57 protein-coding genes (1 of these 57 only partly in view) are annotated in these 55,641 nt (G+C 64.2%); 24 read left to right on the top strand and 33 right to left on the bottom strand.

Features of this window, described 5'->3' with window-relative positions:
- The 7 genes from JJ959_RS10190 to JJ959_RS10160 form a co-directional block, all read right to left on the bottom strand.
- A protein-coding gene (locus tag JJ959_RS10190) for a DUF2238 domain-containing protein (RefSeq protein ID WP_292882995.1) crosses the window boundary here: on the bottom strand, nt 1-58 show its start. 587 nt of this gene lie to the left of the window's left edge; 58 of the gene's 645 nt are visible here — the first part of the coding sequence; its start codon is at nt 56-58; its stop codon lies off the left edge, out of view.
- The gene (glpK, locus tag JJ959_RS10185) at nt 55-1,566 is read right to left on the bottom strand and encodes a glycerol kinase GlpK (protein ID WP_292882992.1); all 1,512 of its coding nucleotides are present in this window, start codon (nt 1,564-1,566) and stop codon (nt 55-57) included. Before glpK ends, JJ959_RS10190 begins: the two co-directional genes overlap by 4 nt.
- Nucleotides 1,567-1,703: 137 nt before the next feature.
- Nucleotides 1,704-2,237 (bottom strand): inorganic diphosphatase, encoded by a 534-nt coding sequence (gene ppa / locus JJ959_RS10180; RefSeq protein ID WP_292882989.1) that lies wholly within the window; start codon nt 2,235-2,237, stop codon nt 1,704-1,706.
- 183 nt (nt 2,238-2,420) lie between these two features.
- Nucleotides 2,421-2,639: a hypothetical protein gene (locus JJ959_RS10175; RefSeq protein WP_292882987.1), complete on the bottom strand. Its 219-nt coding sequence runs from the start codon at nt 2,637-2,639 to the stop codon at nt 2,421-2,423.
- A gap of 64 nt (nt 2,640-2,703) precedes the next feature.
- The gene (locus JJ959_RS10170) at nt 2,704-3,552 is read right to left on the bottom strand and encodes a metallophosphoesterase (RefSeq protein WP_292882984.1); all 849 of its coding nucleotides are present in this window, start codon (nt 3,550-3,552) and stop codon (nt 2,704-2,706) included.
- Nucleotides 3,549-4,802 (bottom strand): MFS transporter, encoded by a 1,254-nt coding sequence (locus JJ959_RS10165; protein WP_292882982.1) that lies wholly within the window; start codon nt 4,800-4,802, stop codon nt 3,549-3,551. The genes JJ959_RS10170 and JJ959_RS10165 overlap by 4 nt, the downstream gene beginning before the upstream one ends.
- A gap of 45 nt (nt 4,803-4,847) precedes the next feature.
- Complete coding sequence (locus JJ959_RS10160) at nt 4,848-5,327, bottom strand: hypothetical protein (RefSeq protein ID WP_292882980.1); 480 nt, start codon at nt 5,325-5,327, stop codon at nt 4,848-4,850.
- Nucleotides 5,328-5,523: 196 nt separating this feature from the next.
- Between JJ959_RS10160 and JJ959_RS10155 the strand changes: the two genes are divergently transcribed.
- The gene (locus tag JJ959_RS10155; RefSeq protein ID WP_292882977.1) at nt 5,524-6,726 is read left to right on the top strand and encodes a pyridoxal phosphate-dependent aminotransferase; all 1,203 of its coding nucleotides are present in this window, start codon (nt 5,524-5,526) and stop codon (nt 6,724-6,726) included.
- A gap of 155 nt (nt 6,727-6,881) precedes the next feature.
- Nucleotides 6,882-7,193, top strand: a complete 312-nt coding sequence (locus tag JJ959_RS10150; protein WP_292882974.1) for a GIY-YIG nuclease family protein — start codon at nt 6,882-6,884, stop codon at nt 7,191-7,193.
- Between the two features lie 94 nt (nt 7,194-7,287).
- Here JJ959_RS10150 and pcaD read toward each other — a convergent pair whose 3' ends face one another.
- Nucleotides 7,288-8,073 carry a 3-oxoadipate enol-lactonase gene (gene pcaD / locus JJ959_RS10145; protein ID WP_292882971.1) on the bottom strand — a complete coding sequence of 262 codons (786 nt, stop codon included), beginning with the start codon at nt 8,071-8,073 and terminating at the stop codon, nt 7,288-7,290.
- A gap of 157 nt (nt 8,074-8,230) precedes the next feature.
- Here pcaD and JJ959_RS10140 point away from each other — a divergent pair, with 157 nt between their 5' ends.
- Nucleotides 8,231-9,232, top strand: coding sequence for a lipid A deacylase LpxR family protein (locus JJ959_RS10140; protein WP_292882969.1), 1,002 nt, complete (start codon nt 8,231-8,233; stop codon nt 9,230-9,232).
- 92 nt (nt 9,233-9,324) lie between these two features.
- Complete coding sequence (gene lepA, locus JJ959_RS10135; RefSeq protein WP_292882968.1) at nt 9,325-11,127, top strand: translation elongation factor 4; 1,803 nt, start codon at nt 9,325-9,327, stop codon at nt 11,125-11,127.
- Nucleotides 11,128-11,185: 58 nt separating this feature from the next.
- On the opposite strand, the gene JJ959_RS10130 is transcribed toward lepA, so the two are convergent.
- Nucleotides 11,186-12,061, bottom strand: a complete 876-nt coding sequence (locus JJ959_RS10130) for a 3-keto-5-aminohexanoate cleavage protein (protein WP_292882965.1) — start codon at nt 12,059-12,061, stop codon at nt 11,186-11,188.
- On the bottom strand, nt 12,058-12,492 hold the full coding sequence (locus JJ959_RS10125; RefSeq protein WP_292882962.1) for a cyclic nucleotide-binding domain-containing protein: 435 nt from the start codon (nt 12,490-12,492) through the stop codon (nt 12,058-12,060). Before JJ959_RS10125 ends, JJ959_RS10130 begins: the two co-directional genes overlap by 4 nt.
- Before the next feature lie 86 nt (nt 12,493-12,578).
- On the opposite strand from JJ959_RS10125, the gene JJ959_RS10120 reads away from it, so the two are divergent.
- A complete protein-coding gene (locus JJ959_RS10120; protein WP_292882959.1) occupies nt 12,579-14,876 on the top strand; it encodes a heavy metal translocating P-type ATPase in 2,298 nt (765 codons plus the stop codon).
- A 5-nt stretch (nt 14,877-14,881) separates the two neighbouring features.
- On the opposite strand, the gene JJ959_RS10115 is transcribed toward JJ959_RS10120, so the two are convergent.
- A complete protein-coding gene (locus tag JJ959_RS10115) occupies nt 14,882-15,949 on the bottom strand; it encodes an EAL domain-containing protein (RefSeq protein WP_292882956.1) in 1,068 nt (355 codons plus the stop codon).
- Nucleotides 15,950-16,297: 348 nt separating this feature from the next.
- On the opposite strand from JJ959_RS10115, the gene JJ959_RS10110 reads away from it, so the two are divergent.
- Nucleotides 16,298-17,899: a SulP family inorganic anion transporter gene (locus tag JJ959_RS10110; RefSeq protein ID WP_292882953.1), complete on the top strand. Its 1,602-nt coding sequence runs from the start codon at nt 16,298-16,300 to the stop codon at nt 17,897-17,899.
- 20 nt (nt 17,900-17,919) lie between these two features.
- On the opposite strand, the gene JJ959_RS10105 is transcribed toward JJ959_RS10110, so the two are convergent.
- Nucleotides 17,920-19,314, bottom strand: coding sequence for an amidase (locus JJ959_RS10105; protein ID WP_292882950.1), 1,395 nt, complete (start codon nt 19,312-19,314; stop codon nt 17,920-17,922).
- Nucleotides 19,315-19,519: 205 nt separating this feature from the next.
- Between JJ959_RS10105 and JJ959_RS10100 the strand changes: the two genes are divergently transcribed.
- From JJ959_RS10100 to JJ959_RS10080, 5 genes are all read left to right on the top strand, one after another.
- Nucleotides 19,520-19,924, top strand: a complete 405-nt coding sequence (locus JJ959_RS10100) for a tellurite resistance TerB family protein (RefSeq protein ID WP_292882949.1) — start codon at nt 19,520-19,522, stop codon at nt 19,922-19,924.
- Between the two features lie 17 nt (nt 19,925-19,941).
- Nucleotides 19,942-20,850 carry an NAD(P)-binding domain-containing protein gene (locus JJ959_RS10095; RefSeq protein ID WP_292882946.1) on the top strand — a complete coding sequence of 303 codons (909 nt, stop codon included), beginning with the start codon at nt 19,942-19,944 and terminating at the stop codon, nt 20,848-20,850.
- Nucleotides 20,847-21,473 carry an HAD family phosphatase gene (locus tag JJ959_RS10090; protein WP_292882944.1) on the top strand — a complete coding sequence of 209 codons (627 nt, stop codon included), beginning with the start codon at nt 20,847-20,849 and terminating at the stop codon, nt 21,471-21,473. The genes JJ959_RS10095 and JJ959_RS10090 overlap by 4 nt, the downstream gene beginning before the upstream one ends.
- A gap of 45 nt (nt 21,474-21,518) precedes the next feature.
- On the top strand, nt 21,519-22,268 hold the full coding sequence (locus JJ959_RS10085; protein WP_292882941.1) for a sulfite exporter TauE/SafE family protein: 750 nt from the start codon (nt 21,519-21,521) through the stop codon (nt 22,266-22,268).
- A 330-nt stretch (nt 22,269-22,598) separates the two neighbouring features.
- Nucleotides 22,599-23,717, top strand: a complete 1,119-nt coding sequence (locus JJ959_RS10080; RefSeq protein WP_292882939.1) for a sulfotransferase domain-containing protein — start codon at nt 22,599-22,601, stop codon at nt 23,715-23,717.
- A 185-nt stretch (nt 23,718-23,902) separates the two neighbouring features.
- On the opposite strand, the gene groL is transcribed toward JJ959_RS10080, so the two are convergent.
- Both groL and groES read right to left on the bottom strand, forming a co-directional pair.
- On the bottom strand, nt 23,903-25,549 hold the full coding sequence (groL, locus tag JJ959_RS10075; protein ID WP_292882936.1) for a chaperonin GroEL: 1,647 nt from the start codon (nt 25,547-25,549) through the stop codon (nt 23,903-23,905).
- A gap of 17 nt (nt 25,550-25,566) precedes the next feature.
- Entirely contained in the window at nt 25,567-25,857 is a 291-nt protein-coding gene (gene groES, locus JJ959_RS10070; RefSeq protein WP_193183878.1) for a co-chaperone GroES, read from the bottom strand.
- Nucleotides 25,858-26,226: 369 nt separating this feature from the next.
- On the opposite strand from groES, the gene JJ959_RS10065 reads away from it, so the two are divergent.
- Together JJ959_RS10065 and JJ959_RS10060 are read left to right on the top strand one after the other, a co-directional pair.
- On the top strand, nt 26,227-26,490 hold the full coding sequence (locus tag JJ959_RS10065; RefSeq protein WP_193183879.1) for a Usg family protein: 264 nt from the start codon (nt 26,227-26,229) through the stop codon (nt 26,488-26,490).
- Nucleotides 26,491-26,583: 93 nt separating this feature from the next.
- Entirely contained in the window at nt 26,584-27,651 is a 1,068-nt protein-coding gene (locus JJ959_RS10060; protein ID WP_292882932.1) for a COX15/CtaA family protein, read from the top strand.
- Between the two features lie 22 nt (nt 27,652-27,673).
- Here the strand turns inward: JJ959_RS10060 and JJ959_RS10055 are convergent, their stop codons facing one another.
- A complete protein-coding gene (locus tag JJ959_RS10055) occupies nt 27,674-30,094 on the bottom strand; it encodes a hypothetical protein (protein ID WP_292882929.1) in 2,421 nt (806 codons plus the stop codon).
- A gap of 195 nt (nt 30,095-30,289) precedes the next feature.
- Between JJ959_RS10055 and JJ959_RS10050 the strand changes: the two genes are divergently transcribed.
- Nucleotides 30,290-31,570, top strand: a complete 1,281-nt coding sequence (locus tag JJ959_RS10050) for an ArgE/DapE family deacylase (RefSeq protein ID WP_292882926.1) — start codon at nt 30,290-30,292, stop codon at nt 31,568-31,570.
- Nucleotides 31,571-31,656: 86 nt separating this feature from the next.
- On the opposite strand, the gene rpmB is transcribed toward JJ959_RS10050, so the two are convergent.
- From rpmB to JJ959_RS10035, 3 genes are all read right to left on the bottom strand, one after another.
- A complete protein-coding gene (gene rpmB, locus JJ959_RS10045) occupies nt 31,657-31,950 on the bottom strand; it encodes a 50S ribosomal protein L28 (protein WP_292882923.1) in 294 nt (97 codons plus the stop codon).
- 123 nt (nt 31,951-32,073) lie between these two features.
- Nucleotides 32,074-32,268, bottom strand: a complete 195-nt coding sequence (locus tag JJ959_RS10040; RefSeq protein ID WP_292882921.1) for a hypothetical protein — start codon at nt 32,266-32,268, stop codon at nt 32,074-32,076.
- 93 nt (nt 32,269-32,361) lie between these two features.
- Entirely contained in the window at nt 32,362-32,874 is a 513-nt protein-coding gene (locus tag JJ959_RS10035) for an Lrp/AsnC family transcriptional regulator (RefSeq protein ID WP_292882918.1), read from the bottom strand.
- A 208-nt stretch (nt 32,875-33,082) separates the two neighbouring features.
- On the opposite strand from JJ959_RS10035, the gene JJ959_RS10030 reads away from it, so the two are divergent.
- Complete coding sequence (locus JJ959_RS10030) at nt 33,083-33,466, top strand: ribbon-helix-helix domain-containing protein (RefSeq protein WP_292882916.1); 384 nt, start codon at nt 33,083-33,085, stop codon at nt 33,464-33,466.
- Nucleotides 33,467-33,490: 24 nt separating this feature from the next.
- Here JJ959_RS10030 and JJ959_RS10025 read toward each other — a convergent pair whose 3' ends face one another.
- The 4 genes from JJ959_RS10025 to JJ959_RS10010 form a co-directional block, all read right to left on the bottom strand.
- Nucleotides 33,491-34,342: a TIGR01459 family HAD-type hydrolase gene (locus tag JJ959_RS10025; protein WP_292882913.1), complete on the bottom strand. Its 852-nt coding sequence runs from the start codon at nt 34,340-34,342 to the stop codon at nt 33,491-33,493.
- Nucleotides 34,343-34,404: 62 nt separating this feature from the next.
- Nucleotides 34,405-35,610 (bottom strand): EAL domain-containing protein, encoded by a 1,206-nt coding sequence (locus tag JJ959_RS10020; RefSeq protein ID WP_292882910.1) that lies wholly within the window; start codon nt 35,608-35,610, stop codon nt 34,405-34,407.
- Between the two features lie 22 nt (nt 35,611-35,632).
- Nucleotides 35,633-36,700, bottom strand: coding sequence for a quinone-dependent dihydroorotate dehydrogenase (locus tag JJ959_RS10015; protein WP_292882907.1), 1,068 nt, complete (start codon nt 36,698-36,700; stop codon nt 35,633-35,635).
- A gap of 7 nt (nt 36,701-36,707) precedes the next feature.
- Entirely contained in the window at nt 36,708-37,073 is a 366-nt protein-coding gene (locus tag JJ959_RS10010) for a DUF952 domain-containing protein (protein ID WP_292882904.1), read from the bottom strand.
- A gap of 165 nt (nt 37,074-37,238) precedes the next feature.
- Here JJ959_RS10010 and JJ959_RS10005 point away from each other — a divergent pair, with 165 nt between their 5' ends.
- Together JJ959_RS10005 and JJ959_RS10000 are read left to right on the top strand one after the other, a co-directional pair.
- On the top strand, nt 37,239-38,084 hold the full coding sequence (locus JJ959_RS10005; RefSeq protein WP_292882901.1) for a branched-chain amino acid aminotransferase: 846 nt from the start codon (nt 37,239-37,241) through the stop codon (nt 38,082-38,084).
- 12 nt (nt 38,085-38,096) lie between these two features.
- The gene (locus JJ959_RS10000; protein ID WP_292882899.1) at nt 38,097-38,780 is read left to right on the top strand and encodes a DUF1028 domain-containing protein; all 684 of its coding nucleotides are present in this window, start codon (nt 38,097-38,099) and stop codon (nt 38,778-38,780) included.
- 9 nt (nt 38,781-38,789) lie between these two features.
- On the opposite strand, the gene JJ959_RS09995 is transcribed toward JJ959_RS10000, so the two are convergent.
- The 6 genes from JJ959_RS09995 to JJ959_RS09970 form a co-directional block, all read right to left on the bottom strand.
- Nucleotides 38,790-39,230 (bottom strand): dihydroneopterin aldolase, encoded by a 441-nt coding sequence (locus tag JJ959_RS09995; protein WP_292882897.1) that lies wholly within the window; start codon nt 39,228-39,230, stop codon nt 38,790-38,792.
- Nucleotides 39,231-39,356: 126 nt separating this feature from the next.
- Entirely contained in the window at nt 39,357-39,680 is a 324-nt protein-coding gene (locus JJ959_RS09990; protein WP_292882895.1) for an NIPSNAP family protein, read from the bottom strand.
- A gap of 126 nt (nt 39,681-39,806) precedes the next feature.
- Complete coding sequence (locus JJ959_RS09985; protein WP_292882892.1) at nt 39,807-41,339, bottom strand: 5'-nucleotidase C-terminal domain-containing protein; 1,533 nt, start codon at nt 41,337-41,339, stop codon at nt 39,807-39,809.
- Nucleotides 41,340-41,426: 87 nt separating this feature from the next.
- On the bottom strand, nt 41,427-43,298 hold the full coding sequence (cobT, locus tag JJ959_RS09980) for a cobaltochelatase subunit CobT (protein ID WP_292882889.1): 1,872 nt from the start codon (nt 43,296-43,298) through the stop codon (nt 41,427-41,429).
- A gap of 27 nt (nt 43,299-43,325) precedes the next feature.
- Nucleotides 43,326-44,327: a cobaltochelatase subunit CobS gene (cobS, locus tag JJ959_RS09975; RefSeq protein ID WP_193183899.1), complete on the bottom strand. Its 1,002-nt coding sequence runs from the start codon at nt 44,325-44,327 to the stop codon at nt 43,326-43,328.
- Between the two features lie 69 nt (nt 44,328-44,396).
- Nucleotides 44,397-44,975: a DnaJ domain-containing protein gene (locus JJ959_RS09970; RefSeq protein WP_292882884.1), complete on the bottom strand. Its 579-nt coding sequence runs from the start codon at nt 44,973-44,975 to the stop codon at nt 44,397-44,399.
- A gap of 114 nt (nt 44,976-45,089) precedes the next feature.
- On the opposite strand from JJ959_RS09970, the gene JJ959_RS09965 reads away from it, so the two are divergent.
- Together JJ959_RS09965 and JJ959_RS09960 are read left to right on the top strand one after the other, a co-directional pair.
- A complete protein-coding gene (locus JJ959_RS09965) occupies nt 45,090-45,356 on the top strand; it encodes a BolA family protein (RefSeq protein WP_292882881.1) in 267 nt (88 codons plus the stop codon).
- Between the two features lie 144 nt (nt 45,357-45,500).
- A complete protein-coding gene (locus tag JJ959_RS09960; RefSeq protein WP_292882878.1) occupies nt 45,501-45,833 on the top strand; it encodes a ribbon-helix-helix domain-containing protein in 333 nt (110 codons plus the stop codon).
- Here the strand turns inward: JJ959_RS09960 and JJ959_RS09955 are convergent.
- From JJ959_RS09955 to JJ959_RS09935, 5 genes are all read right to left on the bottom strand, one after another.
- Nucleotides 45,815-46,381, bottom strand: a complete 567-nt coding sequence (locus JJ959_RS09955) for a DUF2889 domain-containing protein (RefSeq protein ID WP_292882875.1) — start codon at nt 46,379-46,381, stop codon at nt 45,815-45,817. The genes JJ959_RS09960 and JJ959_RS09955 overlap by 19 nt on opposite strands.
- A gap of 80 nt (nt 46,382-46,461) precedes the next feature.
- Nucleotides 46,462-46,911 (bottom strand): CBS domain-containing protein, encoded by a 450-nt coding sequence (locus JJ959_RS09950; RefSeq protein WP_292882872.1) that lies wholly within the window; start codon nt 46,909-46,911, stop codon nt 46,462-46,464.
- Between the two features lie 44 nt (nt 46,912-46,955).
- On the bottom strand, nt 46,956-48,290 hold the full coding sequence (locus JJ959_RS09945) for an HlyC/CorC family transporter (RefSeq protein ID WP_292882869.1): 1,335 nt from the start codon (nt 48,288-48,290) through the stop codon (nt 46,956-46,958).
- A gap of 22 nt (nt 48,291-48,312) precedes the next feature.
- Nucleotides 48,313-49,443: a 3-dehydroquinate synthase gene (gene aroB, locus JJ959_RS09940; protein ID WP_292882866.1), complete on the bottom strand. Its 1,131-nt coding sequence runs from the start codon at nt 49,441-49,443 to the stop codon at nt 48,313-48,315.
- A gap of 39 nt (nt 49,444-49,482) precedes the next feature.
- The gene (locus tag JJ959_RS09935) at nt 49,483-50,064 is read right to left on the bottom strand and encodes a shikimate kinase (RefSeq protein WP_292882863.1); all 582 of its coding nucleotides are present in this window, start codon (nt 50,062-50,064) and stop codon (nt 49,483-49,485) included.
- A 356-nt stretch (nt 50,065-50,420) separates the two neighbouring features.
- On the opposite strand from JJ959_RS09935, the gene JJ959_RS09930 reads away from it, so the two are divergent.
- The 5 genes from JJ959_RS09930 to JJ959_RS09910 form a co-directional block, all read left to right on the top strand.
- Complete coding sequence (locus JJ959_RS09930) at nt 50,421-52,331, top strand: hypothetical protein (protein WP_292882859.1); 1,911 nt, start codon at nt 50,421-50,423, stop codon at nt 52,329-52,331.
- A 3-nt stretch (nt 52,332-52,334) separates the two neighbouring features.
- A complete protein-coding gene (xerD, locus tag JJ959_RS09925) occupies nt 52,335-53,267 on the top strand; it encodes a site-specific tyrosine recombinase XerD (protein ID WP_292882856.1) in 933 nt (310 codons plus the stop codon).
- Nucleotides 53,268-53,336: 69 nt separating this feature from the next.
- On the top strand, nt 53,337-54,293 hold the full coding sequence (locus tag JJ959_RS09920) for an acetyl-CoA carboxylase carboxyltransferase subunit alpha (protein WP_292882853.1): 957 nt from the start codon (nt 53,337-53,339) through the stop codon (nt 54,291-54,293).
- A 114-nt stretch (nt 54,294-54,407) separates the two neighbouring features.
- The gene (locus tag JJ959_RS09915; RefSeq protein WP_292882850.1) at nt 54,408-55,394 is read left to right on the top strand and encodes an HlyD family efflux transporter periplasmic adaptor subunit; all 987 of its coding nucleotides are present in this window, start codon (nt 54,408-54,410) and stop codon (nt 55,392-55,394) included.
- A partial coding sequence (locus tag JJ959_RS09910) for an ATP-binding cassette domain-containing protein (RefSeq protein WP_292882847.1) occupies nt 55,387-55,641 on the top strand: 255 nt, incomplete at its 3' end. The genes JJ959_RS09915 and JJ959_RS09910, both read left to right, overlap by 8 nt.

Here is a 55,641-nt window from a genome sequence, read left to right as displayed (position 1 = left end):
CCACGGCGATCGTCGATACCGCGAGCAGACGACCGTCACTGGAGACGATCGCGCTCACGAGGAAACCGTGCGCCGGACCGCATCCCGCCAGCCGCGATAGAGTTCGTCTCTCACGCCCGGCTCCATGCGTGGATTGAAACGGCGTTCGAGCGCCCATTGCGCCGCCATCGCTTCGGGGTCCGGGTAATAGTCGTGCCGGAGGCCTGCGAGGTAGGCCGCGCCGAGCGCCGTGGTCTCCGCCACCACAGGGCGATCGACCGGCGCACCGAGAATGTCGGCAAGGAACTGCATGGCCCAGTCGGAGGCGACCATACCGCCATCGACACGGAGCACGGTGTCGTCTCCGCCCGCGCTCCAGTCGCTGTGCATCGCCTCCAGCAGATCGCGGGTCTGGTATCCGACGCTCTCCAGTGCCGCCCGGGCAAAATCGGCTGGACCCGATGCCCGGGTGAGACCGAACATCGCGCCGCGCGCCTCGGCGTCCCAGTATGGTGCGCCGAGCCCGGTGAAAGCCGGCACGAGATAGACCCGGTGGGCGGTATCGGCCTGCGCCGCAAGCGTGCTGCTCTCGGAAGCCTGCCCGATCATGCCGAGCCCGTCGCGCAGCCACTGCACGGCCGCCCCGGCGACGAAGATCGAGCCCTCCAGGGCATAGGCAGGCTTGCCGGCAAGGCGGTAGGCGATCGTGGTGAGCAGCCGGTTGCGGGACCGTACCGGCGCGGCGCCGGTATTGAGCAGAGCGAAGCAGCCGGTCCCGTAGGTCGATTTCAGCATCCCCGCCCCGAAACAGGCCTGCCCGACCGTGGCCGCCTGCTGGTCGCCCGCAACGCCGGAAATCGGTATCGCGGCGCCGAGGATATCGGCGTCGGTGATGCCGAAATCGTCTGCGGAGTCCTTCACATCCGGGAGCATGGACCGCGGAATGCCGAGAAGGCCGAGCAGTTCGTCGTCCCAGTTGCCATTGTGAATGTCGTAGACCAGCGTGCGCGAGGCGTTGGTCGCGTCGGTCGCATGGACCTTGCCGCCGGTCAGCCGCCAGATCAGCCAGCTGTCCACGGTGCCGAAGGCGAGATCGCCCGCTTCGGCCTTGGCGCGCGCGCCCTCCACATTATCGAGGATCCACGCGATCTTGGTCCCGCTGAAATAGGGATCGAGCAGAAGGCCCGTCCGGCTGGTGAAGAGTTCCTCATGCCCGGCGTCCTTCAGTCTGGAGCAGAAGGCGGCGGTCCGCCGGTCCTGCCAGACGATGGCGTTCGAGACCGCCTCGCCGGTGCGCCGGTCCCAGACCACCGTGGTTTCGCGCTGGTTGGTGATACCGATGGCCGCGATCCGTTCCGCGCCGCCGACCTTCGCAATCGCGTCGCGCGCGGTTTCCACCGTGCTGCGCCAGAGATCCTCCGGATCGTGCTCGACCCAGCCGGATTGCGGGAAGTGCTGCGGGAACTCCTGCTGCGCGACGGCCGCAACGCGCGTATTGGCGTCGAAGATGATGGCACGGCTGGAGGTTGTGCCCTGGTCCAGCGCGAGAATGAGCCGGTTGTCTGCGGCCTTTGCGGCTGCGTTCATTCTTTCCTCCCTCGAGCGTCGTTCCGCTTCGCCTGCGTTGAATACCGTGCCGGCAGGGAGGGGTTCCAGCACAAACGCAAACCGCGCCGCCCGAAAGGGGCGGCGCGGCCGGAAACGCGTCGGGAGTGAGCGGAGGCTTACTTCGCCGTCTTGGCCCGCTCGATCGCTTCGAGAATGGTCTTGCGCGCCGATTCCTCGTCACCCATCTCGATGAACTTCACCCACTTGTCCTGCTCGAGATCCTTGTAGTGCTCGAAGAAGTGGACGATCTGCTGGATCAGGATCTCCGGAAGGTCGCGGTAGCTCTTCACGTTTGCATAGTACGGATGCAGCTTCTCGACCGGCACGGCGAGGATCTTCTCGTCCATGCCCGCCTCGTCCTCGAGATGGACGACGCCGATCGGCCGGCACGGGATCACGGCGCCCGGAACCACGCCGGAGCCGGTGACGACCAGGATATCGGCCGGGTCACCGTCGTCGGACAGCGTGTTGGGAACGAAACCGTAATTCGCCGGGTAGAACATGGCCGTGTGCAGGAACCGGTCGACCATCATGGCGCCGGAATCCTTGTCCAGTTCGTATTTGACCGGCACCCCGCCCTGGGGGATCTCGATGACGGCATGCACCTCGTAGGGCGGGTTCGGGCCGGTCGTGATCTTGCTTACGTCCAAAGTCTGGCTCCATTCGGACGGGATTCTGGCCGGTCACCCGGCAGACAGTATTCCCGCTCTTTATCGGATTGGCGATTGCATTCGGTTTTGCAGCGCAGCATTTGCGGCAATGCGAAGCGAACGTCAAGTCCCGAATGGAGAAGTCCCGGACAGACCGGCCGAAATCAGAGCCTGAGGATTTTGCTATTTCCCGGATTTCCCGAGGGTATTGGGATTATACTCCCCATGTTCGCCGACATAGCGTGGCTCTGTCTCCGATCCCGGCGCGGAAGCTTCGCGGATCGCGCCCTCGACCAGCCGCGCAACCGCGCTCTTGGTGCCTTCGGGAATATCGGTACCGCGCAGGAATTGCAGCAGGCTTTCCGCCTCCTCCATCTTGATCTTGAGAGTGACGTCGCTCATGGCCCCGCTCCTTTCATGGTTGTACTTCCCGGATATCCTAGCGGCTTAGCCGGTTTTCAACCAACTACCGCCCGGGCGTCACATCCTTCAGGTAACTCGCCATGCCGCGGCTTTGTTCCCATTGCCGGGGATATCCGAGCGAGACTTCATGGAAGCGCGTGCCGTCAATGACGTCGGTCCGGCGCGTGTGAAGATGTCCGGTCACGACCTCGACCGAGCGGAACCGGCGGTGCCAGTCATGCGTGCGGCGGGTCCCGCACCAGGGCGAAAACCGCGGAACGCGGGGGATCCGGATCAGATCCTCGCGGAGCGGCCAGTGATTGACCAGCACGGTCCGCGCATCCGTCGGCAGTGCCGCGAGCCGGGTTTCGGTCTCCTCGCAGCGTGCGGCACACCAGTCGGCACGGTTGTCGTAAGGCGCCGGATCCAGCAGCAACTCGTCCGCCGGCACCGCGTGCTTTTGCCGCACCCAGTCCTTCAGGTTCTCGAGCGCAACACCTTCCGGGCGGAAGCTGTAATCGTAGAGCAGGAATAGCGGCGCGATGAAGACCGGCGCCCCATCCATATCTTCAGGCCAGCGCGGATAGGGATCTTCTGGCGTGACCGCGCCCACGGTCCGCGCGAGCTCGACAAGGTGGCGATAGCGCGCCTCTCCGCGACGGGAAACCGCGCCGGGCCGCCGGTCGGTCCAGAGATCGTGATTTCCGGGGACCCAGATGACGGTACCGAAACGACCCGAAAGCAGCTCCAGAGCCTCTACGAAAAGCTCCTCGCGCTCCGCGATGTCGCCGGCGAGGATCAGCCAGTCGTCACCACGGTCCGGCAGATCCCGGAGCGCGGACCGGTTGACCTCGGAGGCAAGATGCAGATCCGAAATCGCCCAGAGACGCAAGCCGGAACCGCCGGCCGTCACGGCCCGATGCCCCCGCGCGCCTCCAGCGCCTCGCGGATTGCGGCCCGGCGAGAGATCATCCAGAACAGCGCCAGCGCGGTCAGAGCACATCCGACAATCAGCGGCGCGCGCAGACCCGCCCAGTCGGAGACCCACCCCATGGCGAGCGCGCCGACCGCGGGCCCGCCCCGGAACATCATGCCGTAAAGCGCGATGACCCGGCCGCGCATGCCTTCGTCGACCGCGGACTGGATCAGGGTCTGCGAGCCTGCTCCGTGCGTCACCATTGCGCCGCCGGCGACGGCGAGCGAGAAAAGACCGATCCAGAAATTGGAGGTCAGGCTGAACACCAGCAGCGAGGCGATCATCGCCGCGACGCTGACCAGCGAGAGCTGCACCAGTCCTTCGAGCCCGGCCCTCTGCCCGAGATAGATGCCGCCGACGACGGCGCCGATCCCGGTGACCGTCGCCATCATGGAAAGTCCCTCGGCGCCGCGGGCGAAGATCTCCACGGCATAGCCCGGCAGCAGTTCGAAGACGGGACGCATGCAGATGCAGGAGACCAGCATCAGCACCAGGGTCGGCCCGATGCCGGGATGCCTGAGAGAATAGCTGTAGCCCTCGACCATCTGCGCGAAGAGCCCGCCATGGCTCTTGCGCGGCGTGAGGTCCGGACGGGGCCGGATCATGAACAGAGCGGCAATGAAGGGCAGATAGCTGATCGCATTGGCGAGGAACGCATAGCCCGCGCCGTAGCCGACAATGACCAGTCCGGCGATGGCCGGGCCGACGAAACGGGCCGCGTTGAAGATCACCGAATTGATCGCCACGGCAGAAGCGAGATCCTCGCGCCGCACGAGGTTGGGGATCAGCGCCATCCGGGCCGGCTGCCAGAAGGAGACGACGATCCCGGTCCAGAGGGCCAGAGCGAAGAGCGACCAGATGGTCAGCGTCCCGCTCAGGGTCAGCGCCGTCAGGATCGTCGCCTGGACCATGTTGAGGCACTGCGCGACGCGGGCGATCTGGATGCGATCGAGCCGGTCTGCGAGCGCGCCGGCGAAGGGGCTCAGCAGCACCACGGGAAAAAGCTCGGCAAAGGAGATGATGCCGAGCCAGGTCGGGCTCTCGGTCAGTTTCCAGGTTACCCAGCCGATCGCGATCCGCTGCATCCAGAGACCTATGACGGTCAGGGAGCTGCCGATGCAATAGATCGAGTAATCGCGGTTGCGGAACGCCTGACAGAAGCGCGCCGCCGAGGTGGCGAGGGACATGACTGATATCTAGGCCAAAGCCGAGGGATTGGGAATCCCGGAGCGTCAGCTGGCGGAGATTTTGTGCCCGAGGGCGATCAGCACGACGCAGGAGGCGTTGTGCAGGATGTTTTCCAGTTCCGCGTTCTCCAGCCGGATCAGCAGCCGGAAAGCCTTGACGCAGACCGGGTTGTATTTCGAGTCTTCGGCCTCGCGGTACATTTCCTTCAGCCAGTCGCGCATCGGCTCCTGCCCGGCCCCGCGCGCCTGCGCCCGGCAGCGGTCCATCATACCGCCCATCAGGGGCAGCAATCCGTGCCTGCCGCGCCAGACCGCCTCGTCGCGCCGGTATTCGATCCGGTCATGCACCTTGCCGAGGAGATAATGCATCAGGCCGCAGAGGAACTGCTCGAGGCGGCGCATCTCCACCTCGTCGATATCGATCACCGCATCGCACATAGAGCGCACAATCTCGCGCACCCACACGTCACGGTCGAGCGTGCCGATGCGGGGAATCTTGTGTTCGGTGCGGCGCAGCGGATCCATGGCGTTGTTCTTACAGCCTTAATTTTAACCAGTCATGAATGACCCGACGGATTTAACGCGAATTTCAAACAATCGCCAGCACACAATATGCAGCGCCGTGAAATACTCCACGCAGCGTCTTCCTGTTCTTGAACCCCGCGGAACACGGGCGTAGGCTCTGCCCCACATCTGACAAGCCAGCCTTTCCGAGGAAAAAATGAGCTTCATCGCTGACCGTCTCGGCCGCATCAAGCCGTCCCCCACCATTGCCATCAGCACCAAGGCGCGCGAGCTGAAAGCCGCGGGCGGCGACGTGATCGGCCTGTCCGCCGGCGAGCCGGATTTCGACACTCCGGCGCATATTGTCGAGGCCGCCATCGAGGCGATGAGGAGGGGCGATACCCGCTACACCGATCCGGACGGCACGCCGGAGCTGAAGGACGCGATCTGCCGCAAGTTCAAGCGCGACAACAATCTCGACTACAAGCGCAACCAGGTGACGGTCGGCACCGGCGGCAAGCAGGTGCTCTACAACGCCCTTATGGCGACCCTGAATCCCGGCGACGAGGTGATCATCCCGGCGCCCTACTGGGTTTCCTATCCGGACATGGTGCTGCTGGCCGAAGGCGAGCCGGTGATCATCCCCTGCCCGCAGGAGATGGGCTTCAAGCTGCAGCCGGAGGATCTCGAGAAGGCGATCACGCCGAAGACCAAGTGGATCATCCTGAACAGCCCGTCCAACCCGACCGGCGCCGGCTACAGCTGGGAAGACATGAAGAAGGTCACGGACGTGCTGATGAAGCACCCGCACGTCTATGTCATGACCGACGACATGTACGAGAAGCTGGTGTTCGACGATTTCAAGTTCTGTACCCCGGCGGAGGTCGAGCCCGGCCTCTATGACCGCACGCTCACGGTCAACGGCATGTCCAAGGCCTTCTGCATGACCGGCTGGCGCATCGGCTTCGCCGCCGGCCCGGTGGAGCTGATCAACGCGATCCGCAAAATACAGTCGCAGTCGACCTCCAACCCGTCCTCGATCAGCCAGGCGGCCTCGATCGCCGCGCTGGACGGGCCGCAGGACTTCATCGAGAAGCACAACGAGTCCTTCAAGGCGCGCCGCGACCTCGTGGTCTCCATGCTGAACCAGGCGAAGGGCCTCGACTGCCCGACCCCGGACGGCGCCTTCTACGTCTATCCGTCCTGCGCCGGCGTGATCGGCAAGAAGACGCCCGACGGCAAGGTGATCGAGAACGACGAGGATTTCTGCACCTACATGCTGGAAGCAGAGGGCGTCGCGGCGGTGCATGGCGAGGCTTTCGGCCTCAGCCCGCATTTCCGGATCTCCTACGCGACCTCGGACGCGGTGCTGGAAGACGCCTGCGCCCGCATCCAGCGCGCCTGCGCCGCCCTGCGCTGACGCATCTGCGAGCTATTGAATGAGAGGCGCCGCCCGGCCATCCGGGCGGCGCTTTTTCTTTTCGAACAAATCCGTCATCCCGGCGCAGGCCGGGACCCAGAGGAACATAAAACTCGATCCTCGATCCCTGGGTTCCGGCCTACGCCGGAATGACGGTGAAAAACCGTCCGTATTCCTCGCATGTCCACGACATGCAACCCCACGTCTACATCCTCGCCAGCAAGCGCAACGGGACGCTCTACATCGGCGTGACCAGCGATCTTCTGAAGCGCGTTTCGGAGCACAGATCGGGCGTGGTACCCGGACGCTACGGCGTTAGGCTTCTGGTCTATTTCGAACCCCATGCTTCTATGGATCGCGCCATCCGCCGCGAGAAGCAGATGAAGGACTGGCGCCGCAGTTGGAAGCTCCGCCTGATCGAGGAACGCAATCCGCAATGGCGCGACCTGTTCGATGAGCTGATTTAAATCGTCACCCCGGCGAAGGCCGGGGCCCAGGGGATCATAGAACCCGCCCTTCGCCCCCCTGGGTTCCGGCCTGCGCCGGAATGACGGACAAAGATCAGCTCCCCAGAAACTCAAGCATCGCCTTCGTGAACAGCTCCGGCTGCTCAAAGTTCGCGAAATGCGCCGCCTCCGGGATCTCGACATAGGACGAGCCCTTGATCAGCCCATGAATCTCCTGCGCATGGGCCGGCGTGGTGGCCGGATCCTCGGCACCGACGAGCACCAGCGTCGGATTGGTGATCGCGCCGATCGTGCCGCGCTGGTCCATCGCCTGGATGGCGCGGCTGCACCCGATGAACCCTTGCGGCGGCGTGCCGAGGATCATGGCGCGCACCTTCTCGATATCGCCGGGACGGGTCTGCCGGCTCTCCGGGGTGAACCAGCGCTCCAGCGTGGCGTCGGCCACCGCCTCCATGCCGCCCTTCTCCACCGTCTTGATCCGGCCGTCCCACATTTCCTTCGTCGGCATGTAGGCCCCGGTATCGGCGAGGATCAGCTTGCCGACACGGTCCGCATGCCGGACGCCGAGCATCTGGCCGACCATGCCGCCCTTCGACAGGCCGCAGAAATCGGCCTTCGCCACGCCGAGCCCGTCGAGCAGGGCGACCGCATCCTGCGCCAGCATCTCGATCGAGTAGGGCCCTTCCGGCGCGTCGGACTGGCCGTGGCCCCGGCTGTCGTAGCGGATCACGCGGAATCCGGCACCGGTCAGCGCGTCGATCTGCGGGTCCCACATGAAGAGATTGGAGGCGAGCGAGTTGGAGAGCAGCAGCGGACGGCCACCGTCCGGCCCGTCGATGCGGTAATGCAGCCTGATCCCGTTGGCGTCGATATGCGGCATGGATGCCTCCCCTGATCTTCTTGCTTTGCGGCCGGAGAGCGCCGGCCGTTCGAAGCACGCAGTTTGCGCGGGAGAGGGAACCCATGGCAATCTCGAGCGTTATGAATAACGCGCGGGCGCGAGTGTCCCGCTCTTTGCAAAGAGTAGCCGGCATCAGATGAAGACTCTCCGCCCCGCGGCCATGGCTGCCGCCCTTGCCGCGACGGCGGCATTCGCCCTCCCGGTTCTTGCCGAGGAGAAGAAGGAGCGCGTCACCGGCGCCTTCAACTTCACCATCGAAAACGACATGGTGAACGGGACCGACCGGAACTACACGAACGGGGCGGCGCTGCAATACACCGACACGCTGAACCGTGTCCCATGGAGCGTGCGTGCGGCTGCCGCGCCCTTCGTCGATCCGGACGCCGATATCCGCGTGACCTATCAGCTCGGCCAGAACCTCTATACCCCTCAGGATATCGAGCGGAAGATCCCGGATCCGAACGACCGGCCCTACGGCGCCTGGCTCTACGGAGCGGTCGGCGTATTGGCGGATACGGAAGACACCGTCACCTCGCTGCAGCTCAGCCTCGGTGTCGTCGGTCCGGCGGCGCTCGGCGAGCCGGTGCAGAGCTTCGTGCACAGCGCGATCGACACCCGCGAGCCGCGCGGCTGGGACAGCCAGATCAAGAACGAACCGGCGCTGCTGCTGACCTTCGAGCGGAAATGGAACGAGAAGCTGCTGGGCGCGCCCTACGGTTACCAGATCGACGCGGCGCCCTATGTCGGCGGCGCGCTCGGCAACGTCTTCACCCATATCAACGGCGGCATGATGCTGCGGTTCGGCAAGGATCTGCCGACCGGCGACTACGGTCCGCCGCGGATCCAGCCGAGCACGCCCGGCTCCGGATATTTCGAGCCGGCGGACGATTTCGGCTGGTATCTCTTCGCCGGGATCGAGGGACGGCTGGTCGGGCGCAACATCTTCCTCGACGGCAATACCTTCACGGATAGCCCCTCGGTCGACAAGAGGGTCATGGTCGGCGATTTCACCTACGGGATCGTCTTCAATGTCGGCCGCGCCCGGATCTCGCTGACCCAGGTCGTGCGCACGCCGGAATTCAGCGGCGACGACGACTTCTCGACCTTCGGCTCGCTCGGCGTGACCTATGCGTTCTGAGCGGAGGAGACGCTGGCGTTTCACGATTGCCAGTTGACCTCTCGGGCCCTATTTTCCCCCGCCAGCACCCTTATGACAGCTTATCGGCCCAAATGACCGACCTCAGCCATATCCGTAATTTCGCGATCATCGCCCATATCGACCACGGCAAGTCCACCCTTGCCGACCGTCTGATCCAGATCTGCGGCGGTCTCACCGACCGCGAGATGAAGGAGCAGGTGCTCGACAGCATGGATATCGAGCGCGAGCGCGGCATCACCATCAAGGCGCAGACCGTGCGCCTGATGTACAAAGCCGACAACGGCGAGACCTACGAGATCAACCTCATGGACACGCCGGGCCATGTCGACTTCGCCTACGAGGTGAGCCGCTCGCTCGCCGCGTGCGAGGGCTCGATCCTGGTGGTCGATGCCAGCCAGGGCGTCGAGGCGCAGACCCTCGCCAACGTCTATCAGGCGATCGACCAGAACCACGAGATCATCCCCGTCCTGAACAAGGTCGACCTGCCCGCCGCCGACGTGCCGCGGGTAAAGGAGCAGATCGAGGACGTGATCGGCCTCGACACCTCCGACGCGATCGAGGTCTCTGCCAAGACCGGCCTGAACGTGAAGGCCGTGCTGGAAGCGCTGGTGCAGCGCCTGCCGGCGCCGAAGGGCGACCGCGACAAGCCGCTGCAGGCGATGCTGATCGACAGCTGGTACGACAGCTATCTCGGCGTCATGGCGCTGGTCCGGGTGCGCGAGGGCGTGCTGAAGAAGGGCCAGAAGATCAAGCTGATGCAGACCGGCGCGGTGCATCTGGTCGAGCAGGTCGGCGCCTTCACGCCGAAGTTGACCGAACTGCCGGAGATCGGCCCGGGCGAGATCGGCTTCATGAGCGCCTCGATCAAGACCGTGGCCGACTGCCAGGTCGGTGACACCATCACCGAGGAAAAGCGTCCGTGCGCCGCACCGCTCGCGGGCTTCAAGCCGAGCATCCCGGTAGTGTTCTGCGGCCTCTTCCCGGTCGATGCGAGCGACTATCCGGATCTGCGCGACAGCCTCGAGAAGCTGCGTCTCAACGATGCCAGCTTCAGCTTCGAGCCGGAGACCTCGGCCGCGCTCGGCTTCGGCTTCCGCTGCGGCTTCCTCGGCCTGCTGCATCTGGAAATCATCCAGGAGCGGCTGGAGCGCGAGTTCGATCTCGACCTCATCACCACCGCGCCGAGCGTCGTCTATCACATCAATCTGACCAACGGAAAACAGATCGAGCTGCACAATCCGGCCGACATGCCGGACGTGATGAAGATCGACTCGATCGAGGAACCCTGGATCAAGGCGACCATCATGGTGCCGGACGAGTATCTCGGTCCGGTGCTGGCGCTCTGCACCGAGCGCCGCGGCGAGCAGATCGAGCTGACCTATGTCGGCAGCCGCGCCATGGCGGTCTACCGCCTGCCGCTGAACGAGGTCGTGTTCGACTTCTACGACCGGCTGAAGAGCATCTCGCGCGGATATGCGAGCTTCGACTACCAGCTCGACAAGTATATCGAGGGCGACCTGGTGAAGCTCTCCGTGCTGGTCAATGCCGAGCCGATGGACGCGCTCTCGCTCATCGTCCACCGCAGCGCCGCCGAGACCCGCGGCCGCGCCATGTGCACGCGGCTGAAGGACCTGATCCCGCGGCAGCTCTTCAAGATCGCCATCCAGGCCGCGATCGGCGGCAAGGTCATCGCCCGCGAGACCGTCAGCGCGTTGCGCAAGGACGTCACCGCGAAATGCTACGGCGGCGACATCACGCGAAAGAAGAAGCTGCTGGAGAAGCAGAAGGAAGGCAAAAAGAAGATGCGGCAGTTCGGCAATGTCGACATCCCGCAGAGCGCCTTCATCGAAGCCCTCAAGATGGGCGACAATTAAAAAAAGCTTTTGTCATCCCGGCCGGAGAGCCGGGATGACGACGTAAGGGGAGTGCGGATTAACGCAGCCCCGCCCGCACCTCGTCCGGCGTCGCGAGCGTGCCGCCGGCCGCCTCGATCAGCTTCGCCGCCTCCTCGACCAGCGCGACGTTCGTGACATCCACCCCGAACGGCTGGTCCTCCAGTCCGACGCGGACATGGCCGCCGCGCTCCACCGCCGGCGCGATCAGCGGGCGGATATCGACGGCGAGGCCGGCGACCATCCAGGGGGTGCCGGGGGCCTCCTCCTCACGCAGCGTGTTGTAGGCTTCGAGCGCGTAGAGTTCAGGTGGGAAGCTGAAGGTCAGGCGGTCGGAGAACATATAGCGGTAGAGCGGCGTCGGGCAGCCCGGGAAAGCCCGGTGCAGGGCCGCGCCCTGGCGGATGAAACCGGGCTCGTAGATCGCGTAGCTCGGATTGAGGCCCTTTTTGCGGCAGAGTTCGAGACCGTAGCGGACATGGCTCTCCGGATTGAAATAGGTGAAGCCCTCGCGGCCCTCGGCGATCCAGGCATCGTGGGTGATGTTGGTGCTGCCGGGGTCGACCACGCTCCACTCGATCAACCCGCGCTCGGCGAGGCCCTTCACATGGGCGAAACGCTGGGCCGGGCTCATCGCGTCGGAGACGTTCGGCAGGCCCGCCATCGGCAGGGTGCCGTAGATGATGACGTCCTCGTTCACCTCGCGCACGCGCTCGATCACCTCGGCATAGGCCTCGGTGGTGTCGACCTGCAGGCCGGTCGCGACATCGTAGGGATGGAAATGCAGGATCGCCGCGCCCGCCTTCGCGCAGGCGATGCAGTCGGCGGCGATATCCTCCGGGGAGACCGGGATCGACGGTTGCCGCGACCGAGTCCAGGGACCGTTCACGGCGGCTTCAAGCCAGATCTTGTTCATTTGCTTTCTCCTTCCTCCCGGGGTTCCAGAACTGTGTCGTCTTCCGGCAGATCGCCCGGCACGCCCTTGCGCTCCGGGCGAATGCCGTGCGACGTCCGGACGAGACGGGAGATCAGCGAATCCATCAGATAGCGGATGTAGGGATCCATCTCCCGGATCTTCGGCTCGATCAGGGAGCGGTCGACGACGACGAGTTCGGTATCTTCCAGGCATCGGCCCGTGGCGGTGCGGGGAATATCGGCGATCACGCCCATCTCGCCGAACATCTGGTTCTCGGTGATGACGTCGAGCACCTTGCGGCCCTTGCCGATACCGATCGAGATCTCGACCGAGCCGAGAAGCACGATAAAGGCCTCGAAAGCCTCGTCGCCCTCGGCGAAGACCAGCTGCCCCTTTTTGTAGCGCCGGGTTTTGGCTTCCTTGTACTGCATGTCGCAGGCACCTCCAGAGCGCTTCCCGCCACTTGTCTTTTTTGCGATAAGCTCGGCGTAAGCGCAACGGGTGGCCGGGGACAATCATGATATCGGAACGCCTTCTCGGCCGCTTGCTTATTGCGGTCGCGACCTCAGGGCTCGCCGCCGGGCTGATTGCCTGGCAGACCGGACATGACGCCGCCTCCACCTGGATCTGGGGTCTGGCGACACTTCCGGTCGTGATCTCCCTTGCCGTCTCCATGACCCGCGCGCTGCTCGCCGGCCGCATGGGCGTGGACGCCGTCGCGCTGCTTTCCATGTCGGCCGCGCTGGCCCTCGGGGAAACGCTTGCCGGCGTCGTCGTGGCGGTGATGTATGCGGGCGGGAACGTTCTCGAGGATTTCGCGGTCTCCCGCGCCGAGCGCAACCTGAAGAGCCTGACGGACCGCGCGCCGCGCGTCGCGCACCGGTACGTCGATGGCACGCTCGAGGATATCGAAGTCGAGCTGGTCGCGGAACGGGACCGCCTGCTGGTGCGCACCGGCGAGGTGATCCCGGTGGACGGCGTGATTCTGGAAACCGGCGCCGACGCGACGGCGACGATCGACGAATCGGCGCTGACCGGCGAGCCGATCCCGGTCGAACGCCATGCGGGCGAGCCGGTCAGGAGCGGCGCGGTCAATTCCGGCGTCCCCTTCACCCTGCAGGCAACCGCGACGGCAAGCGAAAGTACCTATGCCGGCATAGTCGCGATGGTCGCGGCGGCGCAAACCGCGCAGGCGCCATTCATCCGCATGGCCGACCGCTTCGCCCTGCTGCTGCTGCCGCTCGCGGTGGTGGTCGCCGGCGGTGCATGGTTCATCTCCGGAGACCCGGTCCGGGGCCTTGCGGTACTGGTCGTCGCCACGCCTTGCCCGCTGATTCTCGCGGCGCCCGTCGCCTTCATTTCCGGAGTCTCGCTCGCGGCCCGTCGCGGGGTGCTTGTGAAAGGCGGGATGGCGCTCGAAGCCCTCGCCCGTGCCCACACGATCCTCTTCGACAAGACGGGGACGCTGACCGTCGGCGGCGCGCGTCTCGTTGCGGTGGAAACCGCGCCCGGCCAGGATCCGACCGAAGTGCTGCGCCTTGCTGCCTGTCTGGAGCAGGCCTCCCATCATGTGATCGCCCAGGCCATCGTCAATGCCGCGGAATCGCGCGGCATGACGCTGGTGCCCCCGACCGACATCCGCGAGGAGCTTGGAGCGGGTCTGACCGGCATGGTCGAGGGCAAACGCGTTTCAGCAGGCAGCCTGACGATGACCACCGGCGGCAACCAGCGCGCCGCCTGGGTCGACCGTGCCCAGCGGCGGGCGTCCTGGCGCTCCGCACTGTCGGTCTTCGTGACCATCGACGGCACGCTTGTCGGTGCGCTCCTGCTCGGCGACTCTCTCCGGCGGGAAGCGCCCCGCGCCATCCGCGCGCTGCGCGAAGCCGGGATCGGCCGCATCGTGATGGTCACCGGAGACCATGCGGATGCCGCGGAAACCATCGGGGCCGCGCTCGATCTGGATGCCGTGCTCGCCAACCGGGTTCCGGCGGACAAGGTGGATGCGGTCGAATTCGAGAAGAAGCGTTATCCGACCCTGATGGTCGGTGACGGCATCAATGACGCCCCCGCGCTCGCCGCCGCCGACATGGGAATCGCCATGGGCGCGCGCGGCGCCAGCGCCAGCTCCGAGGCCGCCGACGCCGTCGTGCTGATCGACCGTCTCGACCGGGTGGCGGATGCGCTCGCCATCGCCAAGCGCTCGCGCCGGATCGCGATGGAGAGCATCGTCGCCGGTATGGTCATGTCGCTCGTCGCGATGGGCTTCGCGGCTGCCGGCCACCTGACCCCGGTCGCCGGCGCCATCCTGCAGGAAGGGATTGATGTCGCGGTGATCCTGAACGCGCTCCGCGCCCTGGTGCCGCCGGGCCTCGGCATGAAACCGAGCCTGCCGGAAGAGGCCGCCCAGCGGCTGCGCGACGAGCATGAGGAGGTGGAGGCCTGGCTCGACCAGCTCCGCGCCCATGCGGACGCGCTCGACGATGCCGAAGGCGCGGAGGCGCTGGCGCATATCGCCGAGGCGAACCGGATCATCAACGAGGATATCGTCCCGCACGAGCGGGAGGACGAGGTCAATGTCTATCCGAAACTCGTGCCGCATCTCGGCAATGCGCACGGGCTGGCGGCGATGAGCCGGGCGCATCGCGAGATCCAGCATCTCGGCCGCCTGCTCGACAGGCTGGTCAGCGGCGTCGGCGAGGACGAGGCCGACCGCTACCTGATCCGCGATGCCCAGCGCATCATCGAGTCCGTCGATGCACTGGTGCGGATCCACAATGCCCAGGAAGAGGACATCTTCGACTACGCGGCGGGCTGACCGGCTTACGTCTTGCCCAGGATGGTGTCGATCGGCGCCGGCTTGGCGAACAGGTAACCCTGCAGATAGTTTGCCCCCGCCTCGCGCAGCAGAATCGCTTCCTCTTCGGTTTCGACGCCCTCGGCGATGACCTCGATATTATGCTCGCGCGAAATCGAGATCAGATGGCCGACGATCGACTGTTTCAGGGGGTCGCGGTCGATATTCCGTACCAAGTCCATGTCGATCTTCACGAAGTCGGGGCGCATCTCGTGCAGCAGATTGAGCCCCGACCAGCCGGAGCCGATATCGTCGAGCGCCACCTTGAAACCCGCCTGCCTGTAGAAGGCGAGGATACCCTTCAGGTGGTCCTTGTCCTGGATCCGGTGGGTCTCGGTCAGCTCGAAGGTGATGTCCGCCGGCTTCAGTCCGAGTTCCGCGACGGCCGACGCGGTCGTGCGCAGGCAGTAGGCCGGATCGTAGATGCTCGAGGGATTGAAATTGATGAAGATCCGTCCTCTGTAACCGGCTTGCGCGGCGCGGCGGACAGCCGAGGTGCGGGCGACGATGTCGAGCGAGAACAGCAGTCCCGCATGCTCTGCCAGATTGAACACATAGCCGGGTGAAATATTGTTGCCGTCGCGGTCCCGCATCCGGAACAGCCCTTCGAGCGCGAACGGATTGTCGGCAGAGGAGGCTTTGGCTTCCACGATCGGCTGATACCAGGTGTCGTAGAGTTCTGCCTCTATGGCCTCGACCAGCCACTGGCCCTTGTACCGGTTGACGAACACATCCGCGCTGATCACCCGCGTCATGTCCAGCGGCGTCGGATCCTCGCCCGCTGTCGTGAGGACCTTCGTCTCTTTCAGCTCTTTCTTGTTGAGCTCGCCGAACAGCGCGGTCATCACGCTGTCGACGTCGTCGCGCGCCACGGATGCTTCCAGACAGTTCCCGCCGATCCCCCGAGACTCGATCTCGCGCCGCCCCAAGACCGAGGCGACCCGCGCAAAAGCTTCCGCCGTCGGCATGTAGAACCAGAACCGGGTCCGATCGAAGATGATATCGTCGACGTGTTCGCATTCCTGGCAGCGCATGTGTTCTTCTCCTTGTTGAGAACCGGATACGCAGAGCCTGCTCGCGCGGATCAATTGTCCGGGAACGGCGATGCCTTCGAGGCAAGAGAGAAGCATAGCCCGGCGACGACTTTCCAACTCCAGGTAAAATTTAACGTTTAATCAATGAATTACCGGGATGTTGCGTTCCTCACGCAAGCCTCCCATGCAATGTTGCGCTGCACAATAATATTGAGATAGGTCAGCATTGCTGTATTATGAGGCAAGAACGGACGCCTTCTCATGCGTCCCCGGGCCGAAGCTTCGAGGGACGGAAGAGTGGGCGGGAAAATCCCGGACATCCATCGACTTCGAGAGAGATGCGCACCCATGCTGCAGGCGATAAAGACGCGTTTGTCATCCGCGAGCCAGAATAACGGCAAGGACACGAAACTGTCCGCGGGCCAGATCAAGACGGACATCCTCTCCGGCCTCACCGTCGCCCTCGCGCTTGTTCCGGAAGCGGTCGCCTTCGCCTTCGTCGCCCATGTGCATCCGCTGGTCGGCCTCTATGCCGCTTTCATCGTCGGCCTGATCACCGCCGTGTTCGGCGGCCGGCCGGGCATGATCTCGGGCGCGACCGGTGCGCTGGCGGTCGTCATGGTCGATCTCGTCACGCGTCACGGCGTCGAATATCTCTTCGCCACCGTGGTCCTGATGGGACTCTTGCAGCTTTTCGCGGGCGTGATGCGTTGGGGGAAGTTCATCCGCATGGTGCCGCACCCGGTCATGCTCGGCTTCGTCAATGGCCTCGCGATCGTCATCTTCCTGGCCCAGCTGGGCCAGTTCAAGGTGAAGACTCCGGAAGGCGGAACCGCCTGGATGAGCGGCGAGCCGCTCTATCTGATGCTCGGCTTCACCGCGGTCACCATGGCTCTGATCTATGTCGTGCCGCGGATCACCAAATTCATCCCGGCGCCGCTGGCCGCCGTCGGCATCGTGTCACTGATCGTCATCGGTTTCGATCTCGACCTGCCGCGGGTCGGCGATCTCGCCAGCATCGAGGGCGGCCTGCCCGCCTTCCACATCCCGATGGTGCCGCTGACGCTCGAGACTTTCGAAGTGATCCTGCCCTACTCGCTGATCCTCGCCGCCATCGGCCTGATCGAGAGCCTGCTGACCCTGAACGTCGTCGCCGACATGACCGAGACCAAGGGCGGCGCCTCCAGGGAGTGCCTCGCCCAGGGCATGGCCAACACAGTTACCGGCTTCTTCGGCGGCATGGGCGGCTGCGCCATGATCGGGCAGAGCGTGATCAACGTGAAGTCCGGCGGCCGCACCCGGCTCTCCGGCATTTCCGCCGCGCTCTTCCTGCTGAGCTTCATCCTGTTTGCCTCCAGCCTGATCGAGCAGATCCCGCTCGCGGCCCTGGTCGGCGTGATGTTCATGGTGGTGATCGGCACCTTCGCCTGGCGCAGCCTGACCATCATGCGCCGCATTCCGCGCAAGGACGCGCTGCTGATCGTGCTCGTCACCATTGTCACCGTCTTTACCGACCTAGCCATCGCGGTCGTGATCGGCGTGATTCTGGCCGCCCTCTTCTATGCCTGGAACGCGGCGACGCGGATGCATGCGGTCTCCGGCATCGACGTATCCGGCGCCAAGATCTACAGCCTCGACGGCCCGCTTTTCTTCGGTTCGACCGAGAGCTTCCTCGCCCAGTTCACGCCGAAGGAAGATCCGGAGCGCGTCGTCATCGACTTCATGAATTCACGGGTGGTCGACCATTCCGGCCTGCAGGCGATCGAAAGCCTCGCCAAGCGCTATGACGAGCTCGGCAAACGCCTGCAGCTCCGGCATCTGAGCCGCGATTGCAAAGCCCTGCTGGGCCGCGCAGGGCAGCTCGTCGAAGAACGCGACGACGAGGATCCGGTCTACGGCGTCGCGAGCGACTACGATCTCCGCATCGGGCAGGTCGGCACGGGGCACTAGGCCCCGGCCCTAAGTCCCGGTCATGCCGCGCCGGAAATAAGCGGCATCCTCGGCCGTCCGACGATCCCCTCGATCGCGAGAGCGATGGAGAGCGCATGGGCGTCCATGCCGCGCCTGCACAGCACCTGGAGGCCGACCGGAAGGGCAGAGCCGAACTGCTGGATCGGGATCGAGATGCCGCACATGCCCCAGAGATTGCCCGGCTGGGTATTGCGCGAGGCGGCGAGCCCTCTCGCGCCGCCTTCCTTCTCCTTAAGGGCCTCCGCCGGAAGCGCCACCATTGCGGTGGTCGGCGCGATCAGCCCATCGAGCGGGCGCACCGCTTCGTCCGCCAGCTTCTTCAGCTTCTCGTGCCGGCGCAGCGCCAGCGCGTAGTCGATCGCGGAGACGTCCAGGCCAACCGACGCGCGCGCCGCGGTGACGCTGTCCATACCGTTGCGGCCCGCCTTGAAACGGTCAACGCCGAGGCTCGCCAGGATCTCGGTACCCACGATCGGCGGAAAGATCGTCTCCCGCTCCGTCGGGTCCGGCAGGTCGCTCTTGTCGAGTTCAACGATCGAGATTCCGGCCTCGACCAGCGCCCTCAGCGCCTTGTCCATGCAGGCCTCCACCTCCGGGTCGAGATCCTCGAAGAAGAACTCGCGCAGCAGGCCGAGGCGAAGCGTATCGGGCGAGACAGCCTCCGGAACCGGAATACCCGTGGTCGCCGCATGGACGATGGCCGAGTCCTCCGCCGAGCGGCAGAGCACGCCGACCGTATCGAGGGTCGGCGAGAGCGGGAACACGCCGTCCGTCGGGATCAGGCCGATGCTCGTCTTGAGACCGGACAGGCCGCAGAAGGATGCGGGAATCCGGATCGAGCCGCCGGTATCGGAGCCGAGCGCGAAGCCGCAAAGGCCCGCCGCCGTCGCCACGCCAGAGCCGCTGGAGGACCCGCCCGGGATGCGCTTCGTTTCAAGATCCCAGGGATTCCAGGGCATGCCCCGGGCCTCGTTCTGGCCCGTCCCGCCGAGCGCGAATTCAACCGTCTTGGTCTTGCCGAGAATGACCACGCCGGCTTTTTTCAAACGCTGGACGTAGGTGCCTTCCGGCCCGGTGATGTCGGCGGACTCGATAAGCGAGCCGTTGGTCGTCGGCATGCCGTCCACCGCGTAGATGTCCTTGACCCCGATCGGTACTCCCATGAGCGGGCCGAGGTCGGTTCCGGCGCGCAGCAGGCCGTCCATTGCCTGCGCGGTCTGCAACGCGGTTTCGGCCGCGACATGCTGAAAAGCGCCGAGTTTTCCGTCGAGCGCGTCGATGCGTTCGAGACAGGCCAGTGTCACCGCCTCGCTGCTGGTCCGCCCCGCGCGCAGGTCGCGCGCAAAACCCGCGAGCCCACCGTTTTCGAACGGATCTTCCGGAATTCTTGCCATCGCCCTGATCCCCTGCCTGCCACATTCCTGACGTGAATGGACTGCAGATTAGCGTCCCTTGCCGCCAGGACAAAAGCGCGGACATGGCAAGAGACCCGTCCGCGCGGTCCGGGATTCGCCGCTTGCCTCCACTCGAGGCTATCGCTGGCGCTCCCGAGCGGCTATATCCTTGGGAGGTAACGCAAATGGAAAGCCCGGGCGAGCGATGATCACCACTCACTCCGCACTGATTTACGCCATGGTTCTGAGCGCGGCTGCAGACGGCAGCGTCGATGACGAGGAACTGGAGACGATCAGCGAAATCATCAATGTGCTGCCGATCTTCCAGGAGTTCGAGATCGGCAATTTCGGCCAGATCGCAGGCTCCTGCATCGACCTGCTGAGCGAGCCGGACGGGCTCGACGCGGCGGTCGACCAGATCAAGCGCACTCTGCCGGAGAATCTCGGACCGACCGCCTATGCACTCGCGTGCGACGTTGTCGCGGCAGACGGTACAGCGACCCAGGAAGAATTGCGGTTTCTCGAAATTCTGCGCCATGAGTTGAATGTCGACCGTCTGACGGCGGCCGCGATCGAACGCGGCTCGGCCGCGCGCTACGCAAGACCCTAATCGGAGGGGGCCGCGCCATGTCGGCCCAGAAGCCACTCGACGGAAGACGGATCGGTTTGATCGGCCTCGGCCGGCGCGGCCTCGCGGTTGCGCGCAAACTGACCGAAAACGGCGCGCGCCTCCATGTCTGGAGCCAGAACACCGCGAAAGCAGTAGGGCTGTCGGAGGCGCATCCGCTTATCGAGGTCGAGCCCTGCCCGCGGGATGTCGCCCGCTATACGGAGGCGACGCTGGTCGCGGTCAATAGCGACAAGGCGCTCGAACGGGTGATCTTCGACCCGGACGAGGACCGCTACGGCATCCTGCACGGCACGCCTCCGGAAGGGCTGATTGTCGATATCGGCGAAACCGCCCCCAGGATCACGCGCACCTTCGCGGACAGGGTGCGGCAGAGCGGGCGCCTCTGGATCGACGCGCCGATTACCGAAACTGCGCTCGGCGGCACGCTCTCCGTCGGCGGCCAGGACACTGCCTTCGCCCGGATCTGGCCGGTCCTTCACGTGCTTTCGAAAAAAGTTCTTCACGCAGGCCCCGTCGGCTCCGGCCAGGCGATCCGGACTTGCGGGGCCGCAATCCACGGCCAGATGGTGCAGGCGCTCGCCGAAGGTCTGGCGCTCGCCGCCGCCTCCGGTGTCGAAGCAGAGGCATTGCTCGCCGCCCTCGCGGACAGCGCGGTCGGCGGCGCCGTGCTCAACGAGACCGGACGTCGGATGGCGGACCGGGAGTTCCGCGCCGGCCGCACCGTCCGGATGCAGGCGGAACTGACGGCGCAGGCCAAGGAGCTCGCCCGCGCCGCGGGGCTGACGCTCGGCGGCCTCGACAGCAATGCCGCACATTGGGAGGCCCTGGTCGACGGAGGGCAAGGCGATCTCGACATTTCCTCGCTGATCCTCGAGATCGCGGAAGTGCCGAAGGATCTGGAATGAGCGCCGTCGAAGCCGTTCTCTTCGATGTCGGCAATGTTCTGATCCACTGGGACCCGCGCCATCTCTACCGGAAGATCTTCCGCACGCCGGACGGCAGGCCCGACGAGGAGCGCGTCGAATGGTTCCTCGGCACGATCTGCACCACTCCCTGGCACATCCGGCATGATCTCGGTCGGTCACCGGAAGAACAGACCTCCGAACTGATCCGGCTCCATCCGGAATACCGGTCGGAAATCGAGGCCTTCTATGGCCGCTTCCAGGAAATGATTCCGGGCCCGCTCGACGGCATCGTCGCGGCCAAGCAAAGGATGAGAACAGCCGGCATCCCGGTCTACGGCCTGACGAATTTCGGCGCGGAGACCTTCCGCGAGACGCGCGAACGCTTCGGCTTCCTCCGGGAATTCGACGGCGTGGTGGTTTCCGGAGAGGAAGGCATGATCAAGCCGGCCCCGCGGATCTTCGAACTCTGCGTCTCGCGGTTCGGCCTCATTCCCGGGCGCACGCTCTTCATCGACGATTCAGAGCGAAATATCGAGACGGCAAATGAACTTGGCTTCCGGACGCACCACTTTGTCGACGAGAGGACGTGTCTCGAAACCTTCCGCAAATGCGCACTCGTCTAGCGCCTGCGGATTGTCGCGGCACCCGAAGCGGGTAGACTGCCGGCCATGCAATACGATCCGGCCCTTCTCGCCGCCGTCACCGGAACATTCCTGCTTGCAGGGACCGTCAAGGGCGTCATCGGCCTCGGCCTGCCCACCGTGACGCTCGGCCTGATGACCCTGCTGCTCGACTTGCCAAGCGCCATGGCACTTCTGGTCGCGCCCTCTCTCGCCACCAATATCTGGCAGGCATCCGCCGGCGGAAATGCGCGTGCCATCCTCAAAAGGATTTGGCCGTTCCTCGCCACCGCAACGGTAACGATATGGATCGGCGCACAGGCCCTCAGCCGCGTCGACCTTTCCTATCTCTCCGCACTTCTCGGACTGCTGCTGGTCGCCTATGCGGTCAGCGGCCTCGCCGGGTTCCGGCTTTCCCTCTCTCCGGAGAGAGCACGCTGGAGCGGTCCGCTGTTCGGAACAGTCAACGGGATCCTGACCGGAATGACCGGATCCTTCATGGTCCCGGGCGTCCTCTATCTGCAGGCACTGGGTCTCACCCGCGACATGCTGGTGCAGGGAATGGGAATGCTCTTCCTGCTATCAACCGCGGCCCTCGCCCTCTCACTCGGGCAGAGCGGCCTGGTGAGCGCCGAACTCGGCATGGTCTCGGCTCTAGGTCTGGTGCCGGCGATCCTCGGCATGGTGCTCGGACAGAAGATCCGCAGCAGGCTCTCTGAAACCCTTTTCCAGAAGGTCTTCTTCCTCGGGGTCCTTGCTCTCGGGCTCTACATCGTTGCCCGGGCGGTTCTCAACTGACCGAGTTTTCGAAGATTCTTCTTCAACATCCTCTCGACCGGGTCAAATCGCCATCGATCCAATTGCGGCCCGAAGCAGTTGGCCAATCCGCCATCTCCACAATCCCAACTGATCATACGCGGGGCAGTCTCAAGATGCAGGGGGACACTCCACGCCGAATGCATTTAATTAGTCGACTTTAAACATATTTATTATCGATTTAATTGTATCGACCACAAGCATAATTCGATATATTAACCATACTATTTATAGATAATTGGGCTTTTAAGACATTTTCAGCCCTCTCCATAGCAGCAATCCACTGCTGCCCAGAACAACAGAGGGATATCCATGCCATCCTCGCAGTTCGAATTCGAAATCGATTCTCAGGAACTCAGTTCGATTGTTACGGCAGCGCTAAATGGAGAGATCCGTCCGGACGCCAACTACTTGAAACAACTGGCACTGATTTCTCAGCACAAGAAGAACTACAGCCAAGCAGCCGCCCTGTTTTCGATCGTTCTGGCGACAGACCCGAGCGTCATGACCGAGCTTGATTACGCCATCTGGCACAGGCTCATAGTCGCGCAAAACGGTTACGATTTAGCAGTACAGATATTGGAACACTGGCACCGAAGGAATCCGGACTTTCACTGGAATATATGGCCTCGCCATCCTGATACACCACCGGCCGACCGCAAGCGCGACTGGTTTGAGGAGAAGCAGGACGAGAAAATCGCCGAAGGATTACCCAGCATCTTCCTAAACACGATGCATAAATCCGGCAGCATGACCTTGGTGTCCGCGTTCATCGACATGTTCGATCTCCCGACCTGTCGTATTTCCCTGGATGGCGCAATGATCGACAAGGTAGTCCCGTCATGGGCCGAGCATTTCGCACGGGGAGGAGCACTCACACAAGAACACCTGCCGGCGAGCAATGAGAATCTGGATCGTTTGGAAGACGCCGGGGTTACCAAGATCGCGGTTCACGTGCGCAGGCCCGAACAGGCAATTGTCTCCAAGGCGTTCCATGCTGAAAAACAGGCCGCAGAGACGGAAAACATACTGTTCATTAATGCTGCTGCCGAACGCGCCTCGCCAGAAAACCGGCAGGAACGTCTGGAAAGAGATCTCGAAATAGATCTTCCTCTACGCGCAAGCTGGGTGGGAGATTGGATTCGCGCTCGAGAAGAACGCGATGGATTGGAGATCCATATCTCAACCTACGAAAATCTTGTCGAAGACCCGACACTGACCATCGCGGAAATCGTTCGATTTTACGGCTTGCCGATGCGGCTCAACATGATCGACCTGGATCAATACAAGACCGAGCGCAATCACTTCCGAAGTGGCAAGACGGAAGAATGGCGGGAGAGCTTTACGACCGAACAGCTCAAGCGGGCTCAGGACATTCTGCATGAGCGAATTCCTGCCAATTTCCTTGAGGCCGCAGGATGGGCCGCCTGATCGCAGCATGTGAGGGCCGGGAAATTCGCTCGGTGCGATTAGCGCTGATGGTCCCCACCCAGGCAGGGCTCCAGCACATCCGGACAGCTGACTTCCCCGAGCAGTAGGCTTAGGACTTTCTTGAAATGAAAAACCCTCCAGGGAGACCCCTGGAGGGTTCTTCGTGAAATATGTGGAAGGCTGGCTTAGAAGCCCATGCCGCCCATGTCCGGCATTCCGCCACCCGGCATGCCACCGGCCGCACCCTTCGGTTCCGGCTTCTCGGCGACCATCGCTTCCGTGGTGATCAGCAGACCGGCAACGGAGCCGGCATTCTGCAGCGCGGAGCGCACAACCTTGGCCGGGTCGATGATGCCGCCCTTGACCAGGTTGGTGAACTCGCCCTTCTGGGCGTCGAAGCCCCAGTCGGTGTCCTTGGACTCGAGCATCTTGCCGACGATGACCGCGCCGTCTTCACCGGCGTTCTCGGCGATCTGGCGTGCCGGGGCCTGGATGGCCTTGCGCACGATGTTCACACCGATCTTCTGGTCTTCGTTTTCCGGCTTGATCTTGTCGAGGGCCTTGACGGCATAGAGCAGGGCGGTACCGCCGCCCGGGACGATGCCTTCCTCGACCGCGGCGCGGGTCGCGTGCATCGCGTCGTCGACGCGATCCTTGCGTTCCTTCACCTCGATCTCGGTGGCGCCACCGACGCGGATCACCGCGACGCCGCCGGCCAGCTTCGCGAGACGCTCCTGGAGCTTCTCACGGTCGTAGTCGGAGGAGGTTTCCTCGATCTGCGCACGGATCTGGTTGCAGCGGGCCTCGATGTCCTTCTTCTTGCCGGAGCCGTCGACGACCGTGGTCTCGTCCTTGGAGATCTGGACGCGCTTGGCGGTGCCGAGCATGTCGACCGTGACGTTCTCCAGCTGGATGCCGAGGTCTTCGCTGACGACGGTGCCACCGGTCAGGATGGCGATGTCTTCCAGCATGGCCTTGCGGCGATCGCCGAAGCCCGGAGCCTTGACGGCAGCAACCTTCAGGCCGCCGCGCAGCTTGTTGACGACGAGAGTCGCGAGCGCTTCGCCTTCGACGTCCTCAGCAATGATGAGGAGCGGCTTGCCGGACTGCACGACCTGCTCGAGAACCGGCAGCATCGCCTGCAGGTTGGAGAGCTTCTTTTCGTGCAGCAGGATGTACGGGCTTTCCAGCTCGCAGGTCATCTTGTCGGCGTTAGTGACGAAGTACGGGGAGAGATAGCCGCGGTCGAACTGCATGCCCTCGACGACGTCGAGTTCGGTGTGCAGGGACTTGGCTTCCTCGACCGTGATCACGCCCTCGTTGCCGACCTTCTCCATCGCCTTGGCGATCATTTCGCCGATTTCGGCTTCGCCGTTGGCGGAGATGGTGCCGACCTGAGCGACCTCACCGGAGGTGGAGATCTTCTTGGCGCGCTTCTGGATGTCGGCGACGACGGCCTCGATGGCCATGTCGATACCGCGCTTCAGGTCCATCGGGTTCATGCCCGCGGCGACGGCCTTGGAGCCTTCGCGCACGATGGCCTGAGCCAGAACCGTAGCGGTGGTGGTGCCGTCACCGGCAATGTCGTTCGCCTTGGAGGCGACTTCGCGCACCATCTGTGCGCCCATGTTTTCGAACTTGTCGGAAAGTTCGATTTCCTTGGCAACGGTTACGCCGTCCTTGGAGATGCGCGGGGCGCCGAAGGACTTGTCGAGAACAACGTTGCGGCCTTTCGGGCCCAGGGTAACCTTGACGGCATCCGCGAGGACATCGACGCCCTTCAGGAGGCGCGTACGTGCATCGGTGCCGAATTTGACGTCTTTAGCAGCCATGATGGATCAGTCCTTTCTTAGGATTCCAGAACGCCCATGATGTCGGACTCTTTCATGATCAGCAGCTCTTCGCCGTTGATCTTGACCTCGGTGCCCGACCATTTGCCGAACAGAACCTTGTCGCCGGCCTTGACGTCGAGCGGCTGGACCTTACCGGTCTCATCGCGCGCGCCGGAGCCAGCGGCGACAACTTCGCCCTGCATCGGCTTTTCCTTGGCGGAATCGGGAATAATGATGCCCCCGGCCGTCTTTTCCTCGCCTTCAGTGCGACGGACAACAACCCGGTCATGCAATGGCCTGAACTTCATGCCATAACCTCCGAAAAACTCGTCTCTGTGACGTTTTCTAACTGAGCGCTCGCCGTGGCGAACCTAATTATTAGCACTCACCAACGGCGAGTGCTGACGATGTAGGGAAGCGCGAAACAGCTGTCAAGGAAATGCCAAGCGAGTCTGGAAAAATTTTCGGACCGCGACGCAGCGGGACGCGGTCCGCACGAGACCGGCAGATGGGGCCGCAGCAGCCGGTTTCCAAACGGAATCTTGCGGGATACGGGCAAGAAACCTCTGGCAGCAATCACGCCAAGATGCTGCTAATTATTTGATTTCATTTATTTATTGCGAGGCGCCGCTGTTCTACATCAAAATTTCCGCAGTCACAATTGATGGAGTTCATGAATGTCGATTGAGCCTGTCGTCCTTTTCGAGCGCCGCGTGACCACCGCGGAGATTCTTTACCGCATGCCGGACTATCCGGATCTTCTGCAGAGTTTCGTCTGGCAAACACACGACGTCGTTCCTAAATTCCCGCGCCTGAGGCGCTTCCTAGATCATTGGCGGCTCAATATCGAAGCGCAGATCCATTCGGTCCAGATCTGCGCCGGGTCGTTGACCGGAACCGCGAACTTCAATGCCGCGGACATCGAATTCCGGCTCCACTGACATCTTTCCTTCGGGTGCGGCATTGCATCCATTTGACCTCCGCCGCACCCGACGCCACATTCCGCCGGTCGTTTTGTCCAAACGGAGAGTGGCGTGACCCCGTCCAGCCCGTCCTACAGCCCCGCCTATCCGGAGCATGCCGCAGCCGACCGGCCGGTCGCCTACTGGCTCTCCGGGGTTGCCGTCATGGTGTTTCTGATGATCGTGATCGGCGGCATCACACGCCTCACCGAGTCGGGGCTCTCGATGGTCGAATGGCGCCCGCTGATCGGCTGGATCCCGCCGCTGAGCGAGGCGGAATGGTACCGGGTCTTCTCGCTCTACCAGGACACGCCGGAATTCCAGAAGGTCAACTCCTGGATGACCATCGACGACTTCAAGCAGATCTTCTTCTGGGAATATCTGCACCGGGTCTGGGGCCGCCTGATCGGCGTCGCCTTCGCCGTTCCGTTCCTGTTCCTCGCCGTCACCGGCAAGATCCGCCGCGCGCTCTACCCGCGCCTCGGCCTGCTCTTCCTGCTCGGCGCCCTGCAGGGCGTGATCGGCTGGTGGATGGTCAAAAGCGGTCTGGTCGACAATCCGGCGGTGAGCCAGTACCGGCTCGCCACCCATCTCGGCGTCGCCTTCGTCATTCTCGGCGCGCTGCTCTGGACCGTACTCGGACTGCTCCGCCTTCCCGGCGAAGGGGACAGGCACCTCCGGCGCCATGCCGTCGCGGTGCTGCATCTGATCGCCCTGACGGTGATCGCGGGCGCCTTCGTCGCCGGGCTCGATGCGGGCCTGATCTACAATACGTTCCCGCTGATGAACGGGTATGTCGTCCCGCCGGACTACGCTTTCGCCGAGCCGTTCTGGATCAACATCTTCGAGAACCCCGCAACGGTGCAGTTCAATCACCGCGTCATCGCCATCCTCACCTTCGCCGCGATCGTCTGGCTCCTTGTTCGGGCGATGCGTTCCGGCGACCTGGCGCCCCGCACCCGGCTGTCCATTCATGCGCTCGCAGGGATGAGTGCGATCCAGGTCGCGCTCGGCATATCAACCCTGCTTGCCCAGGTACCGGTGTCCCTCGGGGCGGCGCATCAGGGCGGCGCGGCGCTGACCTTCGCGGCGGCGGTGTGGGTTCTGTTCGAGACAAGCGGACCGCGCGGCGCTCGCTGAGCGGAATCTCCAACGGCGGGCCTCAGTCCGCGCTCTTCCATTCTGCAAGGAAACGCCGGAACGCGTCACGCCCGACCTGCGCAACCATATCGACCTGATCGAAGGATTGCGGTTCAGGCAGGCCGGACAGCACAGCCTCCATGAATTGGTTGGCGTCCTGCGTCTGGGGAGGCGCGCCGTCGAAGGAGACATAAAGCGGGTTGTGCAGCGCCCACTGCCTCCCCGGACTCCAGAGCCTGCTGCGCACAATCTGCTCCGCAAGATCCCGAACGCAGTTCCGGCTCTTTAGACGGGCTGGGTAATGACCCGTTTTCGCGCGCTCTTCCTCATTGTAATCGAGAACGATGCAGCCGAACCTCTGCGGATCCACCAGGACCTCGCTGTTCTCAAGGCTGCCGGTCGACATGAGAACGAAATCCACCAAACCGTTATCCGTCATCGGCAGACGCGGGAACCAGAAGCCTTTCAGCACTTCCGGCGTCGCGAAAAACAGCTGCGGCTGCAGATTGTCGATCCGAAGCCCGTTCGGAAGACGTGTGAAGAGCCGCGACGGATCGGACGGGATGGAATCGAGCGTCGGCCCGGCCGCGTTAAAATAGATCCGCGCGGAACTGTTATCCGCGAAGACCCGAACCATTTCCTCCGGCGATATGCTGAGAGAGCCGTCGGCGGCGATCATGCCGTCGAAAACCGGTTCCGCCGCCTCCCCGGCGACCCAGAGATCGACCGTGAAAGCCGCATTAAGACCGGCAGCCTCCGCCCGTTCCGCGAGGTAGGCCATCGAGCCGTCCGAGAAAATATAGTCGGCCACGAGCCCGATGAAGTCCGCCTCCTCGTCGCGTGCCAGGAACATGGACGCCCAGTGGCTGAGGGACAGTGCCTGATAGGAACTTGCCTGGAGCCCGGATTGCAGGATCGGGCGCACATCGAGGAAGACCGCCGGGTGGCGGCCGCAAAAACGCCGGAATACCGGATCGGCCTGCAGCCGCTTCCAGTCTTCCGGCGTCGTGAAGAAGTGGAAAACCGTCTCGCCGGTCTCCCAAAGCTTGCGGTTCTCCGCCCCGAACAGCGATCGCAGGCTGTATTTCAACCACATATCGACATATTTCGCTCCCCAGACGGGCAGCGAGACAATGCGCCGCTTGCTTGATTTCCAGACGTGGGGCTGTTCCTTGTAAGCGGTCAGCATACCGAGAAGCAGCTTCAGCTTCCTGAAGTTGAAACAACTTTCCGAATCTCCGCCGAGCGCCGGATCGACCAATCCCGCAAACCGGGCGCAGTCCTCGATTTCCGCCTGGAACAGCAGGAAATACAGAAACAACAGACACCCGATATCGTGCTCTATTGAGGGGGTGCGGCGCTCGAGCCCGTCGCTGACCTCCCGGAAGAAACGCAGCAATTCGACCTCTGTCGCTTGCAGGTCTCCCATGGCAAAGGACATCTCCGCGAGGAAGAACCGCGTCTGCGGGGAGCGCTCCGCCCCGAGCCGTACGCGGCGCAGGGCTTCGCCGGCCCGTACGGCGAATTGGGATCCCCGCACATGGCCCGCCAGCAACTGGATCACCAGCATCCAGGCGCGCGGATCGTCCCGGCCGCACATCGCCGCCGCAGTGGCCGCGAAACTAGGGTCTTCGTGCTGCCATTCGGCGTTGACCATCCGCTGCCACAGGATCGGCTCCGCGGGCGCCAGGATCAGGGCTCGTTTCAGCAGGGGAGTCGCCTCGCCGCCGCGCCGCCGGCTCCACAGAAGGTCCTGGTAGGAGGTCCAGCCCTGCGGATCCCGCGGCTGCAGGATCTTGCTAAACTGCCGATAAAGCTTCTCGGCGCCGTTGACGTCGTTTGCATTCTGATGAAGTTGAGCCAGCGGCAGCATATCTCCGGAAAATTCCGGCGAAACGACAAGCGACCGCTTCAGATCGCTGCGCGCGGCCCCTAGGTCGCCTTGACCCCACAGGATCTTCGCGCGGATGGAGAATGCCTGGCTGGAGAAATCACCAAGGATGACGTTCCGCCGGGCATGAACGAGAGCGTTCGACGCCGCACCGCGCGCCAGCAGGTATTTCAGGAGCCTGAGCTGCGCACCGCCGGATTGCGGATGCGCCAGAGCGGCCCGGCGCAGAGCGCGATCCGCCACATCTGCCTGCCCCATAGTCTCGGCCGCTTCTGCGAGCCGGAACTGCGCCAATTCATCCGTCGGCTTGACGCCTGCCACCGCCTTCAGGATCTGGTAGCCCGATGCGTGGTTCCCTCCGGCGAGCATTACGATACCGGTCAATTCATGGGCGTCGATATTGTGTGGATCGACCGCAAGAATATCCCGCAAAAGCCTGGAAGCCCCCGCCAGATCGTTCGCCTGGTAGGCGCGCACGGCCCGGAAGTAAGTCTCGCGCAGTTCCTTCCGGGGATTTTCCGGACCGTTAATCGGGGGAATTCCAGCCGTCAAATCCGTGCTCGCCAAGCTTGATTTGGAATCGAGACATTTGCCACAGCGCAAACGATGCGACAGGATCGAACGGTGATCGTCCGATTGCAACCCACACGTAAGCGACTACCCACCCGCGGTGCCTCTTCCTGTTCGACCTGCCACGGCGGACCGAACCGGACAAGGCGGATCGCAAGACCAGTTGAAGGATTGAGCATGCCAGAACAGAGCGTTGCGACCGCTATCCTGCGGGCGGTAGATGACGGTTTCGACGAACAGCTTCAGCTGAGCCAGGAACTGGTGCGCTGTCCGTCCACCCGCGGCCAGGAAGCCACCGCGCAGGACCTGATGGCCCGCGCCGCCCGGGACTTCGGCTACGCCGTCGACATGTGGCGGATCGACCCCGACGAGATCTCGAAACATCCGGGTTTCTCGCCGGTCGATGTGTCCTACGAGAACGCCTACACCGTCGTCGCCTCCTGGCGGCCGGAGAATCCCAATGGCCGTTCGCTGATCCTGAACGGACATGTCGACGTGGTGCCGATCGGCCCCGAGAAGATGTGGACCCGCGCGCCGTTCGGCGGAGAGATCGACGGCGACTGGATGTATGGCCGCGGCGCCGGCGACATGAAGACCGGCACGGTGAGTGCCCTCTATGCCCTCGAAGGATTGAGGCGCGCCGGCTACAGGCCGGCGGCGCCAGTGCATTTCGAGTCAGTCATCGAGGAGGAATGCACCGGCAACGGCGCGCTCTCGACCCTGGTGCGGGGCTACCGGGCGGACGCGGTGCTGATCCCCGAGCCGACAGGGGAGCGCCTGACCTCGGCGCAGGTCGGCGTCGTCTGGATGCGGGTGAAGGTCGCCGGGATCCCGGTGCATGTCGCCCATGCCGGCAGCGGACAGAACGCGATCGAGGCCTGCGTGCCGCTCTGGAACGCGCTGCACGAGCTGGAGGAAGAGTTCAACCTGCCGGAAAACAAGCACCCGGCCTTCGCCGACAACCCGCACCCGATCAATGTGGTGATCTCGCAGATCAAGGGCGGAGACTGGACCTCCAGCGTGCCCGCCTGGTGCACCTTCGAGGTGCGCGTCGGGCTCTATCCCGGGGTCGATCCGGCGGTAATCCAGAAGCGGCTGACCGAGACCATCGCCACCGCCTCGCGATCCCATACCTTCCTCGCGAACAACCCGCCCGAGATCGAGTGGCAGGGCTTCCTCTCGCCGGGCTACGTATTGCCTGAAGGCACGCCGGGCGAGACGCTGCTCGACCAGTGTCACGAGACGGTGTTCGCCAGCCAGGCGGGCCGCCGCGCCTCGACCGCGCTGACCGACTCACGGTTCCACGGGATCTACAACAAGACCCCGGCCTATGTGTACGGGGCAATCGCGGAGAATGTGCACGGCTTCGACGAGCGGGTGAACCTGCCGTCGGTCCGGCGCGTGACCGCGGCAATGGCGCTTTTCATCGCCGACTGGTGCGGACTGGAGAAGATCTAGCCAACCCCAGACCCTCGACATCCGCACAAAAGAAAAACGCCCGCTGAAAGCGGGCGTTTTCGTAACTCTTTAAAGACGGGAAAGCCTTAGGCGGCTTTCGCGGCAACGGCCTTCTCGATGCGCCGCTTCAGCGCGCGGGCGTCGACGCCGAGCTGCGCATTCTTGGCTTTCATCAGGAATTCGTCGAGACCGCCATTATGCTCGATGGAGCGGATCGCATGCGTGGTGAGACGCAGGCGGACCATCTTGCCGAGCGCATCGCTCATCAGCGAGGTCTGCTGCAGGTTCGGAAGAAACCGGCGGCGCGACCTGTTGTTCGCGTGGCTCACATTGTTGCCGGTCTGGACACCCTTACCGGTGATTTCGCAACGACGCGCCATTTCTCTAATCCTCGGTCAACTCGATAGAATTGGTTTTCGCGCAGCCGAGGCCGCACGAGGAAGCAGGGCATATACGCGAGGCCCTTTTTCCCGTCAAGGGGATTCCGGGGATAATTCGAGCGGTCAGACCCGCTTTTCGAAGCCTCTGACCGCGCGGTCGAAGATCTCCGCCGTGGTCGCACCGCCCGTCGTTTCACCAGGCTTGCGGGCCGCCAGCCTCAACTTGTCGAGGCCGGTCCGTCTTTTCGCCTGGATCGATCTGCGCGCGCTGTCGAGTTCCACTACCGACGGCCGAGGTTCTGTCATCTGCTTACGCATGCGATTCCTCCTCCGGTATGGATTGACTACTACCTTTCTCATATCGGGCGGATAGGCCGGATTTCAACGCATCGCGCCGATACGGTCGCGGAGCTATTCGTTCTCGACGAGGAACATCGGCGGCGTCGCCGGCCCCATCCGGACGCTCGGCCCGGCCGCGATCATCTTGCCCTTCACCGGCGAGGAGAGAACGATCGAAGTCGTGGTCTCGCCGTATTTGCGCATCTGGGAGATGACGTGCTCGAGATGCACCATCGAGGAGACGATGACCTTGATCATGTAGCTGTCCTGACCGGTGACGTGATGGCACTCGAGGACTTCGCTGAGCGTGTGCGCGACCGTCGCGATCTTGTTGTAGTGCTCGCCGGAGGTCTTCAGATGGATGAAGGCCGTGGTCGGGTATCCCAGCTTCTCCGGATTCACGATGGTCCGGTAGCCGTTGATGATCCCGAGATCCTCCATCCGGCGCACCCGTTCGGCGACGGCGGGAGACGACAGGCCGACCCGGCGGCCAAGTTCGCTGAAGGACAGGCGCGCGTCTTCCTGCAGCACCCGCAGGAGCTGCCAGCCGACCTTGTCCAGTTGACCTTCGCCGTTACCACTCATGGGCTGTCCCCCATATCCGCGACATCGGCACATGATAATGTGCCGGACCCATTCCTGCAAAGCACCTCTGGAAGACGCCGGAGGATATCGGTATGAACCTGGCGTTCAGACGCCTCACGCGCGAAGTTTGCGTTGATTATTGCACTACCAGTAGAATTGCGGCACGTTAACCATACAGTTGTGTGCTGGGGTTTTGGGAGCGTTAAGAGTGGCACGCGTTATCGGTAGCGACCGTATCAGAAAGAACGTCACGATCGGCAATAGGCGTACAAGCGTAAGTCTGGAAGCACAGGTTTGGAACGGACTGTCCGATATCTGCAGAAGAGAAAAGATCGGCATAGACGCGCTCTGCACGCGCGTTGCGGAGCGCCGCAAGGAGTCCAGCATGTCCTCCGCCCTCCGTGTCTTCCTGCTGACCTATTTCAGGCTTGTCGTGGATAATATCGAGCAGAGCCTGAGCGCCGCCCCGCAGGGCGGCATGGGAGAAGATGCCCAGCCGCCCATCCCCGGTTTTCTCGATACCGCCCTGCAGCGCTTTGCGCTCGAGCAGGAACAGTATGCCACGAGCGAACAGGCGCAGGCCGCGCACTAGCTCTCCGAAGGTTCGGGGCGGCTCCTACCAGGCGAGCGATCCGGCGAAATAGGCCGGACGCGCGCCGTGTTCCGCAATGAGGGCCGGCAGCATTTGCATCGGATCTCCCGCGAGGTCCCCCTCGTGGATGCCGCCGCCGAGCAGCAGGCTGTCGATGCCGGCCCGGTTGGCGCCGAGAATGTCCGTTTCCAGATTATCCCCGACAACGAGCACACGCTCCGCAGGGAGTGCGATCCGCTCCAGGCAGCGGGTGAAGATCTCCGGGAACGGCTTGCCGAAATGGCGCACCCAGCCGCCCAGACTTTCGTAGCGCTCCGCCATCGCGCCGGCGCAGATCTGCCTGACGCCCAGCTGGAACACCGATTTGTCGGGATTGGCGCAAACCATCGGCAGACCGCGTCCGGCACCTTCGGCGAGCAAGGGTTCGAACTCCTCGATGCCCGCATCCGGGTTCTCCGGACCGGCATTGAGGATCCAGTCCGCCTCGCCGACCTCCGCGACCTCGGTGAAGGCGCCGGCCGGCAGCGCATCCGGAAACCGCGCGCGTCCGAGCCAGAGCACACGCTCGCCGAGGCTGCGCGCCTCTGCATCCTTCCGGCCGCCGACGATGTCGGCGACCATGCCTCCCGAGGTCACGATATCGGTGAACCAGGACAGCTCGAAACCGATCCCCGTCAGCCGTTCCGCGACCACCGACGGGACGCGTGGCGAATTCGAGAGCACCAGCAGTTTCTTCTTCCGCTCCGCCAGCGCCCGGACGGTCGTGAGCGCGTCCGGGAAGGCCTTGCCGCCGTCATAGAGCGTGCCCCAGACATCGAAGATGAAACCGTCGTAGCGCTCGGCGATTTCGGAAAAGGCGGACAGCGTGGCGGGCATTCAGGGGGCTCCCGGTCGGAAAACGGTTCGAGACTAAGATGGGGGCGGCGTCCGGCGACGCCTTACTTGGCGGGCTGCGTCGTCGGCCGCGGCTCCCCGAAGAGATAGCCCTGGCCGTAGTCGATTTTAAGGTCGAGCAGGTCGAGCAGCATGTCGTCGGTCTCGATCTTCTCGACGATGAGGTCCATCGCGCAGCGATCGAGCGCCCCCTTGAAGCGCCGCATATCGAGCTGCGGGTCGTCCCCGCGTGCCAGCTCGTGCAGCATATGCGCGCCGATCTTGATGTATTTGAAACCGAGCTCCGCCAGATGCGGCAAATCGATATCGAGCGTGCGCACCTGATCGAGCGAGAAGTGGAAACCGAGATTCTGCAAGCGCTGCAGATTGACCTGGGTCTCGTAGCTCGGATTGAGGATCGCTTCCTGCTCGAATTCGAAATAGAGGTTCGGAATCAGCTTCTGGTTGTCTGCAAGAAACTCTATGAAGTCGGTGAAGAAATCCACATCGGTCAGCGAGCCGTTCGAGATGTTGCAGAAGAAGGCGAGATCCGGCTGTCCGCGGACCGCGCGCCGCACCAGCTGGATACAGCGGAACAGCAGCATGTTGTCGATCACCGCGACCAACCCCGCTTCCTCGGCGAGCGGAATATACTGCTCCGGCGTGATGACCCGGCCCCGGTCGTCGACGATGCGCGAGAAGCATTCGTAGAATTGCCGTTTGCGCGACGGCAGCTTCACGATCGGCTGCAGGTAGAGATCGACGCGGTCCTCGCGCAGCGCCTGTTCGACGATGGTCAGGACCTCCGCATCGTCGATCAGCAGCAGCGGTTCGCCATGGCTTTCGGCCGCCGCCACCGCCGGCAGGCCGATATCGTCCACCTTCTTCGCCGCCGCGGCCTTGGTCTTGGTCTTCTCCGGTGTCTTCGCCGAAAGCTGCCCCAACAGCCCCTGCAGGACCTTCAGTTCGGCCACCACATGGCCGCTGTCCGGCATTTCGTCGATCGTTTCGCGGATCCGGGAGAGCTCCTCGCGCGCGGCGTCCAGGTCCTGCCGCGTGACCGCGAGTTCGTGCGCCAGAACCTCGAGCTGCCGCTCCGAGGAGGCCCGCACCGCGCCAAGCGACAGGCCCGTCTGCACCAGACCGCCGAGCGTCAGCAGCAGCAGGCCGGCGCCCCAGCCGGGGATCGCCAAAAAGGGCACCTCGGGCAGCAGAACGGCGAGCGCAATGGCCGGCAGAATGTAGAAGCTTGCGATCAGGACGTTACGCAATGGCGCGGTCCCCTTCCCAGGTTCAGGGCGCGGTCCGGGAGTCCACGCCGACAGCCTCCGCGAGGGAGGAACATCCGTCCCGTTCAAGCAACGTGCCAAGTTCGTCGGCAATCCGTCGGACGAGACCGGGTCCTTTATATATCAAAGCGGTGTAGAGCTGAACGAGGGAGGCACCGGCCTTGATCTTGGCATAGGCCGCCGCGCCGGAATCCACCCCGCCGACGCCGATCAGCGGAATGCGCCCGCCGGTCAGCCGGTAGGTCTTGCGCAGGATCTCGGTCGAGGGTCCGAACAGCGGCGCTCCGCTGAGACCGCCTGTCTCGGAACGGTTCGAATTCTTCAGGCTCTCCGGCCGGGCGATCGTCGTGTTGGAGACGATCATCCCGTCGATCCCTTCCTCCAGAACCACGCCAACGATACCTTCCAACTGCGCGTCACCAAGGTCCGGCGCGATTTTCAGCAAAATGGCCGGTCCGGGTTCCGATACCACCTCCGCGCGCGCCGCTTTCGCCGCCCGCAGCAGCTCGCGCAGCGGCCCCGGCGCCTGCAGGTCGCGCAGGCCAGGCGTGTTCGGCGAGGAGACATTGATGGTGATGTAATCGGCGAGCGGCGCCATCGCGGCGACACCGGCCGCATAGTCGCTTTCCGGTGTCTCGACGCCTTTGTTGGCGCCGACATTGGCGCCGACGATCCCCTCCGCCCTGACCCGGCCGGAGAGGCGAGCGGCGCCAGATGCCAGACCCTTGTTGTTGAAGCCGTTGCGGTTGATCACCGCCTCGTCCTCCGGCAAGCGGAACAGGCGCGGGCGCGGATTGCCCGGCTGGGCCTTCGGCGTCATGGTGCCGACCTCGACGAAGGCGGCACCGAGCCGGAGCGCGCCGACATAGGCTTCCGCGTCCTTGTCGAACCCGGCGGCGATCCCGACGGGATGCGGGAAATGCAGACCGAAGAGATCCTGCGCCAGACGCGGATCCGGCTTCCAGCTCGTACCGACCGGCATGAAGCCGGACCCGAGAACGCGGATGGTGAGACGATGCGCGGTCTCGGGATCGAGACAGCGCAGCAGGGGAAGCGCGAGATCGGCAAGCATCGGCGTCTTATTCCGCCTTCATGTCGGGAAACTGGTGGAGACCGTCCGCGCCGAGCGGAAGATCGAACTCGGCGACGACGGCGGCAACGGGCAGCGGGCCATAGAGATGCGGAAAGAGATCGCCGCCCCGTGCCGGTTCCCACTTAAGCGCGTCGCCGAGCTTGTCGGCGTCGACTTCGAGCAGCACCAGGCCGGTCTCGCCCTTGCGGTGCTTGGCGGCGCTGGCCGCGACCTGCAGCGCGGTCGAGAAATGCAGGAAGCCGTCGGCATTGTCCTCGCGCGAGCCCGCGTAGCTGCCGTCGGCCTTGGCGCGCTCCCAGTCGACGCGCCGGGAAAGGTGGTAGATCCACCGGAAGGGTGCTGTGTCTGTCATGGCCGGGAGAGTAGCCGCCGTCCCGCGCGATCTCAAATTGTTCCGCTCCGAAGTGTGACAATTGCAGCGTTGGCATCCGTGGAGCCTGCGGGCTAAGCTGCGCCGAAATCCGGGGCGCGTCCGCTGACCCCCGCGAGATCTAATGCAAAAGTTTGGAGCAATGCGATGAAATCGCTGACCTATCTCGATGGAGAATGGCACGACGGCAATCCGGCCGTACTTGGCCCGGCCACCCTTGCGACCTGGCTCGGCGCAGTCATTTTCGACGGCGCGCGGGCGTTCGAGGGCGTCGCGCCGGACCTCGACCTGCATTGCCAGCGCGCCTGCGCCTCGGCCGAGAAGATGGGGATGAAGTCCCCGATCTCCGCGGCCGAGCTCGAGAAGCTTGCGATCGAAGGGATCAAGAAATTCCCGAGCGATGTCGCGCTCTATATCAAGCCGGTCATGTGGGCGGAGGACGGATGGATCTATCCGAATCCGGAAACCACCCGCTTCATGCTGCATATCTTCGAATCGCCGCTGCCGGAGCCGAAAGGCTTCTCCGCGCACATCTCCTCGCACCGGCGCCCGGCGCCGGACCAGGCGCCGACCGACGCCAAGGCCGCCTGCCTCTATCCGAATGCGGGCCGCGCGCTCCGCGAGGCGAACCAGGCCGGTTTCGACAATGCGGTCATGCTGGACCCGATCGGCAACGTCGCCGAGTTCGCCACGGCAAACATCTTCATGGCCAAGGACGGTGTGGTCAGAACCCCGGCGCCGAACGGCACGTTCCTGAACGGCATCACCCGCCAGCGCGTGATCAAGCTGCTCCGTGCCGAAGGCGTGACCGTCGAGGAGGCGACCGTGACGCCGGCGGACCTCAGGGCCGCGGACGAGATCTGGTCGACCGGCAACCATGCGAAGGTGATGCCGGTCACCCGCTTCGAGGCGCGCGAGATGCAGCCGGGGCCGATGGCAACCAAGGCCCGCGAACTCTACTGGGCCTACGCCAAGACCGGCGCCTCCTTCTAGGGCGTCGATCCCGTGACCTTCTCCATCGCGGGATACTGCGCCGAGACCGGCCAGATCGGTTATGCGCTGGCGACCTCCAGCATCGCCGCAGGCGGACGTGTCGCCTTCGCCCATTGGGGCGTTGGCGTCGTGCTGACCCAGGCGCGGACCGATCCCCGGCTCGGCCCACAGGGTCTTGCCCTGCTGCGGAACGGCCACGATGCCGGGGAAACCGTCGCCTCTCTCGTCGCCTCCAGTCCGGACCGGGACTGGCGCCAACTGGCCGTGCTGGACAGGGAGGGCATCGGCGCCTTCCACACAGGGCAGCGCGTTTCCGCGCCGGCCGACGCCATCACCGCCAAACATTGCGTGGCGGCGGGCAACTGGGTCCAGGACGAAACGGTGGTCGCAGCGATGATATCGGGGTTCGAGCAGGATCCGTTCCTGCCGCTCGCTGAAAGGCTGCTGCGCGCCATCGAGGACGCGGTCGCCGCCGGCGGCGAGCTTGATCCGCTCCGCTCGGCCGCGCTCGGAGTGCATGGCCGCAACGGCTTTGCCATGGTGGACCTGCGCATCGACCGCTCGGACGAGCCGGTCGCCGATCTCAGGGAAGCCTGGAAGGAATGGGAGCCGATCATGCCCGGCTATATCGAGCGCGCCCTCTCGCCGGCGACCGCGCCGGCGACGGAAGACCTCGAAGGGCACTCGAAAAAATAGCTTCCCGGCTCAGTCTTTCGGGCGGAACTTTTCGATGAGGGTCCCGACGCCCGCGGCATCGGTGAAGATATCGAGCTTCTCGACCTCGACCTTGACCGCGTTCACACGACGGTCGTCGAAGGCGAGATCGGCGATCCGTTCCGCGAACCCCTCGACCAGCAGCACGTGGCCGGCCTCGGCGATCATCCGGATGCGCCCGATGAAGGTCTCGTAGCAGAACACCCGGCTGTAATGGTTGCCGATCCCCTCTTCCGGATAGTCCAGGGTCAGATCGACGCAGATCTTCACCCGCTGCGGCTTCGCCTTCTCGAACTCGTGCACGCCGATGAACATGTTGAGCACGAGATCGCGGATCCTCACCGTGTAGCTCGGCTGGCGCTGCCGTTGCGCCGCGCTCTCGCGCACGACGTCGAGCGGCGTCACATTATCGCCGATCCGTTCTCTGGCCACGGGAGCTCTCCCTTCTTCTCGAGCGGGTCCGAGCCCCATGGGTAGCGCATCCGGCCGCCCCGGAACATCCGAAAAGCGTCATTTTGCCGTCGACGGCGGCCGGTTGCCTTCTTATGGAGCGGAAGCTCAGGTCTTGATCTTGAAGAAATCGACCGGCTTCATCAGGCAGTTCTGCTGCTCGACCAGGCCGCCGAGCTCGGCGCTTTTCTTGGTGTATTCGAGCCAGTCCGGATCCGCCCACATGGCGGCACGCTTGGCCTCGCGGTCGCCCGCGCTCTCGTAGACCCAGATGTGCATGTAGGTGTTCGGGTTGCCGGTTTCCGTCACCATGTAGGCGAGCGGCTGGCCGAGATGCTTGGTCTGCGGCGCCTTGCCGTATTTCTCGTAGATCTCGAGATGTTTCTTGATGGTGCCGGGCCGGCAGGTATAGGTGCGGACGTCGAGCAGCATGATTTCTCCTCCCATGGGAATACAGATGGGAGCAGCATAGGCGGACGCCGGAGCCCTCTCCAGCGCCGAAGAAGAAAGAGATTGCTGGCCGAAGCCGAGGCAGTCCCGGCGATGGTACGGCCTGGTTCAGTCGAGGCGGCGGACCCGCCCCTCGACGCCGGCCTTCACGCCGCCGTTCGCCTGGATGAAATCGATCACCTGGTTCGCCATCAGCCGGGCGGAGCTGGCATCGACGACCGGCACGCCGTTCTTGAGGGAAGTGTAGCCGTCACCGCCACGCGCGATGAAATCGTTCACGGCGACGACATAGACCTTGCCGAGATCGAGCGGCAATCCACCGACCTTGATGTCGGAAACCCGTGATCCGGCCGGTTTGGCCCCGCTATAGGCGAAGCTGATGCCGGACACATGCGGGAACCGGCCGGCAGCCTCCTCAACCTGCGAAACGCCGTTCTCAAGCGCTGCTTTCAGGTCAGATCCCTTCAGCCTCATCGTCACCGTCTTGTTGCCGAAGGGCAGCTCCGTGAGCACGTCCTTGCGGGTCAGCACGCGCCCCTCGACATAGGTCGTATCGCCCCGGATCCCGCCGCCGTTGGTGAGCGCGGCATCCGCTTTCGTCGCCGTCCGCATCGCATCGGCGATGAGGTTGCCGAAGGCATTCTCCCCGCTCCGCACCGAGGCCCTTCTCGTATCGAGCGCGATCTCGGTCGGGCCGATATCGACGGCCAGTTCCTTGTCGAGGTCCGCCATGTAACCGGCGACCTGCTGCGCGATTTCCGGGTCCTCCTCGACATCGAGCGTGTTGACCATGGAGAAACTCGGCTGCCAGACCAGCTGCGGCCCGCCGCGGCTTTCGACCCGGTCGATCACGATGTCCATGATGCCGACGAAATTGCCCTGGCTGCCGGACTTCAGGATCGCCTGCTTGCCGTCATAGAGGATGAGCACGAGGTGATCGTGACCACCGAGCACGATGTCGATCCCGGCGACCTGGCGAAGCGTCTCGAGATCCTCCTGATAGACCGCGTGGGTCAGCGCAACCACGAGATCGGCCCCCTGCCCGCGGAGCGCTTCCGTCATCTCCTTCGCCGCCTCCGCAAGCGGCGCGAAAGCGACGTCCGGACCGGAACTCGACAGGCTGGGCGTATCCGTGGTGGTCAGCCCGAGCAGACCGATCTTGTATTCCCCAGCTTCGATCAGAAGCGAACGCTCCGCGCCGGGAAACCCGGGTTTACCCTTGTAGGAGATGTTGCTGCCGAGGACGGGGTATTTCGCCTCCTTCAGCCGGTCGATCAGGACCTCAGGCCCAAAGTCGAATTCATGGTTGCCGAGGACGGCCGCGTTGAAGCCGATAGCATTGGCGAGCGCCACCATATGCGCGCCCTTGTCGAAACCGGAGAGCAGCGACGGCGAAATCATGTCGCCGCCGAAGGTCAGCAGGACCTGCCCCCCTTCGGCCTCGACCCGATCCCGCTCGTAGCGCGCGATGCTGGCGATCTTCGCCGCCCCGCCGGCACGGTCCTTCGGATCGAGGCGGTCCCAGTCGTTTACATGAACGATGGAGAGCCGGAGCGGCTCGGCACATACCGGAAATCCCGCGAGTGACGCGAAGGTCGCAAGGAGCAGTAGGGGTAAAACCGTGCGGAGCGGCACACGCATGAAATCTCTCCGAATAGATAGCGGCCAAGCCTAGCCGCTTTTTCGGTAAATTTCACCTAATCCGGTCTGAAAGAACGATTCTTCCGCTTATCCGGCGCGGCGCATGCCCGCACGTCGCGCCTTCGGCGTGTCTTCGTCGAACAGGTTGGTCAGCTGATCCATCATCGTGCCGCCGAGCTGTTCCGCATCCACGATCGTCACCGCGCGGCGATAGTAGCGGGTCACGTCGTGGCCGATGCCGATCGCGATCAGCTCCACCGGGGACCGGGTCTCGATATACTGGATGACCTCACGCAGATGGCGCTCGAGATAGTTCCCCGGATTGACCGAAAGGGTTGAATCGTCGACCGGCGCGCCGTCGGAGATCACCATCAGGATGCGGCGCTCTTCGGGCCGTGCCAGCAGGCGCTGATGCGCCCAGAGCAGGGCCTCGCCGTCGATATTCTCTTTCAGGATGCCTTCGCGCAGCATCAGGCCGAGCGACTTGCGGGCATGGCGCCACGGGGCGTCGGCGGATTTGTAGATGATGTGGCGGAGATCGTTCAGGCGTCCCGGATTGACCGGCTTGCCGCCCTGGATCCAGTTCTCCCGCGACATGCCGCCTTTCCAGGCGCGCGTGGTGAAGCCGAGTACCTCGACCTTCACGCCGCAGCGCTCGAGCGTCCGCGCGAGGATGTCCGCGCTCATCGCGGCGATCGAGATCGGCCGGCCGCGCATAGAGCCGGAATTGTCGATCAGCAGCGTGACCACGGTGTCGCGGAAGTCGGTATCCTTCTCCATTTTGTAGGAGAGCGGGCTTTCCGGCATCACCACCACGCGGGCCAGCCGCGCAGCGTCGAGGATGCCTTCCTCGAGATCGAAGTTCCAAGACCGGTTCTGCTTCGCGAGAAGCTTGCGCTGCATGCGGTTGGCGAGCTTGCCGATCATGCCCTGCAGATGGCTCAGCTGCTGGTCCAGGAGGGCGCGGAGCCGCGCCAGTTCCTCGGCATCGCAGAGTTCTTCGGCCAGGACGACCTCGTCATACTCGGTCGTGAAGGCGTGGTAGGCCTTCTGCATCCGGTTGGCGTCGTCCGCATTGTGCATCGGCGGCGGCGTCCCCGGGTTGGCCGGCTGATCGTCGCCCTCACCGGGCTCGAAATCGCCGTCCTCGCTGTCCTCGCCTTCGCCGGCCTCGTCGCCGGCTTCCATGTCGGACGGCACCATCTCGGAGGAGGTGCTGTCCTCGGCGGTGCCGCGGGTGCCGCTGTCATTCAGCTCCTCGCCTTCGCCGCCGTCATCCTCGGCCTCGGAATCCGACTCGGATTCCTCCGTCATGCCCTCTTCACCGATCTCCAGATCGAGATCGCTGATCAGCTGACGGGATAGCTTGGCGTAGGCTTCCTGGTCGTCGACATGCTGTGACAGCTCGCTCAGGGTATCGCCGATCTTCGAGGTGACCCAGGGCCGCCAGAGATCGACCGCGCCGCGCGCGCATTCAGGCGGCGCCTCGCCGGTGATTGCCTCGCGCGCCATGAGCCGGACCACTTCCGACAGGGCCACGTCTTCCTTCTCGGTGACGTTCGCGAGGCCCTGCTTCTGGTAGCGCTGCTCCATCGCGGCTTCGAGGTTCCGGGCAACACCGGACATCCGCATCGAGCCAAGCGCCTCGACCCGCGCCTGCTCGGCGGCGTCGAAGATCTCCAGCGCGGCCTGCCCCGTCGGCTGCCGCCGGGCATGGGTGGCCGCATCGTGGTAGCGAAGCTTCAGCGCGAGGCCGTCCGCCTCGCCCCGGACCCGGGCGACATCCTCGGCCTTGAGGCCACGCGGCGGCGAGGGCAAACGCACGCGGTCGCCGGAAGCGCTTGCCGAGTCTGCCCCATAGGTGACCTCCAGCTCCTTCTCGTGCGACATCGCACGCACGCAGGAAGCTGTCGCACGCTTGAAATCCTCAAGCCGGTCGTCGTCCGCCGATGATGCCATGTCAGGTCTTCCGAGCCGTCGGGCCTGTTATTCCGCCGCGCGGATGCTCGTTTCAGGCAGATCGTCCCCGAAACAACGCTGGTAGAACTCGGACACCGTGCTCCGCTCGACCTCGTCACACTTGTTGAGGAAGGTGAGGCGGAAAGCCGTCGCGACGTCGCCGAAGATGTTCGCGTTCTCGGCCCAGGTGATGACGGTACGCGGCGACATGACGGTCGAGATATCGCCCGACATGAAACCGGCCCGGGTCAGATCCGCGAGCGAGACCATGTTGGCAACCGTCTCGCGGCCTTCCGGCGTGTCGTAGCTCGGCAGCTTGGCGAGAATGATGTCGACCTCGCGGTCATGCGGCAGATAATTCAGCGTGGTGACGATGCTCCAGCGGTCCATCTGACCCTGGTTGATCTGCTGCGTGCCGTGATAGAGGCCCGTCGTATCGCCGAGACCGACCGTGTTGGCCGTCGCGAAGAGGCGGAAATACTTGTTCGGATGGATCACCTTGTTGGTGTCCAGCAGGGTCATCTTGCCATCCGTCTCCAGCACGCGCTGAATCACGAACATCACGTCCGCGCGGCCGGCATCGTATTCGTCGAACACGAGGGCGACGCAGTTCTGCAGAGCCCAGGGCAGGATGCCTTCGCGGAACTCGGTGACCTGCTTGCCGTCGCGCAGGACGATCGCGTCCTTGCCGATCAGGTCGATACGGCTGATGTGGCTGTCGAGGTTGACGCGCACGCAGGGCCAGTTCAGGCGGGCCGCGACCTGTTCTATGTGGGTCGACTTGCCAGTGCCGTGATAGCCCTGGATCATGACGCGCCGGTTATGGGCGAAGCCCGCGAGAATGGCGAGCGTCGTCTGCTTGTCGAAGAGATAGGTCGGGTCCAGTGTCGGGACGTAATCGCTCGCCTCGCTGAACGCCGGAACCATCATGTCGACATCGATGCCGAAGGTCTCGCGGACCGACACTTCCGTGTCCGGCGCCTCGATATGGTGCGCGGGCTTGCGCTCGTAAACATGTGCTGCCGCCATGGCCTTCATTCCCAAGTGATGTGGGTGACTCTCCGGCGTCGGAACGTCGTCAGCGAGGTTCCCACGCGTTCAAGATAGAAACTTCTTCAAAGTCGTATAGGCCTCGTTGATGATTTTCAACCGTTCTTCGGCCTGCTTGTCGCCGCCATTCGCGTCCGGATGATGCTTTTTCACGAGCTGCTTATACCGGGCCTTCAGCTCCACTTCCGAAACCGGCGGCTCCAACCCCATGATTGCGAAAGCTTTTCCCTCCGCCGTCTCGGCTCCCGGACGGGCCGGGCCGGCACCGGAGGCGGCCCCCATTTCCTCGTCACCATTGAGCGCGCCGAACGGGTCTCTGTAATCCCCGGCAACAAACTTTCGATAGGCCGCCGCGGCCCCGAGCGGCCAGGTCGGCCGGTCCCAGGTGGTTGAGCGGCGGATCGCCTGTTCGAGTTCTTCCGGCGAAACGCCTTCGTAATAGTTCCATTGCTTATTATATGAGCGCACGTGATCGAGGCAGAACCAATAATAGTCCTCCAGTCGGTCGCGCGACTTCGGCGCCCGGTGCTCCCCGGGTTCGCGGCAGCCGGGGGCATCGCACTGGCGGAGTCCGGCTTCGGCAGCGTAGCTGTCGATTTTCAGGGAATCGCTTTGCGCCTTCCGCATACCGTGGTTTCCAAATTAGCTCTGGCCCCGCATTTGCAGGTCGTTCGAAACTGGGGGTTATCGCCCCGCACAAAATCCGGAGAGGCCGCACGCGCGGCCAAAGGAGTTAAATTAATGTCCGTGACCCAGACGATCAAAGCGAAATTAACGTCCGCCCTCGCTCCGGTGCATCTTGAGGTGGTCGACGACTCGCACCGTCATCGCGGGCATGGCGGTTGGCGCGAGGGTGGGGAAACCCACTTCAATGTCGAGATCGTCTCCGAGGCCTTCGCGGGAAAGTCGCGTATCGAGCGGCAAAGGATGGTCCATGAAATCCTGGCGGCCGAACTGGCCGATCGCGTCCACGCCTTGTCCATCAAGGCCAAGTCACCGGCCGAGTAACCGGAGCAAGACCGGCGCGATGCAATCAAAAGGGGATTTCTTAGAATTGAATCGTTTTTTAGTTGCGCAAAATTTGCATACGCTGATACATCGGAGCACGTGCTCCAGAACGGCAGTACGGTCTGAAAATATGCGGGTATCGGTTTGTCAACGCTCATAAGCAAGAATGTTCTGGTCGACGGACGTCGCACCAGCATGCGGCTCGAGCCGGCGATGTGGGAAGCCCTCGGCCAGGTCGCCGCGCGCGAGAACCTCACCATTCACCAAATCTGCGGGGTGGTAAATCGGCACAGAATGAACACGTCGCTCACTTCCGCGATGCGCGTCTTCATACTGGGTTACTTTCGGATCCTTGCGGACAACCTGGAACGCAGGCCTGCCGCCAGTACCGAGGAATCCATCATCCATATGGTGTTCCGCCAGACGGAAGAATTCCGGAACTCGCCGCAACAGGGCCGCTACGCCGGTTCCTTGTAATATTCGGGCCAGATCTCCTTCACCACCGGACTGCTCTCTCCGAAGGCGTGACAGGAATTGAGCAGCGGCGGGGCGCCGTCCCGTTCCGGTTCCTTCTCGCCGCGCTCCCGCCGGAGGCGTGCCCGCTCGCCGTAGAGCGTCTGATAGGCCGTCGTCGCCATCGGCCAGAGCAGTTCGACGAGATGGGTGCAGCCTTCCGCGCCGCCGAGCGACGAGAGCACCTTCTTGCGCCAGCCCGGGCCGATGCGCACGCCTTTGAGGCGCTGGAAATTTCCCGTTATGGCCGGACAGATCTCGAACGGTCCGTTATCCGTCACCGCCTCGACCGCGTGAATGGTCAGATCGTCGTCGACGGTCAGGCGGATCGACATGTCGTGAATGGGCTCGCCCGGCTGTATCCCGCCCCGGAACTTGTTCGGAACCTCGTATGTCTTTACGTCCGTGATGCGACCCTCGATATCGAGCAGGCCGTCATCCCGCCGGAACCCCTCGCAGGTGACCCGGCGCGTGTGGACTTTCCGGCGCGGCGCCGGATCTGACAAAGGCATGGAACTCTCCGGATTGATATTGCTTTGCAGCAAAAATCAGTCCGGGCCGCGCGGAAGTCAATTCCCTCGGCACCTCCGGTTTACGGCAAGCCGGCCATTCCGGATCCCGAAATGAAGGCCTCCCGCTCGAGGACGGCTTCCTCAAGGTCCTCCCGGACAGCCGCGTAGATGTCCCGGATCGACACCATACCGATGATTTTTCCGTCCTCTTCGACGGGAAGGTGCCGGAACTTGCCTTGCTGCATGCGCTGCAGGGCATCCATCACAGACGCCTTGGGGCCGATGGTTTCGGGTTTCGCCGTCATGATCGCCGAAATTTTCGTCTCCGCTGCCGGCAGTTCCTGGGCGACGAGCCGTCCCGCGATGTCGCGTTCCGAAAGGATGCCGACCAGTTTCTCGCCGTCGAGAACAAGCAGCGCGCCGATCTTGCGGCTGGTCATCAGCTTGGCGGCAGCAAGGACCGTATCGCCGGGACTGAGCGAAGAGAGATCCTGCTTATCGACCACGTCGGGTACGATGTGTCTGGCCATGGCATTCTCCCCGATAGGTTATTTTCTATCAGGATCATACCAAATCAGGAGGCGTCTGGTAGCTGCCTCGTTTCGGTGGCTTCCTTTTCCGCCTCGACGCGCGCTTCCGGCGATATCCTGAGCAGGGTGATCTGGTTCCGGTGCCGGCGCAGAATTTTGAACCGGAACCCGTGGAACACGAACTCCTGGGAGACGTTCGGGATGGTCCTGGCCTCGTGCAGCACCAGCCCCGCGATGGTCGAGGCTTCCTCGTCCGGCAGGTTCCAGTCGAACTCCCGGTTCAGGTCCCGGAGCGTCACCGTGCCGTCAATCACATAGGACCCGTCCGGCTGCGGCCGTACGCCCGCGACGGCCACATCGTGCTCGTCGCTGATGTCCCCGACAATCTCCTCGATGATGTCTTCCAGGGTGACGATCCCCTGGAACGCGCCGTATTCGTCGATGACCAGGGCAAAGTGCTCGCGCCGGGCCCGGAAGGCCTGCAACTGATCGAGCAGCGTCGTGGTCGAGGGAATGAACCAGGGATCCGAGGCGATGTCCCTGATGTCGAGCTTGTCGAGTTCCTCGACGCTCAGTCCCTTGACCGCGCGCAGCACCGCCTTGGCGTGCAGCACGCCGACGATTTCCTCATGGTCCCCCTTGAAGAGAGGCAGGCGGGTATAGGGGCTCTTCATGACCTGCGAGATCAGATTGTCCAGGGTATCGTCCGCATCCAGCATCTCCACCCGGCGACGGTGGGTCATGATCTCCTCGACCCAGACCTCGCTCAGGTCGAGGATGGAACGCAGCATGGCCCGCTCCTCGCGAACCTCCTCCTCGTCCACCTCGACCCGGTGACCGTGCAGTTCGATCAGCCCGCGCAGCTCCTCTTCCTGCTCCGAGTGACCGAACTCCTCCGAGATCTTTACGCCGAACAGCGCCAGGATGCCGCGGACGATCGCGCGGACCGCCTTCGAGATCGGGCTGAAAATGAAGACGATGACGCTGACCAGCGGCGCCACGGCGAGCGCGACGCGGTCCGAATTGTTCAGCGCGTAGGTCTTGGGCAGGACCTCGGCAAAAATCACGACGATCACGGTCATGACCAAAGTCGCATAGGCCACCCCGGTCTCACCGAAGAAGTGCAGGAAGACCGTGGTCGCGAGCACCGAGCTCAGGATGTTGGTGATGTTGTTGCCGATCAGGATGGCCCCGATCATGGTCTCGCTGTGTTCGCGCAGCGCGAGTACGCGATGTGCCCGCTTCTCTCCCTTCCGGTCGAGCTGATGCATCCGGGCATAGGATGAGCCGGTCAGAGCGGTCTCCGAGCCGGAGAAAAAGGCCGAGAACACGATCAGCAGCAGGATACTGCCAATGGTCAGCAGCAGTTCGGCGTCCATTATCCGCACTTTCTCCCTGAGACTAAGCGCCGGCCGTTGCCGACAGGTCTTCTTCAAGCATGTTCAGCACCGTATCCGGCGCGACATCGTCGCTGGTGAAGGCGTCGCCGATCCCGCGCGCCAGCACGAAACGAATGGTCCCGTCCCGCGCCTTCTTGTCCCGGCGCATGGAGGCCAGCAGATCCCCGGCCTTCCATTTGTCCGCTCCCGGAATGTCGCGCACCCGCGCCATGAGCCCCATGCCGGCCAGATGATTGCGCGCGCGCTCCGTGTCCTGACCCGGACAGAGGCCAAGACGGCGCGACAGTTCAAGTGCCTGCACCATGCCGACGGAGACCGCCTCGCCATGCAGCAGCGAGCCGTCATAGCCCGCCGCCGCTTCCAGCGCGTGTCCGAAGGTATGGCCGAAATTCAACAGCTCCCGGAGCCCGGCCTCATGCTCGTCGGCCGCCACCACCGCCGCCTTGGCCTTGCAGCTTTCGACCACCGCCGTGATCCGCGCCGCCTCGTCGCCCGCGATCAGCGCGGCGCCGTGCTGCTCAAGCCACTCGAAGAAGCCCAGGTCGCGGATCAGGCCGTACTTCACCACTTCGGCATATCCGGCAAGGATCTCACGCTTCGGAAGTGTCGCAAGCGCACCGGTATCGGCGAGCACCAGGCGCGGCTGGTGGAACGCGCCGACCAGGTTCTTGCCCTGCGCCGTGTTGATCCCGGTCTTGCCGCCGACCGAACTGTCGACCTGCGCCAGCAGGGTCGTCGGAATCTGGATGAAATCGAGCCCCCGCAGGACCGACGCGGCGCAAAATCCGGCGAGGTCCCCGACCACCCCGCCGCCGAGGGCCACGACCCCGGTGCGACGGTCGACGCCGCTCTCGAGCATCTTCGTGACCACATGCTCGTAGCTTTCGAAGCTCTTCGATGCTTCGCCCGGCGGCACGGCGATCGTGGTCGAGGATATCCCCGCGGCTTTCAGCGACTCGATCAGCGGCTCCAGCCAGAAGCCCGAAACCGAGGAATCGGTGATGATGAAGACCTTCTTTCCGCGCAGCACCGGACCGATCTCGGCGCCCGCATTCTCGATCAGTCCCGGACCGACCCGGATATCGTAGCTGCGCTCTCCGAGGGCTACGGGGACCGTCTGGATGCTTGTCATTTCAATGTCCTGTCCTTTGGAGGGCGGCGGGCGCGCGTCTCATTCCGCGGGAACGGTGTCGGTCACGCCGTCGAGATAATCCGCCAATACCTCGCACGCCCGGTCGACGGTGGCTTCGATCGGGCCGCGGCGGGATTCCACTTCGAGGTCTGCCAGCGCATAGACCGGGTAGCGTTCTTCCATCAGCTTCCTCAGCACTTCGCGCGGATTTTTCTTCGCGAGAAGGGGCCGGCCCTGCCGCCGGCTCACACGCTCGAAAAGAACGTCGAGATCGGCTTTCAGCCAGACCGAGACCGCGTGTTCCGCGATCGCGGCCCGCGTATCTTCGGCCATGAAGGCCCCGCCGCCCGTCGCGAGCACCACCGGCGGTCCGTCCAGAATGCGCTGGATCACCCGCCGCTCGCCGCGCCGGAACTCCTCCTCGCCGAATCGCTCGAAGAATTCGGGAATGGTGCAGCCTGCGGCGCGCTCGATCTCCGTGTCCGCATCGATGAAGGGCATCTGCAGCTTCTGCGCAAGCCGGCGCCCGACGCTGCTCTTGCCGGCGCCCATGAGGCCGACCAGCACGATGCTCTTCGTCTTCTGTTCCGGGGAATGCGCCAGTTCGGAATGAATCACCATGGGAAGCAGGCCGCGGCACCGGTTGGCAAGCGAAGGTCGCTTGTCTGAGACATCCGGTACCTCTCTTTACCTCTCCCTCGTTGAACTCGCTCCATGCGGCCGGTATGCTGCCGCAAACGCGTCATAATCCGCCGGTAGCATAACTTTCCATATATGGCGTTGCAAACGCCTTGGGTCAGGTGCGTGCATGCCGGCAGGACCGGGGGCGCGCGAAACAGTAATTCCATGGGTCCACGGCATGAAATTGACGCTCTGGGTTGTGGTCGTCATAGCATTGTTCTTCGGCGGCGGCTTCGCGTTTCTCTCCACTTGGGATATCCCGGCACCGACCAGCCAGATCGAACAGGTTCTCCCGAATGATCAATTCCCCCGCTGACCGCCTGACGCGGGGAACGCGGGCGGCGCTCGGCGCCGCGGCGCTGCTTCTCGGGCTTTCCTTCGACGCCCCGGAGAGCCTGGCGCAAGGCGCGCCGAAGCCGCTCTTGCCCGCGCTCGGAGCGCCGAAACCCCTGCTGGTCCAGCCGCCGCCGGCGGCACCGGCCGAGGGCACGCCGGAACAACCGCTTCCGGCGGCCGAAAGCTCTCCCGCAGCGGACGAAGATCCGCTGAAACAAGGCATTGCCGTCGACACTCTGGACGCGGTCTCCGTGGAGACTGTCGGCACCATCGGCCCGGAGGAAAACGCGCTCCCCGCAACCATGTGGGAAGGCACCCCGCGTTCGGCGATCAAACGCATGCTGACCCTGGTCGGCGCACCGCCGGCGAATCCGACAGTGCGAAACCTTCTCGAGCGCGTGCTTCTGAGCCCTGCCGCGGTTCCGGAAGCGGAAGATCCCGCGGACCATGGAACCATCGTCAAGGCCAGGATCGACGCGCTCGAGCGGATCGGCGCCTGGGATCACTATGTCCGCCTCCTGAAGGTCGCGCCCGCCGCCGGCCCCGAAGGCACCGACACCGTCCTGCCATCCGCGCTGCGCGCGCGCCTGATGGCCGATGCCGGCTTCCTGACCGGCGATACCGATACCAGCTGCGCCATTGCCCGGGACGCGATGCTCTCGATGCCGGAGGACCGCTACTGGCAGAAAGCGGGCACCTTCTGCCTCGGACTGGCAGACGAATGGGAGAGCGTCGAATTCAATCTCCGCCTGATGCTGGAGCTGGGCGAAGAGGACAAACGCTTCTTTGAGCTGATGCGCGCCGTCAGCGGCACCGCCTCGACCCTGCCGCAGATGCCGGAAGCCGCCCAGTTGCGTCCGCTCGACATCGCGATGATGCGGGTCTCCGGGATCGCCCCGGCAATGCCCGACACGGAAGCCGTCCCCGCGGCTCTGATTCCGGTGCTGATCAAGTTCCAGGCGATCAGCTTCGAGGATCGCCTCCGTCTTGCCGAGCGCGGCGAGCGGCTGGGCCTGGTCGCGCGGAAGGATCTGATCTCGCTCTATGAGCTGGTGGAGATCGCGCCCTCGCAGATGGCCAACGCGCTGAGCGTCGCCGCCGCGGATCCGAGCGCCAACGGCCGTGCCCTGCTCTACCGCGCGACGGCGAGCCAGACCCTGCCGCTGGCCCGTGCCCAGGCGATCCAGGAGGCACTGAAGCTCGCCCGGCGGGATGGCCACTACGCGCAGACCGCACGGCTCTATGCGCCGCTGATCACCGAGATCCCGACGACCTCGCCACACTCCTGGTTCGCCGCAGACGCGGCGGCTGCCTATATCGCCGCCGGCATGGCCGAGGCCGCGGATCCCTGGCTCGCACTCGCGGAACGGGAAGCGCGGCTTGGGGAGGAGCAGGCCGCCGCCTGGCGCGAAGCCGTCATCATGGCCCGTCTCGCGACGGGAGAACGCGTGCCGCTGGACAACGGGTTCCTGAAGAGCTGGTGGGACGGATTGCGCGAAACCACTGCCGAAGAGGCCCCGGCCCGCGCGGCACTGCTGTTCGGGCTGCTCGAGGCGACCGGCGCGGAGACGCCCGGCACCGTCTGGCGCGGCCTGGTCGACCGGGCCACACCCGTCGCCTACAAATCGCCGCCGCCGGCGCTCGAATGGGCCCGCCGGGCCGCGGCTGCCGGGGGCCAGCTCGGCGAGGGTGCCTTGCTGACCGTCCTCTCTCTTTCCGGCGCCGAGCTGACCGAATTCGATCCGGCCCACCTGACGAGCAGCGTCCGCACGCTCTCGCAGCTCGGCCTCGAACAGGATGCCTACCGCCTTGCACTCGATGTGTATCTCGCCTCGGCGCCCTCGGCTGCGACGCCACCGGCGCGCGAGTAGCGCATGAGCCGGGATGCCGGATCGGTCGAACGGTTTCTTGAAATGCTGCTGGCCGAGCGCGGTGCCTCGGCCAATACGATCGAGGCCTATCGCCGGGACCTGACCGACTTTGCCGCGACTCTGAAAGCCCGCAAGCGCGCCCTGGCGGACGCCGGAAGCGAGGATATCCGCGCCTATCTGGCGGATCTCGAGGCGGCGGGCATGGCGCCCCGGACCGCGGCAAGACGTCTTTCGGCGATCCGGCAGTTCTATCGCTTCCTCTTCAGCGACGGCGACCGGACGGACGATCCCTCGACCGTGATCGACAGCCCGCGCCAGGGCCGGCCGCTGCCCAAGATCCTGAGCGAAGCCGATGTCGATCTGCTGCTCGCCGCCGCACGCGGCCGTGAAGGACCCGATGGGATCCGCCTGACCTGCCTGCTGGAAATTCTCTATGCGAGCGGGCTCCGGGTCTCCGAACTCGTCGCCCTGCCGCTCGCGGCGGTGGCGCGCGACCCGCGCGTGCTGATCGTCCGCGGAAAGGGCGGCAAGGAACGCATGGTGCCCCTGACAGAGGCTGCGCGCGAGGCGATCGCCGCCTTCAAGGAGGTGCGCGCAAGCTATCTTCCGGAAGGCGCAACTTCGCCCTTTCTGTTCCCGTCGCGTGGCAGCGAGGGCCATCTGACCCGGCGACGCATGGGGCAGCTTCTGAAGGAGCTCGCGGCCGAATGCGGCCTGCGTCCGGCCTCGGTTTCGCCGCACGTGCTCCGCCACGCCTTCGCCACCCATCTGCTCGATCACGGCGCAGATCTTCGCAGCGTGCAGCAGATGCTCGGCCATGCGGACATCTCGACGACGCAGATCTACACGCACGTTCTTGCCGAACGCCTGAAGTCACTGGTCACCGAACATCATCCGCTGGCGAAAGGCATGGCCAAAGCTGTCAGAGAGCGGTAATCCAGCCGTTGTAACCGGCCGCCCGGACGTTTATGGTGCGGCGCTTTCAAACACAGTGATTCGACCGATATGCGCGTCTTCCTGGACTTCGAAAAGCCGATCGCCGACCTAGAAGGCAAGATCGAGGAACTGCGGCACCTCTCCTCCGAGGGCGATATCAATATCGCCGAAGAGGTGGGCAAGCTGCAGGGCAAGGTCGAACGGCAGCTGAGACAGTCCTATCAGAAGCTGACTCCCTGGCAGAAAGTCCAGGTCGCCCGGCATCCGGACCGGCCGCACTTCAAGCAGGTCCTGTCGCACCTCGTCGAGGATTTCACGCCGCTCGCGGGCGACCGCGCCTTTGGCGAGGATCAGGCCATCATCGGCGGCATCGGCCGCTTCCGCGGTTTCTCGGCCGTGATCATCGGCAACGAGAAGGGCGGCACCACCGAGGAACGGATCCGGCACAATTTCGGCATGGCGAAGCCCGAAGGCTACCGCAAGGCGCGCCGGCTGATGGAAATGGCCGAACGGTTCAATCTTCCGGTCCTCACCTTCGTCGACACCGCCGGCGCCTATCCCGGCATCGGCGCCGAGGAGCGCGGCCAGGCCGAGGCCATCGCCAAATCGATCGAGGCTTGCCTCTCGCTGCAGGTACCCGTCATCGCCTCGATCGTCGGCGAGGGTGGTTCGGGCGGCGCGGTCGCGCTGGCGGCGGCGAACCGGGTGCTGATGTTCGAACATGCGATCTATTCGGTGATCTCGCCGGAAGGCTGCGCGTCGATCCTCTGGCGCAGCGGCGAGCACACCAAGGATGCCGCGGAAGCCCTGAAGCTGACGGCGCAGGATCTGAAGAAGCTCGGTGTGATCGACGAGATCGTGCCGGAGCCGCTCGGCGCCGCGCACCGGGATGCCAAGACCGCCCTCACCTCCCTCGGCGACGCGGTCGAAGCCTCGCTCCGGAAACTGGTTGGCACGGACGGCGGCAAGCTGAAGGCGGACCGCCGGCGCAAGTTCCTCGAGATCGGCAAGAAGGGCCTCGCCTGAGGCTCTTCGCCGCGCCGCAGCAAAGTTAACGTGACGCCTGCTCCTGTTTCGCGCTAGGTGAAAGCGGACCCGTTCCGGCACCGGACGATCAAAGAGGATCCAGGGGACCGCAGAATGCTCGGCTATCGCACCCTCATCATCGCTCTCCTGCTTGCGGCCCTCGCGGGTGCTGCCTACTGGTACACGCACCGCGAGGACGGACCGCCGGACGGCTTCGCCCGCGGCAACGGACGGCTCGAGGCGGAACGGGTCGATATCGCCAGCAAATTCTCCGGCCGGATCAGCGAGGTTCTCGTCTCCGAAGGCGCGCATATAGAGGCCGGGACCGTCGTCGCCCGGCTCGACGCGACCGAGATCACGGCGCAGCTGCGCGAAGCCGAAGCCGCCGTCATCCAGGCGGAGGAAGCCCTGAACGAGGCGCTCGCCCTGCAGAGCCAGCGCAAGAGCGAGCTTTCCCTCGCGGATCTGGAAATGAAGCGTGCCGAGGCCCTCGGCGCGAAAGGTTTCGCGAGCGGCGAGACGCTCGACCGCCGGCGCACCGAACGCGCCACGGCGATGGCCGCACTGACCTCCGCCGAGGCGGGGATCGCGCGGGCCCGGGCGGCGATCGAGGCCCGCAAGGCAACCGTCGCACGGATCCGCGCCGACCTGCAGGAATATGAGATCGCGGCGCCGGTTTCCGGCCGCGTTCAGTACCGGCTCGCCGAACCGGGCGAGATCGTCGGCGCCGGCGGCAAGATCGTCACCATGCTCGATCTGACACGGGTTTATATGACGATCTATCTGCCGACACGCGATGCGGGCCGAATCGCCTACGGTGCCGAGGCGCGGCTGATCTTCGATGCCGCCCCTGAATACGTGATCCCCGCACGGGTCACCTTCGTCGCCTCGGAAGCGCAGTTCACGCCGCGCTATGTCGAGACGGAGAGCGAGCGCGACAAGCTGATGTTCCGTATCAAGGTCTCGATCCCGCCGGAGATCCTCGACGGCTACGAGCGGATCGTGAAAGCGGGTCTGCCCGGCATCGCCATCGTCCGGACCGCGGCGGAGCAGCCCTGGCCGGAGGAGTTTGCGGTCAACCTGCCGGCACGCAATGACTGACGGCGGCGCGCCGATCCGTCTTGCCGGGGTCGGGCACTGTTACGGCCGGACCGCTGCGCTCCGCGACATCACGCTGGACATCGCCCCGGGCAGTGCGGTCGCCGTCATCGGCCCTGACGGGGTCGGCAAGTCCACTCTTCTGGCCCTGATTTCCGGGACCAAGAAGATCCAGAGCGGCAGTGTCGAGGTCCTCGGCGGCGACCTCGGGCGGAGCGGGCATCGGCGCCGGGTCTGCGGTCGCATCGCC

This window comes from Nisaea sp. (assembly GCF_017640745.1).
Lineage (GTDB): Bacteria > Pseudomonadota > Alphaproteobacteria > Thalassobaculales > Thalassobaculaceae > Nisaea.
This window is presented reverse-complemented; position numbering and strand designations above follow the sequence as displayed.

Coding starts and splice junctions, on each gene's coding strand:
- glpK (WP_292882992.1), bottom strand. CDS start 1,566: ATGAACGCAGCCGCAAAGGCCGCAGACAACCGGCTCATTCTCGCGCTG.
- JJ959_RS10175 (WP_292882987.1), bottom strand. CDS start 2,639: ATGAGCGACGTCACTCTCAAGATCAAGATGGAGGAGGCGGAAAGCCTG.
- JJ959_RS10165 (WP_292882982.1), bottom strand. CDS start 4,802: ATGTCCCTCGCCACCTCGGCGGCGCGCTTCTGTCAGGCGTTCCGCAAC.
- JJ959_RS10160 (WP_292882980.1), bottom strand. CDS start 5,327: ATGGATCCGCTGCGCCGCACCGAACACAAGATTCCCCGCATCGGCACG.
- JJ959_RS10155 (WP_292882977.1), top strand. CDS start 5,524: ATGAGCTTCATCGCTGACCGTCTCGGCCGCATCAAGCCGTCCCCCACC.
- pcaD (WP_292882971.1), bottom strand. CDS start 8,073: ATGCCGCATATCGACGCCAACGGGATCAGGCTGCATTACCGCATCGAC.
- JJ959_RS10140 (WP_292882969.1), top strand. CDS start 8,231: ATGAAGACTCTCCGCCCCGCGGCCATGGCTGCCGCCCTTGCCGCGACG.
- lepA (WP_292882968.1), top strand. CDS start 9,325: ATGACCGACCTCAGCCATATCCGTAATTTCGCGATCATCGCCCATATC.
- JJ959_RS10130 (WP_292882965.1), bottom strand. CDS start 12,061: ATGAACAAGATCTGGCTTGAAGCCGCCGTGAACGGTCCCTGGACTCGG.
- JJ959_RS10125 (WP_292882962.1), bottom strand. CDS start 12,492: ATGCAGTACAAGGAAGCCAAAACCCGGCGCTACAAAAAGGGGCAGCTG.
- JJ959_RS10120 (WP_292882959.1), top strand. CDS start 12,579: ATGATATCGGAACGCCTTCTCGGCCGCTTGCTTATTGCGGTCGCGACC.
- JJ959_RS10115 (WP_292882956.1), bottom strand. CDS start 15,949: ATGCGCTGCCAGGAATGCGAACACGTCGACGATATCATCTTCGATCGG.
- JJ959_RS10110 (WP_292882953.1), top strand. CDS start 16,298: ATGCTGCAGGCGATAAAGACGCGTTTGTCATCCGCGAGCCAGAATAAC.
- JJ959_RS10105 (WP_292882950.1), bottom strand. CDS start 19,314: ATGGCAAGAATTCCGGAAGATCCGTTCGAAAACGGTGGGCTCGCGGGT.
- JJ959_RS10100 (WP_292882949.1), top strand. CDS start 19,520: ATGATCACCACTCACTCCGCACTGATTTACGCCATGGTTCTGAGCGCG.
- JJ959_RS10095 (WP_292882946.1), top strand. CDS start 19,942: ATGTCGGCCCAGAAGCCACTCGACGGAAGACGGATCGGTTTGATCGGC.
- JJ959_RS10090 (WP_292882944.1), top strand. CDS start 20,847: ATGAGCGCCGTCGAAGCCGTTCTCTTCGATGTCGGCAATGTTCTGATC.
- JJ959_RS10085 (WP_292882941.1), top strand. CDS start 21,519: ATGCAATACGATCCGGCCCTTCTCGCCGCCGTCACCGGAACATTCCTG.
- JJ959_RS10080 (WP_292882939.1), top strand. CDS start 22,599: ATGCCATCCTCGCAGTTCGAATTCGAAATCGATTCTCAGGAACTCAGT.
- groL (WP_292882936.1), bottom strand. CDS start 25,549: ATGGCTGCTAAAGACGTCAAATTCGGCACCGATGCACGTACGCGCCTC.
- groES (WP_193183878.1), bottom strand. CDS start 25,857: ATGAAGTTCAGGCCATTGCATGACCGGGTTGTTGTCCGTCGCACTGAA.
- JJ959_RS10065 (WP_193183879.1), top strand. CDS start 26,227: ATGTCGATTGAGCCTGTCGTCCTTTTCGAGCGCCGCGTGACCACCGCG.
- JJ959_RS10050 (WP_292882926.1), top strand. CDS start 30,290: ATGCCAGAACAGAGCGTTGCGACCGCTATCCTGCGGGCGGTAGATGAC.
- rpmB (WP_292882923.1), bottom strand. CDS start 31,950: ATGGCGCGTCGTTGCGAAATCACCGGTAAGGGTGTCCAGACCGGCAAC.
- JJ959_RS10040 (WP_292882921.1), bottom strand. CDS start 32,268: ATGCGTAAGCAGATGACAGAACCTCGGCCGTCGGTAGTGGAACTCGAC.
- JJ959_RS10035 (WP_292882918.1), bottom strand. CDS start 32,874: ATGAGTGGTAACGGCGAAGGTCAACTGGACAAGGTCGGCTGGCAGCTC.
- JJ959_RS10025 (WP_292882913.1), bottom strand. CDS start 34,342: ATGCCCGCCACGCTGTCCGCCTTTTCCGAAATCGCCGAGCGCTACGAC.
- JJ959_RS10015 (WP_292882907.1), bottom strand. CDS start 36,700: ATGCTTGCCGATCTCGCGCTTCCCCTGCTGCGCTGTCTCGATCCCGAG.
- JJ959_RS10010 (WP_292882904.1), bottom strand. CDS start 37,073: ATGACAGACACAGCACCCTTCCGGTGGATCTACCACCTTTCCCGGCGC.
- JJ959_RS10005 (WP_292882901.1), top strand. CDS start 37,239: ATGAAATCGCTGACCTATCTCGATGGAGAATGGCACGACGGCAATCCG.
- JJ959_RS09990 (WP_292882895.1), bottom strand. CDS start 39,680: ATGCTGCTCGACGTCCGCACCTATACCTGCCGGCCCGGCACCATCAAG.
- JJ959_RS09985 (WP_292882892.1), bottom strand. CDS start 41,339: ATGCGTGTGCCGCTCCGCACGGTTTTACCCCTACTGCTCCTTGCGACC.
- cobT (WP_292882889.1), bottom strand. CDS start 43,298: ATGGCATCATCGGCGGACGACGACCGGCTTGAGGATTTCAAGCGTGCG.
- cobS (WP_193183899.1), bottom strand. CDS start 44,327: ATGGCGGCAGCACATGTTTACGAGCGCAAGCCCGCGCACCATATCGAG.
- JJ959_RS09970 (WP_292882884.1), bottom strand. CDS start 44,975: ATGCGGAAGGCGCAAAGCGATTCCCTGAAAATCGACAGCTACGCTGCC.
- JJ959_RS09965 (WP_292882881.1), top strand. CDS start 45,090: ATGTCCGTGACCCAGACGATCAAAGCGAAATTAACGTCCGCCCTCGCT.
- JJ959_RS09955 (WP_292882875.1), bottom strand. CDS start 46,381: ATGCCTTTGTCAGATCCGGCGCCGCGCCGGAAAGTCCACACGCGCCGG.
- JJ959_RS09950 (WP_292882872.1), bottom strand. CDS start 46,911: ATGGCCAGACACATCGTACCCGACGTGGTCGATAAGCAGGATCTCTCT.
- JJ959_RS09945 (WP_292882869.1), bottom strand. CDS start 48,290: ATGGACGCCGAACTGCTGCTGACCATTGGCAGTATCCTGCTGCTGATC.
- aroB (WP_292882866.1), bottom strand. CDS start 49,443: ATGACAAGCATCCAGACGGTCCCCGTAGCCCTCGGAGAGCGCAGCTAC.
- JJ959_RS09935 (WP_292882863.1), bottom strand. CDS start 50,064: ATGGTGATTCATTCCGAACTGGCGCATTCCCCGGAACAGAAGACGAAG.
- JJ959_RS09930 (WP_292882859.1), top strand. CDS start 50,421: ATGATCAATTCCCCCGCTGACCGCCTGACGCGGGGAACGCGGGCGGCG.
- xerD (WP_292882856.1), top strand. CDS start 52,335: ATGAGCCGGGATGCCGGATCGGTCGAACGGTTTCTTGAAATGCTGCTG.
- JJ959_RS09920 (WP_292882853.1), top strand. CDS start 53,337: ATGCGCGTCTTCCTGGACTTCGAAAAGCCGATCGCCGACCTAGAAGGC.
- JJ959_RS09915 (WP_292882850.1), top strand. CDS start 54,408: ATGCTCGGCTATCGCACCCTCATCATCGCTCTCCTGCTTGCGGCCCTC.